The following is a 43546-nucleotide window of genomic DNA, read 5'->3' as shown; positions in this document are numbered from 1 at the left end:
GCCGAAGGTGCTACAACCCTGTTTCGGGCTTCACCAGCGCTTCGCTGGCTTGTAGGGTCTTGCCATCGCGGCACATGGGCTCGCTCCATGGTCAGCTGTCCTCCATGTCGGTTTGCATGTGGCGTTTGAGCGTCAAGCCCACCGATGTCAAACCGTTCTCAGAGCGGGCAAATACCTGCCCGCCATGCATGCGCGCGATGGCCGCGACAATCGCCAGGCCAAGCCCGTGGTTCTGTACCGAGCCCGCTCTGGCGATGTCTGCGCGGTAAAAACGATCAAAAATATGGGGCACGTGCTTGGGGTCTATGGCGATGCCACGATTGACCACCGTCAGGCGTGCCTCTTCATCCGACAGGGCAATGTAAATTTCCACAGCAGTTCCACGGTCCGCGAATCGGGTGGCATTGCTCACCAGGTTGGATAGCGCTCGGTTCAGGAGCCCAACATCGAACTCACCAGCCCCGTCACCAACGATTTTGAGCGCCAGACCGGCTGCTTCCATTGCGTCCTCATGAAACTCGGCCACGTCCGAGGCAATTGCAGCAAGACTTCCCACAGCGACCCTGCGCGCCAATGCACCGCAATCCGCTCGCGACAAAAAGAGCATGTCTTGGACGATGCTGGCCATGCGCTGTAGGTCTTCGAGGTTGCGCCTGAGTACCTGTTCCACCAAACTGGTTCGCGGAACAAATACATAGCGCACTTCGCAATCCAGTCCATGGGCCAGGCGCGCAAGGGTGTTCAGCGTGATGTTCCCGTTCGCCTCGGCCTGCTCCAGTTTACGGGCCCCCTGAGCTGTCACTCCCAAACGCTCTCCCAGTGCTTGAGAACTCATGCCCAGCGCCAATCGGATCGTCTTTGTCCAGCCGCACCTGGGCGCGGTAGTTGGCTGCAGCTTCGCGAAATCGCAAAACTGCCTGTCAAGTTCGGCCAAGCGGGTGAGATTTAGGCGGTGCTTCAAGGTGAAAAGATCTGAGGCAACAGGCTGGTTGCCTCCTTAAGCGCATCAAGGCAACCGGATTGTTTCCATTTAGGGTAGTGCATGGCTAGAACAAAGAAATGGCATTGCGGGTCCGCTATCTTTGCGCATGGCCTCGAACGAGACCAATTAGTCTCATATTAACTTGAATGAAGAATGATGCTGCGTTTGGAAAAAGCGACTCTCGGAAAATTTGGAGCACAGGACATGATGAGTCTGATCATGTCGAGGGGATGGGAGGCGATCTTGCCGGATGCGCTGGATGACAAGCAATTGTTGCTGGTATCAGACCAGTTCAGAGATCTTTTGTCTGGCGTTAGCTGGAACGGGGAGCACGACCCGACTCGTGCAGCCTTGCCCCTTGCACTTCTGCTCCTGTCCAAGGCTGGCGCAAAACGCTCAGGCGACAATTTCGAGGTCGGAATGGAAACTCTCCAGGAGGCACTGTGCTTGCTCAGCACTGCCGTTGATCGGGAGATTGTCAATCGCATGCTGCAGCGCCAAGACGCAACTCCCATTGGCACCGGGCTAATACAGGGCCTTCAACTGCTGGTTCAGCACGCCATGGAGCAAGCCAATTCGGCTTGCCACACTTAGTCCGACGTCATGCCTTTGAAGTCCGTTTTGATGGTTTTGAGGAGTTCGCTGACTGAGGTGGCGTCAAGATCCGGGCAGTATGCGGCAGCAACCAGCGTCAATGGATGAATTTGCATCTGCTCGGCCAGCACTTCAATGGTGCGGATACTGGGTACCTGATGACCCTGTTCAATGCGACTGATGTGGCGGCGACTGGTGGCCAGCAACATATCTTCCTGAACCAGTCCCCGGGCAGCGCGCAGTTGCTGCAGCGCCCGACCAAAGTCGGCTTGGGGTGGAACACGCTTTCGGGAGGACATCCCCCCGATTTCCGCCTAATGAGACCAAAAAGACCACGACCAACTAGTCTCGTAATCCGACAACCGCCTTAGAAAATTCCGCCTCTGTTGGAAATCTGTTCACAAGGCCTGCACATGCCCATCTTGTTTCTTGATTTCGATGGGGTTCTGCACCCCGAGCATTGCCACGAGTCCAGGCACTTCTGCAGCCTGCCCATTATGGAAGAAGCTCTACGGCAAGTGCCTGAGTGCCGAGTTGTGATCACCAGCACCTGGCGGCTGGAACAACCCTACGAGGCGCTAATCCGAAATTTTTCTCCGGACATTGCGGCAATGATCGAGGGCGTAAACCCCAGATACTGCGCTCTTACGAACGTCCCGCCCACTCTTGTGGGGTACCAGCGGGAGGCGGAGTGTCATGCTTGGCTTTGGGCCAACAACATGCCACATCACAATTGGGTCGCCGTGGATGATCGATCGTGGCTCTATCGGCCGTTCTGCAAGTCCTTGTTTTTGGTCGATGGCCGAATTGGGCTTACGCAGAGTACCTGTTCGCAACTTGCAGCTCGTCTTCAAGGCCTTCTCTGAGAAGATATTCAAGGGTAGGCGACATGACCCCACATAACAAGTTTTAGGTTCAACCCGGACCTGACGACTGGGTTATCCGTGCAGACAGTGAGATCCGCCCAAAAACTGTTAGGAGCCGTTTCATGAGTGAATTCAATCACTTAAGCCTGACTAACTGTTAGGGTCATTCAGAATGAGGCCGAGCGACTGTTCCGGCCAGACCTGCTTAAGGTGCCCCTGGTGGTGCTGTCGAACAACGATGGCTGCGTGGTTTCACGCTCCAACGAGGCCAAGGCCCTGGGCGTGAAGATGGGCCAGCCCTGGTTTGAATGCCAGGCATTGGCGGAGCAGCATGGCATCGTGGCCCTGAGCAGCAACTATGCGCTGTATGCCGACATCTCCAATCGGGTCATGGGCATCGTGGCAGCCTTTTCGCCTCGGCACGAGATGTATTCCATCGATGAGTGCTTCGCGGACCTGACCGGCATCCCAAAGGTTCGGGAGGTGGGCTACGCCATCCGCGAGCGGGTAGGGCGGTGGACAGGCATTCCCGTGTGCGTCGGCATCGGTCCCACCAAGACCCTGGCCAAGTTGGCCAACCATGTGGCCAAGAAGCACCCGCGTTCCAAGGGGGTCTTCAACTACAACGCGCTGACCGAGGATCAGAAAACCCGGCTGCTGCAACGTATCCCGGTGGAAGACTTGTGGGGCGTGGGCCGCAAGCTTACCCAGCGGCTGACCCGGCATGGGGTGCGGACCGTGCAGGACTTGCGTGCGGCGCATGTACCGACCTTGCGCGCCGAGTTCGGGGTGGTGATGGAAAAGACCCAGCGGGAGCTGCAGGAAACCCCCTGCATTGAACTGCAGGAAGTGCAGCCTGACCGCCAGCAAATCATCTCCAGCCGGTCATTCGGCCGCATGGTGACGGATTTACCGGTGCTGAAAGACGCGCTGTCCACCTTCGTGGCCAATGCCTGCGCCAAACTGCGCGCACAAAACAGCCATGCTGCTGTGATTCAGGTCTTTCTGCAGACGAACCGTTTCCGTCAAGACCAGCCCCAGTACATGCCCAGCCTGGCCGTGCCATTGACCTATCCGACCCATGACAGCCTGGAGGTGAACCGCTGGGCGGCGTACTTGTGCGAGCGCATGTTCAAACCCGGATACCAGTACAAAAAGGCGGGCGTTGTGCTCAGCGAAATCACGCCGGCCAGCCACCATCAGGGCGATCTGCTGGCGCCTGACCCATCCGTCAACGAGCGGCTGATGCAGGCCCTGGATGCGTTGAACCAGCGTTATGGCCGGGGTACGGTGAAGGTTTCAACCCAGGGCGCCTACCAGGGCTGGCAGATGCTGCAAGAGCGCAAATCACCGAACTACACGACGTGCTGGGAGGAGGTGCCGGGTGTATGAAAAACAGGCATAAAACTGCCTATATTTTAGGCAATGCGCTTAAAATATAGGCATGTTTCCCAGTCCCGTTCTGACCGCCAGACAGACCCGGTTCATCGACGAGTACCTCGTGGATGCGAACGGCACCCAGGCTGCCATACGGGCCGGATACGGGGCCGCTGGCGCCCGGGTGGCCGCGCACCGGTTGCTAACGAATGTAGCCATTTCCAGCGCCATAGGGGCCCGGCAGAAGGCCGACGCTACACGTCTATGGATTGACCGGGAAAACGTCTTGGCGGGGCTTCTGGAGGCCGTGGAGATGGCCCGGGAACAAAGAAACCCCGCAGGGATGATTGCGGGGTTGAGGGAGATAGCCAAACTGATGGGGTTTTACGCGCCGACGGCTGCCAAGGTGGACGTCGGTCTGAGAGCGAGTGCCGAGAGGGATCGCATAGAAGCGATGACCGACGTGGAACTTTTTAGCCTGATTGGCGAGATATCAGCAGTTACTCAGATTTGACCTTGATCTGGTCCCCCAGCAGAGCTTCCAGTGCCGTTTTGGCTTGGTCATCAGTTGCATGGGCGCTGAAGAATTTACTCCAACTGCGTTGACCGACTGGGCGATACTGTGCCACGCGTGGTTGGCCAAGAGGGGACATTCTCCACTTGGAAAATCGTAGTAAAGAATGTCTCTTCTTCAATAGGCGCTGGATGGACTTTTTGGTTGCCTCGATAGTTTTGCCGGTCTTATGCGCAATCCAGGATGTGTTCAGAGGGAGTATGCCGCCGTTGTTGCGGTAAAGGCGCTCAAATTCACTCCCACGGGTCAGTTCAGACCAAGGCAGAAGCTGGTCAACCTGGACTCCAGGTAACGGCAGTTTTGACAACAGGATAACCAGCTTGGGTTCGATGTTGTGGATCAAGCGCAGGCGGTCCAGGGCCTGTATTGATTCGGCTTCACGTATCTGCATCAGGACTTCATGAACCCTCGGATCATGGTGTCCCTCGACAATCGTACCGATTTGCTCACCCGAGGCCATATCAAACCCTCTGGTTTGAGATTTCCACTGGCCGGTCAGTTGGAGTGGTGTGGGATCGTCGTAGAAGAATGCCCGGGCAATGTTCTCGACCGCTTGAGGTGCGGGCTCGTTGCGCCCGATCAGTACCAGCACTTCACAGGTTTTCCATGCATCGATTCCCCGAACAGCACCGAAGTGTGCCAAGTGCACATTTGGCGCAGTAGCCAGCTTCGACCCGATCCCCCTGGCAGGGTTGCCTGTGATGATGCTTGGGCCGACAACAAGAATGTCCGTACCCGTGGTCGCAAGTTCATCCACCAGAGCTTGCACATCTGAAAGCCGCTTCATTGCCCGTCGCTGGCTTGCCGCGCCGTTTTGTTTAGCAGGCGTGAGCGAGGACGTGGAGCACATCGAATCAGAGCACTGCACCACGATCGCATTGCGTTGCCCGTAAACCTCCCTGAAGGTGTCTATGGGCAGGCATTGACGAACGATCATTTCGGAAATCGTCGCATCGGTGATGAAGATCCTCAGGGGAGCACCTCCCCCTTTCAGTTCTCCAAAACGGGTGATTTCGTGGCGGTGATGTACGGTGAGCTTGTTGGGGGTGATGTCGATGGCAGTGGGTACCAGTCCTTTTGATAACACACGGTCCAGATGCGAAAGCAGAGATGCAACTGGCCTGACGTTTTGGTGGCCGGACAGGCGGGTCATCACTATCTGATCCAGTTCGCCAGGGAGGATTGCCGGACGGACTTTTTTCAGCGTCTCTGCCAGGTCAGACCATCCGCCGCCTTGTTGCTGGAATTCACGAAGCAAGGCTGCGTGGTCTTGAGTACTGGTCCAGTTCATGATTGCGCACACGGCATTCTGGAATTCGAGCTGCCCCCTGACCTGCGACAGCAACGACATCGGGATTTCGATGTGTTCCACAAGGCCCATGGTGAAATCTTCGTCAATGATCACCAAGTCCGGCTGGCGTTCATTCAGCATCGTGCGCCCCAGCTGCAAGTGCGCATGGGTGTAGATGTGGATGTTGGACTGCTGATATTGTTGGATGTACCCGCACTGCTCGTAGTTTTGGCAGTGCGAAGTCCCGTATTGGGTGCGTTGCATGCACAGGGTTGGGAAGACGCTCACCCCCTTGCTGCTCATTGCGGCAGCCAATATATGCCGCATGCACAAGGGCTGATTGTGTGGACCAATCTGCTCACGCCCCCTGATCACAGAAGCACGGTGCGCCGTACCGCGTTGAGCGATGGCCTGCTTGATCTCTTCGGCGAGTTTGATGGTGGGGACGTAGATTTCGATCTGGGTAAGTGGGCTCACCCGGGTGATCATGTCCACATAGGCGTGTGTTTTCCCGCACCCGGCGGGTGCCTTCAGCACTTCGATGGTCATGGCCTGCCTCAGATCGTGAAAAATGTCTGAATTTCTGTGGCCATCTGCGCGGGCGACAACTGTGTGTGCGAGCCGAGAGTGGAGGGGGGCGCTCCCTTGATCAGGTGCGGCGAGTGGGTGCTCGCCTTATTTCCAAACTTTTTCATCGCCGAATTGATCATCGGCATGATGGTTGCGAAGCTTGCCCGCTCCGCAATTTCCTCGGGTGTATGGGCCGAGCTATCGGCTTCGAATACCGCACGGTTCAGCCGCTCAAAGAGCGCTTGCGGATCTGTGTTGGCCGCTCCGTGGGTGCTGACGTAGCTGGCCGCTGCGCGCAGCAAGGGCTGACGGAAGCCTGCCCCGCCAGGGTGATCACCGATCGATTCGACGATGGCCTCGAAGCCACTCGGTCCTTTGGAGATGGTGAGGGCTTTCCCCTTGGGGCGGTGCTTGCCCACCACTGAGTGTGAAGATGACGGCGCGACAATAGTGGCTGCATCGCGTCCTTTGCGCGTCAGACCAGATCGTTTGGGGAACGGGTCTGCCATGCCCACGAAAACCGGTGCAGCCGTGTAGTGCGCCTGGACGTGTTGAAACAGCGCAAGGTCAATTTTCAACCGCTTCGACGATGCGTTGAACGCCGCACCCCATGCTTTGAGGTCGGCATTCGTGGCGGGCCGCGTCAGCCAGAACCAGAAGTGGGCGGAGACAGAATCGGTGCCAAAAACACCAGCACTGCTGGAGAGCTGCCAGTGGAATGACACGTCTTGGAGTTCGGGCGGCAGTTGGTCTGTGATCCAGTGAAGAATCCTGCCCAGATTCTTCGCGGTAAGCGGCAAGCTCTTTGGCAGTTTCAACTTGTCGACATCAATCAAGACCCAGTGACGACCCTGAGCCGGGGTCTTGAAATGTCCTTTGAAATTTTGCCCTTCACCTGCGCCCAGGCGCCGCAGAGCCTCGCCAGCGAGTGTAGGGTCGCAGAGCGACCCCCTGATCACCGACGCACTGGGGTTTTTCTCAAGTTCGGTCAGGGCCTCGGAGAGTTCGAGGATGTTGTTGATGGGCTGCTCGAATTGGTAAAACAGCGTACCAGCGTTGAAATCGTGTTTGATGACCTTGCCGGCGGCGTCGGTGACGAACGTTTTGGTGGCTGAGTAGCCTGCAAGGCACATCAAGCAAGTGATCGCGTCGCAGGAGCCGTTTGTGGAAGGGGCCTGGTTTTTCATTTCGCACCTCCATTGCCATCAACCCAGGCGAAGAATGCGGCCTCGTCGATCAGCACACGGCGTCCAACACGGCGGATGACTTTGTCGAAGCCGTTGGAGGCCGCGTGGAAGATGAGGTGGCGCAAGCCCCCGATGGGCGGCCAGGGGTGGCGCAGATTCCAGTCGGTGACGGGAATGAACGGCCCGCGCTGCTCAGTGCCTGCGCTGGGCGCAAGCTGCGCCGCCGTCGTTTTCGTGCGTTTCTGGGGTAGGGGGAACGCCTGGTTTGCAGCCGCTGCGGCGGGTGCATTGAGACGATGGGGGGCACTGTGGTGACTAGGAGTGATGTCGCTCGCCATGGATGTGGCCTTTCGTGCGATGGAGACATATCGCCAGATCAAGGCCGCAAATCAATGCAGCAAGGACTGGCACGAGGGCTCCACCACACGCCACACCGGCGATAGGCTTCGTTGCACAGCGCAATTACTTGCGCGCTCGGAAATGTTAGCGATTTTTGCCTGTTGAGGCTAGCTGCTTCCCCCTTTCGTCTTTGGTGGTATTGAGGCGGCTACGGCTCAGGCAACCCCAAAAATTTTGTCGTTCATGGCGGTCACGACCTTGGCCGTGTGGCTGTTGGTCAGATGGCTGTAGCGCTTGACCATCTGGAGTGTTTTGTGACCCAGCACTGCGGCGATTTCCATCGTGGTGGCACCGTTCATGGCCAGGTAGGAGGCGGCCGTGTGCCGCAGGTCGTGGAAGCGGAAGTTCTCCATGCCCGCCTGGCGTACAGCCGCTTCCCAGGGCTTTTTCAGGTCCATGGGCTTGTTTGGCAGGGAGCCGTAGAAGACCAGGGTGGTGTCGAGTCGGCGCATTTTGGCAAGGTCCTGGAGGAGCATCAGCGCAAGGCCCGTGAGAGGGACGGAGCGCGAGGTGTCATTCTTGGTGGCCGTCAGGAGGATGGTGCCGCGCTGGAAGTCGATGTCCTGCCAGCGCAGGTTCATGATTTCACCGCGACGCATGCCGGTGGAGATGGCCAGAACGACCACGGGGAGAAGGTAGCGGTTGGTGGAGGCGCGGCAGGCCGCCAGCAGGCGCTCCCGCTCGTCATCGGACAGGTAGCGTTCACGCCCCCGCCCCTGGCGGGGCTTGGAAATCTTGCTGACGGGGTTGTCGGTGACCCACTGCCAGTCTTTCATGGCGACTGTGAAGGCATGGGAGATAGAGGCCAGGTAGCGCACCACGGTGGCATTGGAGCGGGGCTTGTTCCGGCGCGTGGTCTCGGCCAGCAACTCATTGCGCAGTTGCACCAGGAGCGCGGGGGTGATGTCCGCGAGTGCCAGCGTGCCCAGCTTCTGCTTCCAGAACTGGAGGTGGCGCTGCGTATTCGCCGCGTTCTTCGGACGGTCGGGGAGGACTTCCTTCAGGTAGCGATCCACAAGGTCGGCAAAGGTGTGCTTCTTGGCCTCGGCGGTCTTGAAGTACCGCCCCTCGCGCATGGCCGCTTCGACACTGTGCGCCCACTTCGTGGCGTCGGTCTTGCGCCTGAAGGTGGCGTGTTCGGGCGGATAGCCCTTTAGCCGGACCTTGGCGCGGTAAGAGATGCTGCCGTCGTCAGCGCGACGGACTTCAATGGTAGCCATGAGCGATGCCTTTCAAAAGTGGTTGGCATGGCTGACACCAGCGGGCGTGAAAACGCGCGGCGGTGCCAGCAACGTTGCTCCACTCCCGGCCTCGTCGGCCATCGGCTTCATCGCTGTGCTACTGGTTGCACGGACCGGATATTACCGGATGCCGTGTGGTGCTGTGTTGTGGCTCGCGGCCACGCTTGGTGGGGTAGTGTCCCACCAGTGTCCCATGAGCGCCAAACAAAAACGCCGCCGCTATCTTTATAATAGCGTCGGCGCTTTGTGCCTTGCGGCTTTTGTTTGGTGGGTCCTGAGTGACTCGAACACTCGACCTACGGATTAAGAGTCCGCTGCTCTACCAACTGAGCTAAGAACCCAAACTTTTTATAAATCTGTCTGCGTTGCTGCAGAGCCTTGAATTATGCACTAATTTTTTGCCGGCTGGCAAGGGGTCTCAAAATTATTGCAGTGCGTTGCGGCTTGCCAGTTCCACAAACAGACCGCTGTGGTCCAGCTCGCCCAGCCCATGATCGACGCCTTGTGCATACAGATTCTCGAAGAGGGTGGTGATGGGCGCGTCGAATCCGATCTCACCCGCCGTTGCCAGTGCGTTGCGCATGTCCTTGAGCTGGACGGCCATGCGGCCGCGTGGGGCAAAGTCACGGTCCACCATACGCTGTCCATGCAGTTGCAGGATACGGCTGTCGGCAAAACCGCCCTGGATGGCCTCGCGCACCTTGGCCATGTCCGCGCCGCCCTTGGATGCAAACAGCAATGCCTCGGCGACCGCTCCAATGGTGATGCCCACGATCATTTGATTGGCGAGCTTGGTGAGCTGGCCGGCGCCGTGCGGGCCCACGTGGGTGGCGCGGCCACACGCAGCAAACACGGGTTGCGCCCTTGCAAAGTCCTCCGCGCGGCCCCCCACCATGATGGCGAGCGTGCCGTTTTCCGCGCCCACGGTGCCGCCGGATACCGGGGCATCCAGGTGGGCCAGCCCCATCTCGCCCAGGCGCGCAGCGTGGTCGCGTGCTTCCCTTGGCTGGATGGAAGCCATGTCAATGAACAGGGCACCTTTGCGCATGGCGCGCGCTGCGCCAGCTTCAAAAAGGACCTGTCCCACCACCGGGCCGTTTTCCAGCAGGCTGACCACGACATCAGCCCCCTCCACGGCCCCGCCCGCGGTGTCGTGCACGGTGATTCCCAGCGCGGCCAGAGGCTCGGCCTTCGCCCGGGTGCGGTTCCAGGCATGCACAAGGTGGCCAGCGGCGTGAAACCGCCGGGCGATGGGCTGGCCCATCATTCCTGTGCCCAGCACGGCAATGCGAAGTGGGGTGGTGGTCATGGCGTCATTCATCCAGGATCGTTATCTTGGCGTACATCATGTGCTTTTTTGGTGCGTCACCCTGTCACGGAGCTTGCAGCGCCGCGGGATTGGAATGATGATGCCGCACCGCTACAGGAGACCCTACCCATGAGCCTGCCCCCGCATGACCCCGCCTGGCTGGAGCGCATGTACAACAACCGCGCGCTGGTGCCCGACCACATGGACTACCTTCAGCGCTGGGCAGACGAATCGGCCCGGGTGCGTGCAAGCCACCCCTGTGTGCTGGATGTGGCCTATGGCACGGGAGCGGGCGAAACACTGGACATCTTTCCTTCTGCACGGCCCGCCGCTGCAGGCGCTCCCGTGCTGGTGTTCATTCACGGCGGGTACTGGCGCTCGCTCGACAAGGCAGATCATTCGTTCATCGCCCCACCGTTCAACCAGGCGGGTGTGTGCGTGGTGGTGGTGAACTACGCGCTGTGCCCCGGCACGCCGGAGGCACCGGTCACCATTCCGCACATCGTTCGCCAGATGGAAAAGGCGCTGGGCTGGGTGTGGCGCCACATCGGCGAGCATGGGGGAGACCCCGCCCGCATCACGGTGGCGGGGCATTCTGCCGGGGGGCATCTGGCGGCTTTGCTGCTCACCAGTGTGTGGCCGCTCATTGGCCAGGGGCTCCCCGACCGGCTGGTGCGCAATGCGCTTTCCATTTCCGGCGTGCACGACCTGGAGCCGATCATGTACACCCCCATGTACCAGTCGGTGTTGAACCTCACCGACCAGCAGGTGCTGCAGTACAGCCCCGCGCGCCTGCTGGAGCCGCCTGCGGGTACGCTGTTCTGTGCGGTCGGCGCCGACGAAAGCCCCGAGTTCCTGCGGCAGAACCAGCTCATGCAAGACGCGTGGGGTAGCCACTTTGTGCCGCGCAGCCAGGTGCTGCCTGGGCTGCACCACTTCAGCATCGTGGATGCGCTGGCAATGCCTGGGCATGACCTGCACCACATGGCGCTGAACCTGCTGCGGGCATGAACCGAAGCAAACCCCTGTGGCGCTGGGCGCCTTCCGCCTCCTCTCGCGCTGCGCGCGGGAAGGCGGGCGCCACCAGCGCACGCAAGTAGAGCGCCGCCCGCGCGGCATGGCGGCCCTTGCGCGGTGTCCGCTGGCCCAGGCAGTGCGCTGGGCATGCTTTGGCGCCCGATAGTGAGAAAGCCGTAGGACTACGCACCCGGCGCCCGCCCTCACATCAGCAGATGCTCACCGGCGTTGTCGCCGCCCAGGATCACGTAGTTCACCTTGCGGATGTCCATCAGCCTCTTGCCGCCCGCGTAGCTGATGGAGCTTTGCACGTCCTGCTCCATCTCCACCAGCGTGTTGGCCAGCTTGCCCTTGATGGGCTCCAGGATGCGCTTGCCTTCCACGTGCTTGTACTCGCCCTTGTTGAAATCACTGGCAGAGCCGTAGTATTCCTTGAAGAGCTCTCCGTCAACTTCCACCGTCTTGCCGGGCGATTCTTCGTGGCCTGCAAACAGCGAGCCGATCATCACCATCGTCGCGCCAAAGCGGATGCTTTTGGCGATGTCTCCGTGGCTTCGGATGCCCCCGTCGGCAATGATGGGTTTGGTGGCCACACGCGCGCACCACTTGAGGGCCGAGAGCTGCCAGCCGCCAGTGCCAAAACCGGTCTTGAGCTTGGTGATGCACACCTTGCCCGGGCCCACGCCCACCTTGGTGGCGTCAGCTCCCCAGTTTTCCAGGTCGATGATGGCCTCGGGGGTGGCCACATTGCCTGCGATGACGAAGGCCTTGGGCAGGTGCTGCTTGAGGTAGCCGATCATGGCCTTGACCGTGTCGGCATGGCCGTGGGCGATGTCGATGGTGATGTATTCGGGCGTGAGGCCCAGGGCCACCAGCTGGTCCACCGTGGCGTAGTCCGGCTGCTTGACGCCCAGCGAGATGGAGGCATAGCAGCCCTTGGCATGCATGTCCTTCACGAACTGGATGTTGTCCAGATCAAACCGGTGCATCACGTAGAAGTAGCCGTTTTGCGCCATCCACGTGCAGATTTTTTCATCCACCACCGTTTTCATGTTGGCAGGCACTACCGGCACGCGGAACGAACGGCCGCCCAGCTCCACGCTGGCATCGCACTCCGAACGGCTTTCCACGCGGCATTTGCGCGGCAGCAGAAGGATGTTGTCGTAGTCGAAAATTTCCATGAGATTCCAAGCTCCATCAAAGGACGCGGCAAAACAATTTTTGCTGCGGTGGGCGCTTGGCTTGGGCCCGGCTTTGTGGGCACTGGCGTGTCAGCCAGCTCCGACCCCGCAAAGTGCGCGGGCACAAAAAACCGGGCGTCAAGAAACTTGGGCCCGGTGCTTGATTCTACCGGCCTGCGCGACGGGCCCTATAACCTTGGTGGTATAGGCGGTATCACCAAGGCGCCTGGGGCTGCTGCGGTCGGTGGGCACCCGACGGCTTTCGGGTACGCCGGGCGGCCTAGCGGCAAGCCGACTGTGCTGCGGCCACCACGCGGCCCTGCGCGTCCTGCACCCAGCCCACCATGCGCAGCCGCTCGGGTTGCGCGCCGTCCGGTATGCGCATGGACCGGGATTCCATCCATTTTGTTTGCTTTGAATTTGATAGCGTATTGCGCTTGTCCCATGTGCCATGGAGCATGTTTCTTACCATATTCCGGCCGACTCTCGTGCCTTCGGTGCCTGCCGGCACGGATTCCACCAGTAGCAGATAAAACGCCATCCCATCGGGCGCCGCGCCGTCGCGCCGTGCGGGTGTGAATGCGATGGCGGTGCCCAGGTAGTCGTTGAGGGGCAGGCCATGGGCCACGCGCAGGCGGGCGGGCCGGGCGCCTTCCACCGCGGCGGTGTACACATCGGTGGCCGCAGGGGGTGTGCGGCCCAGGGCCTGCAGTCGCGCCAGTGCATCGTTGGTGGCGGCGGCCGAAAGGGGGGCTTCATCACCGGCCTGGCCCGGCACGATCCAGTCCAGCACCACCGCACCTGCCGTGGCAGAGGGCGACGGTATGGCCGCATCGGTCCAGCAGGCCTCGCAGTCTGCGCTGATGAAGCGCTCGAAAATGGCCACGGGCTGCGGCGTGCCGTCGCTGCTGCAACTGGCCTGGGCCAGTGCAGAGGATGGCTGGGCCAGAACCAATACGCTGGCCAGGGTGCAGGCAATGTTTTTCATGGGCAGATGAAGCGGGCGCCGGGGCGGTTTCTACAATGGCCGCATGTTCCCACAAGACCCGTTTTCGGGTGCGCCAGATGCCCTGGTGCCCCCACACGCCGGTGCGGCCTCGGCTGCATCGCCCCTTTTGGCCAATCTGAACGACGAGCAACTGGCGGCCGTCACGCTGCCCGCAGGCCACGCACTGATACTGGCGGGCGCAGGCTCGGGCAAGACGCGTGTGCTCACCACCCGCATCGCCTGGCTGCTGCAAAACGGCTACGCCACGCCCGGCGGCATTCTGGCCGTCACTTTCACCAACAAGGCCGCCAAGGAAATGGTGGCCCGCCTGTCGGCCATGCTGCCCGTCAACGTGCGTGGCATGTGGATCGGCACCTTTCACGGCCTGTGCAACCGGCTCTTGCGCGCGCACCACAAGGCGGCGGGGCTGTCGCAATCGTTCCAGATCCTCGACACACAAGACCAGCTCTCGGCCATCAAGCGCCTGTGCAAGCAGCACAACGTGGACGACGAGCGCTTTCCGCCCAAGCAGCTGTCGTACTTCATTGCCAATTGCAAGGAAGAGGGCCTGCGCCCGGGCGATGTCGAAACGCATGACAGCGATGCGCGCAGAAAGGTCGAGATCTACCAGCTGTACGAAGAACAATGCCAGCGCGAAGGCGTGGTGGACTTCGGCGAGCTGATGCTGCGCAGCTACGAGCTGCTGCGCGACAACGACCCGATCCGCGAGCACTACCAGCGCCGGTTTCAGCACATCCTGGTGGACGAGTTTCAGGACACGAACAAGCTGCAGTACGCCTGGCTCAAGCAGCTGGCGGGCAACGAGGTGGGCGGGCGCTTTGAAGCGCGCGGCAGCGTCATCGCCGTGGGCGACGACGACCAGAGCATCTATGCCTTTCGCGGTGCGCGCGTGGGCAACATGACCGACTTCGTGCGCGAGTTTGACGTGCAGCGCCAGATCAAGCTGGAGCAGAACTACCGCAGCTACAGCAACATCCTCGACTCGGCCAACGCCCTCATCAGCCACAACAGCCGCCGCCTGGGCAAGAACCTGCGCACCACACAGGGTGCGGGCGAGCCCGTGCGCGTGTACGAAGCCAGCTCTGACCTGGCGGAGGCGCAGTGGATGGTCGATGAGATCAAGCAACTCGTGCGCAACGACGGCTTTGAGCGTAAGGAAATCGCCGTGCTCTACCGCAGCAATGCGCAAAGCCGGGTGATCGAATCGGCACTGTTCAATGCCAGCGTGCCCTACCGCGTGTACGGCGGTCTGCGCTTCTTCGAGCGCGCCGAAATCAAGCATGCGCTGGCCTACCTGCGCCTGTTGGAGAACCCGCACGATGACACCAGCTTCACCCGCGTCGTCAACTTTCCGCCGCGTGGCATTGGCGCGCGCAGCATCGAGGTGCTGCAGGACGCCGCCCGCGCCGCAGGCTGCTCGCTGCACGACGCGGTGAGCGCCGTGCCCGGCAAGGCGGGCGCCAACCTGGGCGCGTTTGTGGCCATGGTGGACGTGCTGCGCGAGCATACGCAGGGGCTGAACCTGCGCGGCATCATCGAGCAGATGCTCGAATCCACGGGCTTGGTGGAGCACTTCCGCACGGAGAAGGAAGGCGCCGACCGCATCGAGAACTTGCAGGAACTGGTCAACGCTGCCGAGAGCTTTGTTACGCAGGAAGGTTTTGGCCGCGACGCCGTGGCCCTGCCACTGGACGAGCATGGCACGCCGCTCACCCAGAGCGCCCAAAGCCCGGTCAGCCAGGGGCTGGACCCCAACGCACCGGTGCTGGACGAACCCCTGAAGCCCGCCGTGCCGGGCATCGTGGACGCCGACACCGGCGAAACCCTCTCGCCCCTGGCCGCCTTCCTGACCCACGCCGCGCTCGAAGCGGGCGACAACCAAGCCCAGGCCGGGCAAGACGCCGTGCAGTTGATGACCGTGCACGCCAGCAAGGGGCTGGAGTTTGACGGTGTGTTCATCGGCGGCATGGAAGAGGGCCTGTTCCCCCACGAAAACTCGTCCAGCGAGCGCGATGGTCTGGAGGAAGAGCGCCGACTGATGTATGTGGCCATCACCCGCGCCCGCAAGCGCCTGTACCTGAGCCACTCGCAAACGCGCATGCTGCATGGGCAGACGCGCTACAACATCAAGAGCCGCTTTTTTGACGAGCTGCCTGAGGCCGCGCTCAAGTGGATCACGCCCAAGCAGCAGGGGTTTAGATCGTATGCTCCTAATTCAGGAGCAGGTGGCGCTTATCCATCAAGCGCTAGAGGCCAATTTGGCTTCAAATCCGAGACATTTGCCAGCCCACCGGTGCCCGTGCAAAAGACCGCGCCGTCCCACGGCCTGCGCGCAGGCATCAACGTGTTCCACACCAAGTTCGGCGAGGGCAAGGTGCTGGCCATCGAGGGCACGGGGGACGACGCGCGTGCGCAGGTCAACTTTCCGCGCCATGGCACCAAGTGGCTGGCGCTGTCGGTGGCCAAGCTGACGGTGGTGGATTGACCATGGCTGCTTCCCCGGCGCCGTTGCCAGTGCTGCTGGTGCTGGGCGGGTTGCCCGGCGTGGGCAAGAGCAGCGTCGCACACGCCTTGCTGTCGCAGTGGCCCGCGGTGTATTTGCGCATCGACACCATTGAACAGGCACTGCGGGACTCCAACGTGCTGGCGGGCGGCGATGTGGGACCGGCAGGGTACCTGGTGGCATACGCCCTGGCGCGCACACAGCTTGCGCAGGGCTTGCCGGTGCTTGCTGACTGCGTGAATCCGCTGCAGGTGACGCGCAACGCCTGGCGCTCCGTGGCGGAGGCAGTGCAGGTGCCGTCGCTGTTCGTGGAGGTTGTCTGCACCGACGCAGCGGAGCACCGGCGCCGGGTGGAAACGAGGGTGGGCGACGTGGCCGGATTGGCCGTGCCGACCTGGGATGCCGTTCAGCGCCATGACTACGCGCCCTGGGCAGAGGGCCGTGGCCACCGTCTCCTGGTGGATACCGCACGTTTGAACGCACGGGATGCCGCCGCGCTGGTTCTGGCGGCCCTGCAGTCGCAGATCACGCCGCGCGCTGCAGCGCCCCCAGGCTGATGGGTCAGGTCGGCAGGCAGCGCGCCACCGTGTCGGGCAGCGCCAGTTTTTCTGCAAACCACCCATTGCGCTCGGGCGACACCAGGGCGCCCAGGCCTTCCATCACCGTGACCTCGGCGCCGGCCTTTTGGTCCCGGTAGCACTTGCCCAGAAGCTCCAGCGTGTTCAGCAGGGATTGCGCCTGGGCCTCCGACGTTTTTTGAAGCGCCTGCGCCTGCTGCCTGAGCCAACCTTCGTAGGCCTCCAGGCTGGCCTGTGGCAGCTTGGCGCGGTCGGCCTCGGGAATCATGCTTGCATACAGGGCCTGCAGGCTCTGCGTACCTGACTGGCCCATCACCAGCACGGCGTCATAACGCGTGTCGTACGACCCTTGGCGATGGATCACATGGCGGATGTGGTACCGCAGGCGACCGCTCTCTCCGCCCAACGTCCGGATCAGGTCGCGTGCCGCTGCGCTGTGGCGATCGCTCGCAAACTGTGCCTCCAATGCGGCCGACAGCTGTGCGTCGCTGGGGTAGCTGATGGCAGGGCCTGAAGGGGAGCACCCCAGGAGGGCCCCCACGGTAGCGATATATGCGCCGCTGCGCGTGATTATTGATTTCATTTTTATGACAATTTGAAGCGAATATCTGTTCATTTTATTAATTGGGAAGATGACTGAATGTGTATGACATTTCATAATGATCTGAAATGTAAATGCTTGTTATATCGCAGCAGTTGAATTGACAAGTGTCGTGCGCCTGTCCACTGTGGAAATCTGCGCCACATCGAGTTCAATGGTGTTCCGCCGCTTACCAACTGGCCAGCGCTGCGCATCAATTTGATCAGATCCAACGCCTGTGGATAACACAGGGCAACCAGGGCTCGGCCACTCGGTACATTTGATTACCCATTGGCTGGCGCGCTCCACAAGAATCCGTTTGCAAGCCGCAACAGGCTGCCCGTCGATTAATTTCAACTCTTTGAAGGATTATGGATATGCGCAAACTCGCCATTACCACCGTCGCCGCGCTGGCCTTGACCTGCGGTGCTGCCTTTGCCCAGAGCGGCAACGTTGCCATCCCCGGCCTGTTCTCGGGCAAGGGCTCTGCGGGTTCCGAGGTCACCAACAGCCGCATCACCGTGACCGGGAACAAGGCCACGAACGTGATCGCTGGTGGCGGCAAGGCCGGCATCAAGGTCGGAGAAATCTCCATGGAAGGCGTGGCCAACGTCAACAGCGTCAACATCACCGGCTCCAAGATCCGCAACTCCGAAATCACGGTCAGCAATAACGAGGCCACCGACATCAAGGCCATCGGGGGCACGGCCAACGTGAACAGCATCAACATCAACTGATCGCCCACAGGCCAGCAATGCAGGCCCCCGGCGCTGCCCGGGTGGCCTGTGAAACGAACACCAACACAAAGGGCTGCGGGTGCAACCATCGCGCAACACAACCAAGTCGCCACGCGGGGGCGCTGGCGCCACCCTGTGGCTGCTCGCAGCCTCGATCACGGTGACGCCGATACAGGCAGCGGCGCAAGAGTCGATGCTGGGGGGGCTGGGCTGGCACAAGAACAGCGCCGGCACCGAGGTGGACGGCACGAGCCGCATAGGCGTGCAAGGCAACCAGTCCACAGGCCCCGTGGTGTCCACGGGCGGCAAGGGTTCCGCCCTGGCCAATGCAGGCATGCGCGTGGATCTGGCAGGCACGGCCCAGGCCAACGGTATCGGGCTGGCGGCCATGCAGGTTCGCCAGTCGCAGGTGCAGGTGCTGGGCAATCAGGTCAACGGTTTTGTGCACGCGCTCGGCGGTGCAGCCACGGCCAACATGGTGCTGGCCGCCAGCGGCACGGGGGCCAAGCCGCTCACGTCCAGTCAAGTGATGGTGCAGGGCAACCGCGCCGCGGAGGTGGCCGCGTTCGGCGCCAAGGCCGAGGTGCTGCTGGGCACCGGATCGCTGCAGATGCCCGGCCGTGCCACGGCCAACAGCGTGCTGCTGGATGCGACACAGGTAAGAAATTCCGAGCTGCATGTATCTGGCAACGAAGCACGTGGCATCACGTCCATTGGCGGCTCGGCCCTGGCCAACGCGCTCACGGCCGCGCGGTCCAGCCTGGACACCACCCGCGTTGTGCAAACCGCCAACCGCGCAGAAGACGTGCGTGCGGGTGGTGGCAGCTCTGGCGTGGGGCGCGGCACCATCGCGCAGGTCGACCTGAGCGGTGTGGCCGCGGCCAACGCAGTGATGCTCGCCTCCAGCGAGCTCAAGGGCGCGCAGCTCACGCTGGCGGGCAACGAAGCCCGCCAGGTGATCGCCACTGGCGGCAGTGCGCTGGCCAACAGCATCAGTTTTTCAGACCACCAGCTTGCGGGCTCCGCGGGCTACCAGGGCAGCGTGTCGGGCAATAGGGCGCGCAATGTCCAGGCCTGGGGTGGGGAGGGCAGCATTCTGGGCGGGGCACTGGCCGATGTGCGGGTGTCTGCTGCAGCGCTCGCCAACACCATCTCCGTCAGCCGTGGCGAACTGGTCGCCGGGCCAGTGCACCGCCTGAGCGGCAACGAAGCGCGCGATGTGGTTGCCACCGGCGGCGGCGCGGCAGCCAACAGCCTGTGGCTGGACAACGCCACCGCACAGGGCGGCCAGGTGCTGCTGGCCGGCAATGCGGCCGAGCAGGTGCGCACCGCCGGTGCATCGGGCTCGATCGGTGGCGGCGTGGTGGGCGCCATGGAGCGCAACGGACGCGCCCTGGCCAACACGGTGGTGGCAGACCACCAGTCCACGCTTGATCGCGCAACCATTGCCGTCAGCGGCAATCAGGGCAGGTCAATCACAGGGTCGGGCGGGCTGGCCGCTGCCAACACGCTCATGGTGACCGAAGGCCGCGTGCAGGGCTCCAACGTCACCCTGGCGGGCAACCGGGCGGACGGCGTGCAGTCCACGGGCTATGCGGCGCAGGCAGGGGGCGGGCTGCTGTTTTCTGCCAGCCAGCAGTCGGCTGCGCTGGCCAACACCCTGGCCGTCACGGGCTCGCAGCTGGATGCATCGACGCTCACCGTGGCAGGCAACACCGCGTCGCGCCTGAACGCGCGTGGCGGTGCACTGATGGCCAACAGCGTGGCGCTGGAAAACGGGTCGGGCGCGCCTTCGCAGCTCTCTGCCGCCGGCACGCTCAGTGGCAACAACGCCAGCGACATCGCCACCACCGCCGACTCCGTATCGGGCGCGGGCGGCCTGGCGGGACGCGAGAGCCGCGCGCGCGCCGCCGCCAACGCGCTGGTGCTGCACAACGGCGCGCTGATTGACGCATCGTCGCCCTGGCTCATTGCGGGCAACACCGCGCGCAACGTGCAGGCGCTGGGCGGCACCGCGCTCGTCAATGCGCTGGCGGCGTACCGCGGTGCACGTGTGCAGGGCAGTCCCGTGGTCATTGCGGGCAACACCGCTGACGACATCCGCGCCACGGGCAGTGGTGCACAGGCGCTGGGTGTGGGCACCAAGTCCAACGGCGTACTGGCCGCCAACGGGTTGTATATGGACGGCTCGGGTGCCACCGCTCTGGCGCAGAGCACCCTGCAGGTCGTGGGCAACACGGCCCGTGGGCTCAATGCCGACGGGGGGCGCATTAACGCCAATGCGCTGGCGATCAATGCGCAGGGCCGCGTGGACGGCAGCACGTTCACGCTGGCGGGCAACATGGCGTCAGACGTGCGCAGCGAGGGACGCGAAGGAACCGTGGCCGGGTTTGCCGCCTTCGGCAAGGGTGTGGGCCAGGCCAATGCCAATGCAATTCAGGTGCTGGGCAGCATGCGCGCGGCCAGCCTGCAACTGCTGGGCAACACGGCGGGCCGCGTGCACGCCACCGAAGGCCTGGCGGCCGCCAACAGCTTTTCGCAAGGTGCCGGGGGCCGTGTGGATGCGCTTCAGGCGCTGATCGCTGGCAACACCGCCGGGTCCACCCAGGCAGACGGGGGCAGCACGGCGCTGGCCAACAGTGTGCAGGTGGACGGCACCGTGCAGGGCAGCTCGGTGCAGGTTGCTGGCAACCAGGGAACCGCGCAGGCGTCTGGCCGCGACGGCCTGGCCAACAGTGTGCGCGCCCAAAGCCGTGGCCGCATTGCGGCGTCTTCCGTCACCGTGACCGCCAACCAGGGCGCGGCCCAGCAGGGTGTGGCCAACAGTGTGGACGTGGGCGGCAGCCTGCAGGGCGGCAGCATCACCATCCTGGGCAACCAGGGCTCGGCGCGCGAAGGTGGCGCCATCAACAGCGTGGTCGGCAACGGCCGCATCACGGGCAGCCAGATCACCATCCTGGGCAATGCGGGGTCTGCCAACGGCGGTGTTGCCAACAGTGTGCGCGCCGATGGCAGCATCACCGCATCCAGCATCACCATCCTGGGCAACCAGGCCAGCGCGCAGGGTGGCAACAGCAAGGTCAGCGGCGTTACGGGGTCGGGTTCGATACGCGGCAGCCAGATACTGCTGGCGGGCAACACCGGCCGTGCTACCGGCGGCGGGCTTGTCAATGGCGTTCACAACAGGGGCAGCATCACCGGCGCACAGTTGGTGCTGACAGGCAACCAGGGCAACGCCACCGGGGGCGGCACTGTCAACAGTGTGGACAACCGAGGGCAACTCTCGGGGCGCGTACTCATCGCGGGAAACCGGGGGAGCGCAACTCTGGGGGGCACGGTCAACTCGCTGGTCAATCAAGGCGTGATGGCAGGCACTGTGGTCATTGCCGGGAACCAGGGCAACGCAGCCGTCGGAGGGGTCTCCAACTCGGTGATCAACCAGGGTGTGATCACCGGCGCGGTGACCATCGTGGGCAACATGTCGGCCGCTGCTGCGGGCATGACGTCCGGAAGTGTGCGCAACGTGGGTGGCGCCATCACAGGCGTCGTAGGGGTTGCGGGTAACGCTGCGTTCGCCGCCAACCCGGGCTACACCTACACCATCCCCTCTACGGGCGTGGTGAACCAGTCCGTGACTGTGCTGCCTGCCGTCAATCTGCTGAGCATGTAGGTGGTCTGACCCCGCAAGGCGCCGTCTGCCCGGGGCAAACCGATGTTCCGATTTCTTTGGATACCCATGAAGGAGTTGCAAATGAAGAATACACGCGAAGATTCGGGTCGGCGTGCGTTGCGCGCATTCGGCGGGCACTGCGTTGCCGGCGTCCTCGTGCTGTTTGCCGCAGGCGCGCAGGCGCAGATGGTGAACTACGGTGAACAGCTCGGCGCCTACAAAGACATGGCGCAAAGCGGTGTTCGCCTCAATGACGGCGTTTACCCGTCGGTCAGCGCCAAGGCGCGTGTAAACCGCGCTATTGCGCAAAACACGTTGGTGGACCAGAGCGCGCTGGTGCAGCCGGATGGCACGCTCAAACTTCCCGACGGGCAAAAAAACATCGTTATCCGGTCGACCTATTCCGATGTACAGCGCGGCGCGGACGGTAGCCTGCGTATTGCCAGCCCGGTCATTCAAGGCAATGTGAACGGCAACGTGACGTTGTATGTGGAAGGCAAGGGTGTAGAGAACATCACCGTACTCAATTCGCGGCGCTGACTACGCGCCGGGGTTTCTGCAAGCATGGCCCCGGGGAGAGCGGGCGCCGCGGATATCACCAAACAACACCAAGAAACATGACGACACAAAGAACCCTGCGATGGGGAGCGCTGATGCTCGCAGTGGCCGCTATGGCTGGCTGCGCCTCCACCGAAAACGCGCTCAAGGACGCCAATGCCTTGCTTCAGGAGCGTGAGGCCGACAAGCTGCTGCCTGTGACCAACCTCAGTCCTTACTCGCTGGCGCTGGGCCGCTTTGGGCGCATGCTGGATATCTATAAGGAGGGCGACCCCGTCCTGTACATGCAGACGCGCAGCATTCTGGATGCCACCAACCTGTCGAGCCCCCTGGTGGGCGCCGAGATCCCCGGCGACATCACGGAGATGGTGCGCACTGCGGTCAACCGCATCGGCGCGCGCGTGGTGTACGTGCCTTATCACCCGGACTATCTCGTCTCGCAGGCCCAGCTGGGTGCCAAGTTTGGGGTCACCATGCCCGACTTTCTGATCACGGGTGCGTTGACCGAATTTGACCGCGCCATCGCGGGAGCAGGGAGGGTCAATTCTGCTGGCATCGAGTTTGGTGGCGGCAACGGCAAGGTCACCATGGGTGGCGACATGAAGCGTACGGCGATCTATTCGGCGCTGGCGCTGGACCTCAACCTGGTGAGCTTTGCCACCCAGCAGATGGTGCCGCAGATACAGGCCTCCAACGTGGTGAAGGTGCTGAACTTCAGCTCCGAAGACAACGCGAGCCTGGGCTTTTATGGCGACGCCTTTGGCTTCAAGCTGGAGGGCAAGTACCTGCAGGGGCGGCATTCGGCCATCCGTACGCTGGTGGACCTGAGCGTCCTGGAGCTGATTGGCAAGGCCACCAACACTCCCTATTGGCGCTGCATCCCCAACGGTACGCCGGACCCTGTGGTGGTGGAAAACATGCGCGCTGCCTACAACGGCCTCACTCCGGAACTTAAACTGGGTCTCATCCAGGTCACGCTACGCAAATACGGCGAGCCAGTGCAGGTCACGCAAAAATTCGACGACGACACACGGCTTGCGCTGGAGAAGGTGTATGCGCAACGGTACGCGTCGCTCGGGGCTGTGGACGTGATGAACTGGGACGGGTTTGAGCCTCTGTTCTTTGGGGTGCCGATGGCGTGGGAAAACGCGCAAGCCAATGCCCCATCGGGCGCTCCATCTTCCCCTGCGGCAGGCGCTCCGGCGGGCGGTGTGAAGGCGGGCTCATGATTCAGGGGGCAAGATCTGTAGCGCAGTGCTGCGCAGGTTTGACAGCCCTCCTGGCGCTGCACGGGGCAGTGATCGCACAGGTGCAGGCGCCGCCCCCTACGCCGGCCGGTGTGTCTGCGCAGGCGCCCGCTGTTACTCAGGCCCAAGCCCAGTCGCCGACACCGGCTCAGGCACAGGCGCCCGCCCAGGCCGGGGCTCCTGCTGCGGGGGTTGGGGCTCGGTTCATCGAATCTTGCAACGAGGCTCTGCAGCGCGGCGTGGCCGAGCTCGGCTGCCAGGGCCCCATCTATCGCAACGAACTGGAGCGGCTCAAGCGCGAGGCGCTGAACACCCAGAACCCGCAACTGCTTTCTTTCGTCGGCGACGCGTACCAGAACCCGCGGTCGGGCCTGGGCGACATGGGCCAGGCTTACCGCTGGTATCTGCTGGCGGCCGTGCGTGGCGATCCGCGTGCCATGCAGCGTCTGACGGAAATGAACCGCAAGGGCCAAGGGGTGCCCAAGGACAACGTCAAGGCCCTGGGGTATGCGCGCCTTCTGGAGCGCATGGCCCAGCCCGACAGCGGTGAGCGGCCCAACGTGCTTTCACTCATCAACGAGCTGGGTGCCGAGATGGCGGTGGAAGAAGTGGCATTGGCAGAGCGTTTTGCGGCTGAACTGGAGGCGCGTATACAGCGCCAGGCGGCGGGCTCGGGTGGCGACGCGGCCGCGCAAGCCGCTCCCGCAGCCGGGCCCAGCCGCGCGGGCGGGGGCCTGCCCGGCATGTCGGGTGTGCCGCGCAGTGTGCCCGGTGCCATGGGCGCGCCTGCGGCCGGGGCGGCGGTGCCTGGCACCACACTTCCAGGCACCCCTTCAAAGGTCACTCCCTGATGCAGTGCCTGCCCTTCAGTTTTTTCTGCGGGCTGGCCGGTTCCGCCGTACGGGGCAGCATCCGTGCCGATGTGCAGGCGCGCGGTGCGCACGCACGCGCGGGCGGTACTGCTGTTCTGCTGGTGCTGACCTTGTGGTGCGCGGCCCCGGCAGATGCACAGGCGGTCGGCCCGGTGGACGCCGCAGGTGTGAATGGCACACCGGGGCCCACGGGTCCTATCGGGGTCGACGCAGGCCGCAACCAGCGCAGCCGTCACCAAGCGCCGGCCGCACCACCTGCTGCACAACCCGCCGCTCGGGCTGATGCCGGCAGCGGTAGTTCGCACACCGGCAACCGGATCGAGGTGACGGGCAACGCAGCGTCAGGCACCGCCGGGTGCAGCCCGGACGGCACAGCGTCCGTCAACAGCATTGATGTCACGGGTGCGCGGCTTGAAGGCAAGACCGTCATCGTGCAGGGGCGCAATACCAATGATGTGAAGACGCCGCGCGACTGCCCGGGCGCGCGGCCGCACGGGCCAGGCAGCGGGCAGACCAACAGTATCCGGATCCGCTGAGTTGCACCCACAAGCAGTGGCCTGCGCCAGCGCATGCAGGCGCTACCGCCCCCAAGAACATTGAACCAGGAGGATCACCCCCAATGAATCGCAACTCCAACCTGCGCATGCCCATTCCTCGTGGTGGGGCGCTGGCCCTGGCGGCCGCTTTTTTGCTGGCGGCCTGCAAGGACGGCGCTCCTGATGCGCCGGTGACCGCCGCGCCATCACCCGTATCGTCCACCGCGGCCGTCCCGGTTGCGCCTGCCAGCGCCGTGCCTGAGTCGACGGCGCAGGCGCCAACACGGCCCCAGACCCTGCCTGCGCCGCCGGGCCCCACTGCGGCGCCCAAGACAGTGCCGCTGGCCATCCAGGGGGTCGCCGAAGCCGGTGTCACCGTGCGGATCAAGGCGGTGGAAATCGGTGCGGATGCGACAGTGCTCGACGTAAGCATCTCTTTTGCCAACCGCATTACCGACACCACCATGCTGGCGCTGGCCGACACCTATCTGCAGGACGAGAGCGGCGCGCGGCTGCACATCAAGCGGCCGGACAACAACCGCGACATCACCATCCGCGAGGGCGAAACCCTGGACGGCAAGCTGGTGTTCATGGGCGCTGTGGCGCCCACGGCGCGCAAGCTCAAACTGGTGTTCAACGACGGCAACGAGAGCGACAACATCGTGGCGCCGGGGCTGGTGGTCGATCTGCCGCTGCAGGGCGGCTGATGCTGGCCCAGCGTTGGGCGGTGCTGGCCGCAATGCACGCATCCTGCGCGGTGGCCACCGTGGGGCGGGCGGTGGCGGTGGTAGCGCTGTTGCTGGCTGCCTCGGCAGAGCCGGTGCAAGCGATGGAAGTAGTGCGCAGCAGCCGCTCACTTGCCGCTGTGCCGACGCAGCTGTCCCCGGCGCCTGGTGCGCCCTCGACCGATCTGTCTGCGCACCGGCCTGCGGGGGGGCTGGTCAGCAGCACCCGCGACACCACGCTGCAGCGCCGCGCCGCCCCGCAGACCATGCTGCGCGAGGCCGAGGTGCCCCCAGCGCGGCTGGAGCAGACCCGCGCGCTGCTGGTGGAGCTCAAGGCCCGCCCCACACCCGAGCAGGCGATCTCTATCGACCTGCCGGCCGATGTGCTTTTTGATTTTGACAAGTCCGACTTGCGCGCCGACGCTGCTGCGCCGCTGAACAAAGCGGGCGAGCTCATCAAGAGCTATGCCACTGCCCCGCTCACCGTGCGGGGCCACACCGACGCCAAGGGCTCCGACGCCTACAACGACGCGCTGTCGCTGCGACGCGCGCAGGCGGTGGCCCGTGCGCTGCACGCGCAGACCGGGCGGCAGGCTGCGGTGCAAGGCCTGGGCAAGCGCCAGCCGGTGGCGCCCAACACCACGCCAGACGGACGTGACGACCCCGTGGGGCGCCAGCTGAACCGGCGCGTACAGATTCTCATTGGCCTGCCCGACAAGGAGGGCCGGTAACCATGGCACTCATCAAATGCCCCGAATGCGCGCGCGAGGTGTCGTCCCACGCGCCCGCCTGCCCGGCCTGTGGCTACCCGCTTCAGGCCACAGGCGCCCCGCCCGCACAGCCGCACAGCGCCCTGCAGTCGCCGCATGTGTGGGGGCGCGTGGCCGTGGCCTTGGGCGCATGGCTGGTCACTCCGTGGATCGCCAGGCTTATCGTGGCGCTGGCGGTGTGTGTGCTGGCGTATTTCATGTTCACGGGGCGATAACGAACCGCACCCACGACATGTGAACTCGGCAACGAAGACTTTTGGATTGCCAGGGTCCGTGTGATGGGGCGGGCGCTTCAACGTTGCGTTGTCATCAAACCGCCGCAAAAGCTTCATGGGGCTGTCATCCCCGGTTCTTACGCTCCACTGGTTTTGTAAACCAACAACCGAGGAACCCCATGAACCACCGCGTGGATGCGCCCGAGCAGGCGATTGACTTCAACAACGAGAACTCCAACACCTCTGCCAACCCCACGTTTGATGCGGTGCTGGACGCTCGCCTGTCGCGCCGCGGGCTGTTGCGCGGCGGTGTGGGTTCGGTGGGTACGGCCGTGCTGGCCGGTTTTGGCGTGACGGCCTGTGGCGGCAGCGATGACCCTGTGGTGGAGCCGCCTGCCGCGCCCAAGCTGCTGGGCTTTGGTGCCGTGCCCAAGAGCCTGGCCGACGTGGTGGCCGTGCCTGCGGGCTACACCGCCAGCGTGCTGTTTGCGCTGGGCGACCCGATGGCCCCAGGCGTGGCCGCGTACAAGAACGACGGCACCGACGGCGACTACGACAAGCGCGCCGGTGACCACCACGACGGTATGGAATGGTTTGGCCTGGGTGCCGACGGCAAGCGCAACGACAGCGCCACCGATCGCGGTCTGCTGGCCATCAACCACGAAGCCACCACGGACGAAAAGCTGTCGTCGTTCTTCCTGCACGCCGATGGCGGCACCTCCACGCTGCCCCGCCCTGCGGCCGAAGTGGACAAGGAAACCGACATCCACGGCATCGCCGTGATCGAAGTCGCCAAGACCGGCGGCAAGTGGGGCTATGTGCAGAACTCGGCGCACAACTTCCGCCTGACTTCGCTCAGCCCCATCGAGATCGCCGGCCCCGCGCGCGGCAATGCGCAGCTGATCACCAAGTTTTCTCCCACCGGCGTGATGACGCGTGGCACGCTGAACAACTGCGGCACGGGCAAGACGCCCTGGGGCACGTTCCTCACCGGCGAAGAAAACTGGTTTGGCTACTTCACCCGCGGCGCCGCAGACGACGCTGCCCGTGGCAACGACAAGAGCGTCATTGCGCTCAAGCGCTACGGCCGCAACCAGGGCGCTGCTTCGCGCCACGGCTGGGAAACCGGCGGTGCAGACGACAAGTACCAGCGCTGGAACAACAGCAAGACCGGCAGCTCGGCCGATGGCAGCGACGACTACCGCAACGAGATGAACGGCATGGGCTACATCGTCGAGATCGACGCCTATGACAAGACCCGCATGGCCAAGAAGCGCACCGGCCTGGGCCGCTTTGCGCACGAAAGCGCGGCCTTCGGCAAGGTGGAAGCCGGCAAGCCCCTGACGGTGTACATGGGCGACGACTCGCGCGGCGAATACATCTACAAGTTTGTCTCCACCGCCACGTGGAACCCGGCCGATGCCAGTGCCAACGACCGCATGGCCATTGGCGACAAGTACCTGGACAGCGGCACACTCTACGCCGCCAAGTTCAACGCCGATGGCACGGGCACGTGGGTGGAGCTGAGCCTGTCGAACACCGCCATCGCCAGCTACGCCAACTACAAGTTCGCCGACGCGGCCGACATCGCCATCAACACCCGCATTGCCGCTGATGCCGTGGGCGCCACCAAGATGGACCGCCCCGAGTGGAATGCCGTGAACCCCGCCAACGGCGAGATCTACTTCACGCTGACCAACAACAGCAACCGCAGCGTCAACCCCAGCGGCAGCCAGTACCTGCCCGACGCCGCCAACCCCCGTGCCTACACCGACATGAAGGGCACCAGCGAGCAAAAGGGCAACCCCAACGGCCACCTGGTACGCCTGAAGGAAGGCGCCACCGCCACCGCCTTCACGTGGGACGTGTACCTGTTTGGCGCCGAGGCCGGTGCCGACAAGGCCATGGTCAACCTCTCTGCCCTCACGGCCGACCAGGACTTCTCCAGCCCCGACGGCCTGGTGTTCAGCAAGGCCACGGGCATCTGCTGGATCCAGACCGACGACGGTGCCTACACCGACGTGACCAACTGCATGATGCTGGCCGCCGTGCCTGGCAGCGTGGGCGACGGCGCCAAGAAGACGCTGAGCTACACCAAGGCCGATGGCAGCAAGCTCGACATCGTGACCCCCGTGGGCAAGCCCGCCACCGAGAGCACGCTCAAGCGCTTCCTGGTCGGCCCCAAGGGCAGCGAGATCACCGGCCTGGCCGAAACGCCCGATGGCAAGGCCATCTTCGTGAACATCCAGCACCCGGGTGAAACCACGGCCATGGCCAACATTGGCGACCCGACGAAGTACACCAGCCAGTGGCCCGCCAACGCCGGTTACGGCGCCGGCAAGCGCCCCCGTTCGGCCACCATCGTGATCACCAAGAACGACGGTGGCGTGATCGGTACCTGAAGGCTGCCCCGCCACTGCCTGCGCTGCGCCCAGAGGGCGCAGTGCCGCGCCGCTTTGGACCCTCGGGTTCAAAGCGGTTTTTCTTTTTTGCTATCAATAAAATAGCTGTTGGCGCAATACCATCAAGCGCTGGGGCCTATTTTGGCTTGAAAAATACTGCAGCAGACACTGCTGGTGGCGCTAGTTGTTGTAGTGCGTTGGAGCCGGTGCAGGTGAGGCCGGCGGCGGCAGCGCCGGGCTGACGGGGGTTGCCGGGTATCCCGTCTGCCCGCTGCCATCCTTGGTGCCCTTGCGGCCTGAAATCTGCCAAGTGGTGCGCTGGTCGATGAGGCTGGCCAGAAACTCCAGCTCTTCGTCGGTGTGGTTGATGGCCCCAGCAGGCGTCAGCAGGCGCCCGTTGCGCGGCGCGGGCTCGGCCCAGAAAGACTGGTGGTACACCGACTCGCTCACCAGCCTTTCGCTGCCTGCGGCCAGTTCCACGGTGCCGTAGCAGTTGCAGAAATAGCCGCGAAAGTCCTGTTCGGGGAACACCTCGGCATACACACCGGTGCCGCGAATGCCTGCCGTGGCGGTGGGCAGGATGATCTGGCGGTCGGTGCCCCGCCCCCACACGCTGGCCACGGCGCCAGTCAGCAGGCGAAGCGCCTTGACGGCAGCGGGTGTGTCGCCCTCCAGCGCCACGCGCGTGTTCTGCCGCACCATGAAAGCGCTCTGGCCCACGGCGAAGACGGCCGTGGCGCCGGGGCCGGTTTCGATGCGGTCACCGGCCTCGATGCGGTCGTCGGTGGCCAAGGCCTGGCCGTTGCGCAGCACCTCCCCGCGCAGCTCGACGATGGGGCGGCCCGACTGTGCCTGGGCGGCCACCCAGCCACCGGCGGCCAGCCACGTTGCGGCTGCCTGCAGCAGGCTGCGCCGCCGCCACCACTGGAGTTCCTCGTCAGTTCGGCCCAGAAGGCGGGGGGGCGTCGGCGGCGGGTGGTTCATGTGGCACCTCGGGGGAGGGGTTCGAAGGCGTCGAAGGGGGCTCAAAGCTGTCACGGAAGGTGAACACCACCGACGTGAAGAACATGGCCGCCATCATCAGTGCGGCCCCCACCATGATGCCGCCCGCCGCCGTTCCTGCAAGCCCCATCATCGACAGCATTGCCGACACCAGTGCCACCACCAGCCCGCCCAGCAGGAACACGCCCATCCAGCCCAGGCCGTACACCAGGAACGCACCAAAGTTGCGCACGCACGCCACGATGCTGAAGAACAGCGCCTTGACGGGCGGCACGCCGTGCCAGTGCACCAGCCCCGGTGCATGCCAGAACAGCAGCGACAGCGGCAGGTACAGCACCATCGACAGCCACATCGCGCTCTGGAACGACGGGTCTTCCGCCACTTCCTTGGTCAGCTGGGCGCCGCCCAGGTACACCTTGGCAAACTGCCCGCCGTCGATCAAGGCCGACAGGCCCATCACAGCCAGAAAGCCCACCGCATACAGGGCGCCCAGCACCAGCATGTCACGCAGGCGTTGCTGGCCGGTGCGAAACGCCACCAGCAGCACCGCAGGTGTGGGAAAGCTGCCCTGTGAAGCCTGCGCGGCGGCCACCATCATGGCCAGCGTGGCCGAGGGCAGCAGCATGAGGGCAATGGCCGGCCCCACCAGGGGAACCATCGAGGCCAGCGACATGGCGGCCATGGTCATGAAGAACAGCGCGGCCAGCGCCATGGGCTGCCGCCAGAACGTTCGGACCCCAAGCTTGACCCAGGCCATGCCGGTGCCGGCGGAGACGATGTTGAGTTTCATGAATACGTACGAAAAGAGGTGTGGTGGGGCCTGCGCCTGCGCACACAGGGCAGCCGGATAAGGAACCGCCCGGGCCGCGCAACAGCTTGGAATTTACCCCAGCGGCCGATTTCCCTGTTTCACCGGACTATGGGTGTACAGGGTGGGCAATGCGGGCGCGCAGCACACGCTCGAAGTGCGTGGGGTCGTGGGGGGTGAGCATGGAGGCCTCGCGCGGCAGGTAAAAGTCCCACAGGCGCGAGATCCAGAACCGCAGCGCCCCGGCTCGCAGCATGGCGGGCAGGAGCTCGCGCTCGGCCGCTGTCAGCGGGCGCACGGCCTGGTAGGCGTCCAGCATGCGCGTGGCGCGCCCGGCGTCGTGGGTGCCTTGGGCCAAGTCAATGCACCAGTCGTTCAGGCACACGGACAGGTCAAACAGCCAGGTGTCCACACCGGCAAAGTAGAAGTCGAAGAAGCCCGTCAGCGCTTCGCCCTCGAACATCACGTTGTCGCGGAACAGGTCGGCATGCACCGGGCCGCGGGGCAGGGCGGCGTAGCCCGCGCTCGAGGCCACATGGTTCTGGTAGGCCAGCTCGGAGCGCAGCAGCGCCGCCTGCGCGTCGTCAATGTGCGGCAGCACCACGGGCACTGTTTCGTTCCACCACGGCAGGCCGCGCAGGTTGGGCTGGTGGCGGTCAAAGCTGCGGCCCACCAGGTGCATGCGTGCCAGCATGCTGCCCACGGCAGCGCAATGCGCGCCCTGTGGCGCCAGCTGGCTTTTGCCGCGCAGCTTGTTCACCACGGCGGCGGGCTTGCCGCACACGGTGTGCAGGATGTCGCCGTTCTTGTCGGCACGCGGGTCGGGCACGGGCACGCCGCCGTGCGCCAGGTGCTTCATCAGGTACAGGTAGAACGGCAGTTGCTGAGCCGTGAGGCGCTCGAACAGCGTGAGCACGAACTCGCCCTGGTCGCTGGTCAGAAAGTAGTTGGTGTTCTCGATGCCGCCTTCGATGCCGCGCAGCTCTACCAGCTTACCAAGCTGCAAACGGCGCAGCAGCTCGCGCGCCTCTGGGTGGGAGACTTCGGTAAAGACGGCCATCGCTCAAGGGATCGAAAGTAAGGAAGGGTGAAAAAGACGGCACGCCGTGGCGTGCGGGGAGGGCGCTGCGGCGCAGCGATGAAACTCGGGCCCGAGGGCCCGGGGCTCAGAACTTCAGCACGTTCCAGACGCGGGGGGCGGTGGTGGTTTCGGCGCCGCTGTTGCTGCCCGCGCGGCTGCGTGCGCCGTCGGGGGATTGCACTTCGTAGCTGGGCATGCTGCCCGTCTTGGGCTGCACCGAGATGGTCTGTGTCTGCCCGCCCACGCGCAGCTCGTCCACACGGCTGCCGGCGTCTTCAATCTGGATGCGCTCGGTGCGCTGGGTGCCGCGGCCCGAAAGTTGCTCCGGATCTTGTAGCTGCTCGCGCTTTTCTGTATTGCCCTGCGGGGCATTTTGACCAGAATTCTGGGCCAGGGCGGGGCTGGAGGCCATGCCCAGCAGCAAAAGGAGGTGAACAGCGCGCATCGGGCGATTGTAGGGCGGCACAGGTGCGGCAGGCTCCTGGGGCCGCCCGTGTGTCATTGCGCCGGGGCGCGGGCCTCGTCGTCCACGGCTTTTTGCACGGCAGCGTAGAAGGCCTCGCGCGCGGCATAGCTCGGGTTGTCCGCTGAGCCCGCCTTGTGCCAGTTGCCGTTGGAGGCGATCACGAGCTGGCGTTTCGGGTCGATGAAGATGCCCTGGCCGAAGATGCCGCGGGCGGCAAACGCGCCGCTGTCGTAGGTCCACCACTGGTAGCCATATCCACGGCCAGGTGCGCCGATGTCCGCCTGCTTGTGCGTAGCCTCCTCCAGCCAGCCGTCGGGCAGGATGCTCTGGCCATTCACCCTGGCACCCTCCAGGATGAACTGGCCCAGGCGCGCATAGTCGCGCGGCGCGGCCTGCACGCAGCAGCCGCTGATTTCCTTGCCGGTCTTGGACAGCAGCCATGTGGCCTGTTGCTCCATGCCGGCGGGCTGCCATACCTTTTCCTGCAGGTACTGGGTCAGTGGCTTCTTGATGGCGGCTTCCAGCACGAGGCCGATCAGGTTGGTCTCGCCCGTGCTGTAGAGCCAGCGCGAGCCGGCCGGTGCAGCGCGTGGCAGCTTGCGCATGTAGCTCACCAACGCCTCGACACCAGGCTCGGGCTTGTGGTTGTTGAACCTGGCCACGTCAGAGTTCGTGTCGCCGTAGTCTTCGTTCCACTGCACGCCCGAGGTCATGGTGAGCAGCTGCCGGATGCTCACGTCGTCGTAGGCTGAGCCTTTCAGGTCCGGCAGGTAGTCGCTCACCTTGTCGTTCATGCTCTTGATGTGGCCGTCCTTGAGCGCCGCACCCACCAGCGTGGAAGTGAAGGATTTGGCGACCGAGAAGCTCGTCCAGCGGCCGTCGCCGTCAAAGCCCAGCCCGTAGCGTTCCTGTCGCAGCTTGCCACCTTGCAGGATCACAAGGGCCGCGACGCGGTGTTCCTGCATGTAGGCATCCACATCCATGTCGATCTTCAGCGGCTCGCCCGCCGGTAGCGCACGCGCAGTTGCCGCAGGCTGGGCCGTGTTCCATTTGGCCAGCAGGCTGATGCGGTCGAGCGCGCGGAATGCCGCATCACGCTGGGCGTCGCTCCAGAACAGCAGGTCGCGGTTGGTGGGCACAGTCTTGAGCAGGCCCCGGGTTTCCTTGTCCAGGCTGAACCAGCCGGCCGTGCCCACGGCGGCCACGGCCACCAGCGTGCCCAGGGCCAATTTCTGAAGGGTTTTCAACAGTGCACTCCCTGAAAGGCGAAAAAGAAAGGGGCCGAAAGGGCCCGCAGGCGGCGCGTCATGGGCGGGGGCAGCTGCCGCCCTCGCACTTGACGGTGTGTTCTGTGATCAGGCTGCGGTAGTTCTTGCCCATCTGGCCCATCTGCTCGCAGACATTGCCGCGCACGTTGAAGGCGTAGCCCTGGGTGCCGCTCGTGTTGAGCAGCTCCACCCGCGTCAGCGGCACCCCGGCAAAGCGCTCGGGGCTGCGCCACTGTTCTGCGCAGAAGCCGTGGTAGATGAAGGTGGCATACACCAGCTCGGTGACTTCGGGCTTGTCCATGCGCAGCCGCAGCACGCTGTTGTCCAGCTGCGCGGTCTTGAGCCCGTGGTGGGCGAGGGATTTTTGCAGAGGCGCAGGGACGTTGCTGAACTCCGGCGCGGCAAGGGCCAGCGTTGATGCTGCACCGCACAGCAAGGCAAGCAGTCTTTTCATGGGAGAACTTTTTTTGGGAATGGCAGCCGCCGTGTGGCAGGGCGCCGGGAGACATTTTGCAGGTTTTCAGGCCCTGTGCAGGGCAGGGTGCCTGGCAGCGCGGTGCCCGCTGGCGGCGGCTTCGTGTGCACAATCCCGCCCATGACTGACAAAAAGACCCTGGTGCTGGTGGACGGCTCCAGCTACCTCTACCGCGCCTTCCATGCCATGCCCGACCTGCGGGCCGTGCCGGGCGATTCCACGAGCCCTGCCACGGGTGCGATTCGCGGCATGATCAACATGATGCAGGCGCTGCGCAAAGAAGTGCGCGCCGACTACGCCGCCTGCGTGTTCGACGCCTCGGGTCCCACCTTTCGCGACGCCCTGTACACCGAATACAAGGCCACGCGCTCGCCCATGCCCGACGACCTGCGCAGCCAGATCGAGCCCATTCACCAGGTGGTGGACCTGCTGGGCTGGAAGGTGGTGGCCGTGCCCGGCGTGGAGGCAGACGACGTGATCGCCACCTTGGCCAACGCAGCAGCCGCACAAGGCATTGAAGTCATTGTGTCGAGTGGCGACAAGGATTTGAGCCAGCTGGTCAACGAGCACATCACCATCATCGACACCATGAGCGGAAAGCGCCGCGATGTGGCCGGCGTGACGGCGGAGTTTGGCGTGCCGCCCGCGCTGATGGTGGACTACCAGGCGCTGGTGGGCGACACCGTGGACAACGTGCCCGGCGTTGCCAAGGTAGGTCCCAAGACGGCCGCCAAGTGGCTGGAGGAATATGGCTCGCTCGACAACCTGATTGCCAACGCCGACGCCATCAAGGGCGTGGCAGGCAACAACTTGCGTGAGGCGATTGCCAGCGGCCAGCTGGCCTTGAGCCGCCAGCTCGTCACCATGAAGACCGACTGCGCGCTGGCCGACTACATCCCCGGCCTGCCCGCGTTTGACGACATCACGCTGGACGCGCCCGACAACGAGGGCCTGCTGCCGTTTTACGAAAAATACGGCTTCAAGGGCCTAGCCAGCGCCATCAAGGGCGCAGCCGCCCCCGCCGTAACCGCCCCCACCGTCGCCATGCCCGGCCAAAGCGGTGATTTGTTTGCTGACCATTCCGCCAGCACCGTGGCCGAAGAGGCCCAGCAGCGCACTGTGGTGTACGACACCATCCTGAACTGGGCGGACTTTGACCAGTGGCTTGCGCGACTGCACAAGGCCCCGCTGGTGGCGCTGGACACCGAAACCGATTCGCTGGACGAAGTGCGCGCGCAGATCGTGGGCATCTCTTTCAGCGTACAGCCCGGCGAGGCCGCGTACATCCCCCTGCGCCATGTGGGGCCCGACGCCCCTGCGCAGCTGCCGATGGACGAGGTACTCGCCCGCCTCAAACCCTGGCTGGAGGACGCGAAGCACCACAAGCTGGGCCAGCACATCAAGTACGACCGCCATGTGTTTGCCAACCACGGCATCGAAGTGCAGGGTTACGCGCACGACACCATGCTGCAAAGCTACGTGCTCGAAGTGCACAAGCCCCACAACCTCACCAGCCTGGCCGAGCGCCACACTGGCCGCAAAGGCATCAGCTACGAAGACCTGTGCGGCAAAGGCGCGCACCAGATCCCGTTTGCGCAAGTGCCCGTGGACAAGGCCGCCGCCTACTCGTGTGAAGACTCCGACCAGACCCTGGACGTACACAACGCCCTGTGGCCGCTGCTGGAGGCCAACGAGAAACTGCGCTTCATCTACAACCTGGAGATGCAAAGCAGCGAGGCCCTGTACCGCATCGAACGCAACGGTGTGCTGATTGATGCCCCCACCCTGGCCGCCCAAAGCCACGAGCTGGGCCAGCGCATCCTGCAGCTCGAAACCGAGGCGTACGAAATTGCAGGCCAGCCCTTCAACCTGAGCAGCCCCAAGCAGCTGGGCGAAATCTTCTTCGACAAGCTGGGCATGCCCGTGGTGAAGAAGACGGCGACAGGCGCCCGCAGCACCGACGAAGAAGTGCTGGAAAAGCTGGCCGAGGACTACCCCCTGCCCGCCAAGCTGCTGGAGCACCGCAGCCTCGTCAAGCTCAAAGGCACCTACACCGACAAGCTGGCCCAACTGGCGCTGCCACGCACCGGCCGCGTGCATACCCACTACGCGCAGGCCGTGGCTGTGACCGGGCGCTTGTCCAGCAACGACCCCAACCTGCAGAACATCCCCATCCGCACGCCGGAAGGCCGCCGCGTGCGCGAGGCCTTCGTAGCGCCCGAAGGCCGCGTCATTGCGAGTGCCGACTATTCCCAGATCGAGCTGCGCATCATGGCCCACCTGAGTGGCGACCACTCGCTGCTGCACGCCTTCCACGCCGGGCTGGACGTGCACCGCGCCACCGCCGCTGAAGTGTTTGGGGTGGAGGTGGACCAGGTCACCAGCGAGCAACGCCGCTACGCCAAGGTCATCAACTTCGGTCTCATCTACGGCATGAGCAGCTTTGGCCTGGCCAAGAACCTGGGTATAGAAACCAAGGCCGCCGCCGCCTACATCGACAAGTACTTCCAGCGCTACCCCGGCGTTAAGCAGTACATGGACGACACCAAGGCCGCCGCAAAATCCATGGGCTATGTCGAAACCGTGTTTGGCCGCCGCCTGTACCTGCCCGAAATCAACTCCCCCAACGGCCCCCGCCGCGCCGGGGCCGAGCGCGCCGCCATCAACGCACCGATGCAAGGCACGGCGGCAGACTTGATCAAGCTGGCCATGGTGGCCGTGCAGAAGGAGCTGGATGCCCACAAGCCGGACATCAAGATGATCATGCAGGTGCACGACGAACTGGTATTCGAGTTGCCCGAGGGCGAAGTGGACTGGCTCAAGACCCACATCCCGCGCCTGATGGCGGAGGTGGCGGCGCTGAAGGTGCCGCTACTGGCCGAGGTGGGGGTGGGGGCGAACTGGGACAAGGCCCACTGACCCTGGGGTATCTGCGCCAGGGATCAGCCGGCCGGGGCGTCCCTGTTGTGGGCGCGCAGGTCTTCCACCCCGGCGTCGGACAGCCAGAGCTGCGTGCTCAGGGCGCTTTCTATCTTTGCCACGATCTCTTCGCGCGGCCCGCTGCGCCATGCGGCAGAGGCGTAGAACCGGTCCTGGCTTTGCTGCAGGTCGGCCCGGTCGTTGTAGGCACGGATGAGAAAGTAGGCATCTGCCTCGTGGGTGGAAATGCCATGCGCCACCACGTCGGTGCCCCACGCCCGAAGCAGCGGTGCAGACTGCTCGCTGACAAGCTGATGGAAGGCGGGGGCGGCGCTGGGCTTCAGCCGGTAGGAGAGGATTTCAACGAGTCGCATGGGGTATCGATGTTGCTGTGTGGGAGCGAAGGGGCGCCGACTGCGCGGGGAAGAGGCCGTTCACGCTGGAGAACGGCAGCGCGCGCCGGAGCATGTCCGCAGTGTCGCACTGCAGGAATGCGGCGGTGTCTGCCGCCAGCTGAGCATAGGCCGACAGGAACATCGCCGGGCCGGCACTGAGCCGGCTCACGCCCGCAAGGGCCAGCCGGGTGCCATCCGGTAGCCCGGGCAGCAGCATGAGGTTCAGTGGCAGGTGCGTGGCCGCGGCGATCTGCCCGATCTCTGCGCCGTGCACCAGCCCGGGCACGAAGAGCCCATCTGCCCCGGCCTGCGCATAGGTGTGGGCCCGGGCCGCCACCATCGCAACCGCCTGCGGCCCCGGATGCGCGAGGGATCTCAGGTACACATCGGTGCGCGCATTGATGAAGGGGTGCGCGGCGCCCGTGCGGGTCCGGATGGCCTTGATCTTTGCGGCCAGCAGCTCACTCGAGCCGGCGCCGTCTTCGATGTTGATGCCGGCAGCCCCGCAGCCGACCACGTCGGCCGCCAGCTCCGCCACGGCCTCGGGGCTGTTGCTGTAGCCGTCCTCGATGTCCACGGTCAGCGGCACGCCCAGCGTGCGTGTGATGCGCCGTATGGCGGCCATGAGCTCGCCCACCGGCAGCGTGCCGCCATCCTGGTAACCCAGGGCCCAGCACAGTGCGGCACTGGAGGTGCCGACGGCCTGGGCGCCCGCCCTGGCCTGCAGGTGGGCGCTGGCGGCATCCCAGGCGTTGGGCAGGAAAAGCATGTCGCGGCGGTGGTGAAGGTCTCGAAACAGGGCGGCCAGAGAGCTGGGCATGGGTGGGGTCCGGATATGGAAATGAAGGAGCGCCGAGGCTAGGGGCGCGGGGCAGTGGCGTCTGGCCGGATCCGGACCTGTGCCCCGGCCGCTGTGCAGATGGCGCGGGCCCGGCAGGAAAAAGGGCGCGTGGCTAAACTTGTCTGGTCCCGTGGTGCGCAAGCCACCTCGCCTGATGTTTCTGACGCCTGGAGCCCCCATGTCCACCCCTACCCCCTACACCCCCCCCGCCATCTGGCAATGGAACAAAGAAAACGGCGGTCAATTCGCCAGCATCAACCGGCCCGTTGCCGGTGCCACGCATGACAAGGAACTGCCCGTAGGGCGCCATCCGCTGCAGCTGTATTCGCTGGGCACGCCCAATGGCGTGAAAGTCACGGTCATGCTGGAAGAGCTACTGGCGCTGGGCCACAGCGGGGCGGAGTACGACGCGTGGCTGATCCGCATCAACGAGGGCGAGCAGTTTGGCAGCGGGTTCGTGTCTGTGAACCCCAACTCCAAGATCCCCGCGCTGCTGGACCGCACCGACCCCGCCAACCCGGTGCGGGTGTTTGAGTCCGGCGCCATCCTGATGTACCTGGCGGAGAAGTTCGGCAGCGCCTTCCTGCCCAAGGATGGCGCGGCGCGGGCCGAGTGCCTGTCGTGGCTGTTCTGGCAGATGGGCAGTGCGCCGTTTGTGGGCGGCGGGTTTGGGCACTTCTATGCCTACGCTCCGGTCAAGATCGAGTACGCGATTGACCGCTATGCGATGGAGGCCAAGCGCCAGCTCGATGTGCTGAACCAGCGCCTGGCCGTGACCGAGTACGTGGCGGGCAATGAGTACACGGTGGCGGATATTGCAATCTGGCCCTGGTATGGCTTGCTGGTGAAAGGGCAGGCCTACAACGCGGGCGAGTTTTTGCAGGTGCACGAATACACGCACGTGGTGCGCTGGGCCGAGCAGGTGGCCAAGCGCCCGGCGGTGCAGCGGGGGCGCAAGGTGAACCGCGTGCAGGGCGACCTGGCCAGCCAGTTGCGCGAGCGGCATGACGCCAGCGACTTTGACACCAAGACGCAGGACAAGATCGAAGCGGCGGCCGCCTCTTCATCGCCCACCCCCTGACTGCTTTGCAAGGCGCCACACCATGATCACTTTGTACGACTGCGCCACGGCGCCCAGCCCGCGCCGCGCGCGCATCCTGCTGGCTGAAAAAGGCGTTGCCCATGACACCGTGCAGGTGGACCTGCGCAGTGGCGAACAGCTGGGCGAGGCTTACCGGCGCATCAACCCGCAGTGCACGGTGCCCGCCCTGCGCACTGAAGACGGTTTGCTGCTGACCGACAACGCGGCCATCACCGCGCATGTGGAGGCGCGCTACCCCCAACCCGCGTTGCTGGGCGAGACGCCCGCCGAAAAGGCCGAGATCGCCAGCTGGAACTGGCGCATGGAGTTTGAGGGCCTGCAGGCCATTGCCGAGGCGCTGCGCAACAGCGCGCCCGCCATGGCCAACCGGGCATTGCCCGGCGCGGTGGACTATCCGCAAATACCGGCGCTGGCCGAGCGGGGGCTGGTGCGCGTGGGGCAGTTTTTCAATCTGTTGAATGATCGATTGGCGGACCGCGACTTCATTGCCACCGACCGCTTCAGCGTGGCCGACATCACGGCGGTGGTGGCGGTGGACTTTGCGCGCGTGGTCAAGCACAAGCCGGGCGAGCAGCACCCGCACTTGCTGCGCTGGCGTGCGGCCATGGCGGCGCGGCCGTCGATGGCGCTTTGATTTCGTCATGAGCGGAGCCAAGACCCTGCTGATCGTGTACCACTCGCTCACGGGTGGCACGCGGCAGATGGCCGAGGCGGCGCGCGCGGGTGCCGCGGCCGAGGCGGGCTGTGCGGTGCGCCTGCTGCACGCCGCGCAGGCCGGGCCTGCCGATGTGCTGGCGGCCGATGGCTATGTGTTTGCCACGCCCGAGAACCTGGCCGCGATGAGCGGGCAGCTCAAGGACTTTTTTGACCGCAGCTATTACCCGGTGCTCGACCAGGTCAACGGCCGCCCCTATGCCAGCCTGGTGTGCGCGGGCAGCGACGGCAGCAACGCCGCGCGGCAGATTGCGCGCATCGCCACCGGCTGGCGGCTGAAGGCTGTGGCCGAGCCGCTGATTGTGTGCACCCACGCGCAAACGCCCGAGGCCATTCTGGCGTCCAAGCCGATCGGCGAAGCAGACCTGGCGCAATGCCGGGCGCTGGGCGAGGCGCTGGCGGCCGGGCTGGCGCTGGGGGTGTTTTAGTTGCTACTAAATTAATAGCTGCTTGCGCTTTACCATCAAGCGCTGGAGGCCGATTTGGCCTGAAAAATGTCAGCGCCAGGCGGTGGCCACCAGCTGGCTGTAGTGCACGCCCTTGCGGCCCAGCAGTTGCTCGAACACCGCCGGGTTGCCCACGTTGTCGCTGCCCAGCATGGCCAGGGTTTCGCTGCACCAGGGCGACTGCGGCACGGCGTCGCCCAGGCGCGCGCTCAGGGTGGTGATGGGGCCTGGCAGTCGCAGCACGGTGGCGGGGCGGTGGCCCAGCTGCTGGCGCAGGCTGGCGATGAAGGCGCCCATGGGCAGTGCTTCGGGGCCGGTGCAGTCGATGACACCGGTCTGGTTCAGCGCGGGGCCCAGCAGGGCGACCACGGCGGCGGCCAGGTCGTGCACCGACACGGGTTGCACGCGGGCGTCCAGCACCGGGCCTGGGAACAGCGCCACCGGCAGGCGCGCCAGGTTCATGAACAGGGCGCTGCTGTCGCCGCCTTTGCCGTACACCACGCTGGGGCGCAGGATGGCCGGGCGCAGCTTGCCTTGCGCTGCCAGATTTTTCAGGTGCGCCTCGGCCGCCAGCTTGGTCTGTGCGTAGCGGGTGCTGCTGCCCTCAATGCCCAGTGCCGAGATGTGCACCACGCGCTGCACGCCCGCCTGGGCGCAGGCGTCGAACATTGCAATGGGCGTATCGCGGTGCACGGCGTCGATGGGGCGCGCGCGCGTGTCGCGCAGCACGCCCACGGCGTTGACCACGGCGTCGATGCCCGCCAGGCGCGGCAGCCAGGCGGCGGCCGTGGTGTCGTGGGCGAAATCCATGGGCACCTGGCCGGGTAGCAGCGTGCGCTGTCGCGGCGAGACGCCGCCGTGCACGGTGTGGCCCGCGCGCTGCAGCGCCGCTTGCAGGGTGTGGCCAATAAAGCCGGTGGAGCCGGTCAGCAGGATGTTCATGCGCAAATGCCTTGTGATATTGCAGTTCCGGGCAGACGCAGTGCCCACTCAGGGCGCACTCAAGCGCATTCAGGGCTCCGGGTCAAAGACCTCAAAGCGGTTGCGCCCGCCGGATTTGGCGCGGTACAGGGCTGCGTCGGCCGCCTGCACCAGTGTGTCAGAGGCCGCGCCTGCACGCGGCACCATGCTGGCAATGCCCATGCTGAACGTGATGACAGGTGCCGTGGGCGAGTGAGCGTGCGTCAGCGCCGCTTCGTGCAGGCTCTGCATGCAGCGCTGCGCCACGGCCACGGCCGCCGCCCGCCCCACGTCGGGCAACAGCAGCACAAATTCCTCGCCGCCAAAGCGGGCGGCCACCTCGTCGGCGCGGCGGGTGCAAGCCTGCAGCAGCTGGGCCACGCGGCGCAGGCATTCGTCGCCGGCCAGGTGCCCGTAGTGGTCGTTGTAGAGCTTGAAGTGGTCGATGTCGATCAGGATCACGCACAGGGGCATGTGGTGCCGCCCGCACCGCAGCCACTCGGTGGCCAGGCGGTCGTCAAAGCGGCGCCGGTTGCCGATGCCCGTGAGGCCGTCGGTGGTCGATAGCATGGCCAGTTTGGCGTTGGCGGCCTCCAGCTCCTGCTCCTTGCGCACCAGCTGGGTCACGTCGGTGCGCACCCCGGCAGTGCCGCCCTGCGGTGTGCGCCGCTCGTAGGCCTGCACCCAGCGGCCCTCGGGCAGGCGCTGCAGCATGGCCTGCCGGGCTTCGCGGTGCGCGGCCATGCGCTCTGCCAGCCAGGCCTCTTCGTTGCCGATGGCGTCCAGATACTGCCCGCGCTCCACGCCGTAACGCGTGATCTCCTCAAAGGTGCTGCCCGGCACCATCATGGGCGCCGAGATGGGGTACAGGAGCTTGTACTGGGCGTTGCAGATGACCAGCCTGTCGTCGGCGTCAAACAGCGCAAAGCCCTCGGGCAGGGCCTCCACCGCGTCCTGCAGCAACTGGCGCGCCTGCTGGGCCGCTAGCTGTGCGGCTTCCAGGGCCTCGCGCTGCTCGATGAGGTCGGTGATGTCCAGCCGCACCGCCACCACGTAGTTCTCGGGGGTGCGGGTTTCATAAATGTTGATCCAGCGCCCGTCGGCCAGCCGCTGCACCAGGTTGGACTTGCGGTTGCCGTGCTCGGCCATGCGCTCGGCGATCCAGGCCTCCTCCCGTCCGTGGGCAGAGGGGATCAGCCCCCGGTCCACCGAGTAGCGCAGGATGTCCACAAACTGCAGGCCCAGGTGCTCTGCGTAGTTCATGTGCGGGTACATGCGCGACAGCTGCTGGTTGTAGAGCACCAGCCGGTCCTGGTCGTCGAAGATCTCGATGCTGACGGGCAGCGCCTCGACCGCGCGTTCCAGCAGCTGCCACACGCGCTGGCTCTCCTGGCGGGCGGCTTCGAGCTTCTGGCGCTGCTCCATCAGGTCGCTGATGTCCAGCCGCACACACACCGTCATGCCCGAGGGCGTGCGGCGTTCGTGCATGTGCATCCAGACGCCGTTGGGGTAGTGGCGTATTTCCGGGCCCGAGCGGTGGCCGCGCAGGGCCATCTCGTGCGCCAGCCACAGCTCTTCCTGGCCTTGCGCCACTTCCGGGATGCCGTGGCGCAGCCCGTCGCGCAAAAGCTCCTCGTAGGTTTTGCCCAGCGACTCGTCCACCGGCAGGTGCGGACGCCAGCGGGTCATCTGGTCGTTGCACAGCACCAGCCGGTCGTTTTCATCGTAGATATCCAGCCCGGCCGGCATGGCGTTGACGGCCTCGCGCAGCCTGCGTTCGGCGCGTTCGGCGCTTTGCAGCGCCTGTTCGAGCGCGCGCTCGCGGTGCACGGTGTCGGTGATGTCGGTGCGCAGGATGACGACTCCGCCGCCCTCCAGGGCGCGTTCTGTCAGCCGCATCCAGCGGTCGCCGCGCACCTGCTGCACCTGGGGGCCGGAGGGCGCGCGGTGGCGGGCCATGCGGCTGGCAAGCCAGGCGTCAATGCCCTGCTCGGCGTCGATGATCTCGCCCGTGCCAGCGATGCGCCGCAGCACGTCGTCGAATGGAGTGCCGTACTCCAGGGGCAGGGTGATGCCAGG

General features: G+C 64.5%; 41 protein-coding genes and 1 tRNA gene. 21 read left to right on the top strand and 21 right to left on the bottom strand.

Features of this window, described 5'->3' with window-relative positions:
- Positions 1-91 precede the first annotated feature (91 nt).
- On the bottom strand, positions 92-961 hold the full coding sequence (locus KYG_RS03025; protein WP_085942483.1) for an ATP-binding protein: 870 nt from the start codon (positions 959-961) through the stop codon (positions 92-94).
- A gap of 174 nt (positions 962-1135) precedes the next feature.
- On the opposite strand from KYG_RS03025, the gene KYG_RS03020 reads away from it, so the two are divergent.
- Entirely contained in the window at positions 1136-1576 is a 441-nt protein-coding gene (locus KYG_RS03020; RefSeq protein WP_008903347.1) for a hypothetical protein, read from the top strand.
- On the opposite strand, the gene KYG_RS03015 is transcribed toward KYG_RS03020, so the two are convergent.
- Positions 1573-1875 (bottom strand): helix-turn-helix domain-containing protein, encoded by a 303-nt coding sequence (locus tag KYG_RS03015; RefSeq protein ID WP_085942482.1) that lies wholly within the window; start codon positions 1873-1875, stop codon positions 1573-1575. The two genes, KYG_RS03020 and KYG_RS03015, sit on opposite strands and share 4 nt — an antisense overlap.
- Before the next feature lie 114 nt (positions 1876-1989).
- On the opposite strand from KYG_RS03015, the gene KYG_RS03010 reads away from it, so the two are divergent.
- The 3 genes from KYG_RS03010 (at position 1990) to KYG_RS23185 (ending at position 4333) form a co-directional block, all read left to right on the top strand.
- Positions 1990-2442: an HAD domain-containing protein gene (locus KYG_RS03010; RefSeq protein ID WP_008903345.1), complete on the top strand. Its 453-nt coding sequence runs from the start codon at positions 1990-1992 to the stop codon at positions 2440-2442.
- Positions 2443-2607: 165 nt separating this feature from the next.
- Positions 2608-3834, top strand: a complete 1227-nt coding sequence (locus tag KYG_RS03005; protein WP_034692874.1) for a Y-family DNA polymerase — start codon at positions 2608-2610, stop codon at positions 3832-3834.
- Positions 3835-3886: 52 nt separating this feature from the next.
- A complete protein-coding gene (locus KYG_RS23185; RefSeq protein WP_008903343.1) occupies positions 3887-4333 on the top strand; it encodes a terminase small subunit in 447 nt (148 codons plus the stop codon).
- Here KYG_RS23185 and KYG_RS02995 read toward each other — a convergent pair.
- The 6 genes from KYG_RS02995 to KYG_RS02965 all read right to left on the bottom strand — a co-directional run bounded on the left by KYG_RS02995 (position 4320) and on the right by KYG_RS02965 (position 10390).
- Complete coding sequence (locus KYG_RS02995) at positions 4320-6233, bottom strand: hypothetical protein (protein WP_008903342.1); 1914 nt, start codon at positions 6231-6233, stop codon at positions 4320-4322. The genes KYG_RS23185 and KYG_RS02995 overlap by 14 nt on opposite strands.
- Before the next feature lie 8 nt (positions 6234-6241).
- Positions 6242-7441, bottom strand: a complete 1200-nt coding sequence (locus tag KYG_RS02990) for a hypothetical protein (protein WP_008903341.1) — start codon at positions 7439-7441, stop codon at positions 6242-6244.
- Positions 7438-7779 (bottom strand): hypothetical protein, encoded by a 342-nt coding sequence (locus KYG_RS24905; protein WP_008903340.1) that lies wholly within the window; start codon positions 7777-7779, stop codon positions 7438-7440. Before KYG_RS24905 ends, KYG_RS02990 begins: the two co-directional genes overlap by 4 nt.
- A gap of 216 nt (positions 7780-7995) precedes the next feature.
- Positions 7996-9060: a site-specific integrase gene (locus KYG_RS02975; protein WP_008903339.1), complete on the bottom strand. Its 1065-nt coding sequence runs from the start codon at positions 9058-9060 to the stop codon at positions 7996-7998.
- Between the two features lie 286 nt (positions 9061-9346).
- A tRNA-Lys gene (locus KYG_RS02970) sits at positions 9347-9422 on the bottom strand.
- 83 nt (positions 9423-9505) lie between these two features.
- On the bottom strand, positions 9506-10390 hold the full coding sequence (locus KYG_RS02965; protein WP_008903338.1) for an NAD(P)-dependent oxidoreductase: 885 nt from the start codon (positions 10388-10390) through the stop codon (positions 9506-9508).
- Between the two features lie 129 nt (positions 10391-10519).
- Here KYG_RS02965 and KYG_RS02960 point away from each other — a divergent pair, with 129 nt between their 5' ends.
- Positions 10520-11401: an alpha/beta hydrolase gene (locus KYG_RS02960; RefSeq protein WP_008903337.1), complete on the top strand. Its 882-nt coding sequence runs from the start codon at positions 10520-10522 to the stop codon at positions 11399-11401.
- 209 nt (positions 11402-11610) lie between these two features.
- Here the strand turns inward: KYG_RS02960 and KYG_RS02955 are convergent, their stop codons facing one another.
- A complete protein-coding gene (locus tag KYG_RS02955) occupies positions 11611-12588 on the bottom strand; it encodes a GMP reductase (RefSeq protein ID WP_008903336.1) in 978 nt (325 codons plus the stop codon).
- 280 nt (positions 12589-12868) lie between these two features.
- Positions 12869-13576 (bottom strand): hypothetical protein, encoded by a 708-nt coding sequence (locus KYG_RS02950; protein ID WP_008903335.1) that lies wholly within the window; start codon positions 13574-13576, stop codon positions 12869-12871.
- Positions 13577-13619: 43 nt separating this feature from the next.
- On the opposite strand from KYG_RS02950, the gene KYG_RS02945 reads away from it, so the two are divergent.
- Together KYG_RS02945 and KYG_RS02940 are read left to right on the top strand one after the other, a co-directional pair.
- Entirely contained in the window at positions 13620-16082 is a 2463-nt protein-coding gene (locus tag KYG_RS02945) for a UvrD-helicase domain-containing protein (protein WP_008903334.1), read from the top strand.
- Positions 16083-16084: 2 nt separating this feature from the next.
- Positions 16085-16657 carry an AAA family ATPase gene (locus tag KYG_RS02940; RefSeq protein WP_008903333.1) on the top strand — a complete coding sequence of 191 codons (573 nt, stop codon included), beginning with the start codon at positions 16085-16087 and terminating at the stop codon, positions 16655-16657.
- Between the two features lie 4 nt (positions 16658-16661).
- Here KYG_RS02940 and KYG_RS02935 read toward each other — a convergent pair whose 3' ends face one another.
- Entirely contained in the window at positions 16662-17261 is a 600-nt protein-coding gene (locus KYG_RS02935) for a hypothetical protein (protein WP_008903332.1), read from the bottom strand.
- Positions 17262-17635: 374 nt separating this feature from the next.
- Here KYG_RS02935 and KYG_RS02930 point away from each other — a divergent pair, with 374 nt between their 5' ends.
- From KYG_RS02930 to KYG_RS02885, 10 genes are all read left to right on the top strand, one after another.
- Complete coding sequence (locus KYG_RS02930; protein WP_008903331.1) at positions 17636-17995, top strand: hypothetical protein; 360 nt, start codon at positions 17636-17638, stop codon at positions 17993-17995.
- Positions 17996-18074: 79 nt separating this feature from the next.
- Positions 18075-21665 carry a hypothetical protein gene (locus tag KYG_RS02925; protein ID WP_008903330.1) on the top strand — a complete coding sequence of 1197 codons (3591 nt, stop codon included), beginning with the start codon at positions 18075-18077 and terminating at the stop codon, positions 21663-21665.
- 81 nt (positions 21666-21746) lie between these two features.
- Positions 21747-22205, top strand: coding sequence for a hypothetical protein (locus KYG_RS02920; RefSeq protein ID WP_008903329.1), 459 nt, complete (start codon positions 21747-21749; stop codon positions 22203-22205).
- Between the two features lie 77 nt (positions 22206-22282).
- Positions 22283-23452: a CsgG/HfaB family protein gene (locus tag KYG_RS02915; RefSeq protein ID WP_237707190.1), complete on the top strand. Its 1170-nt coding sequence runs from the start codon at positions 22283-22285 to the stop codon at positions 23450-23452.
- A gap of 38 nt (positions 23453-23490) precedes the next feature.
- On the top strand, positions 23491-24321 hold the full coding sequence (locus tag KYG_RS02910) for a sel1 repeat family protein (RefSeq protein ID WP_192810312.1): 831 nt from the start codon (positions 23491-23493) through the stop codon (positions 24319-24321).
- Positions 24321-24878, top strand: coding sequence for a hypothetical protein (locus tag KYG_RS02905; protein WP_008903326.1), 558 nt, complete (start codon positions 24321-24323; stop codon positions 24876-24878). Before KYG_RS02910 ends, KYG_RS02905 begins: the two co-directional genes overlap by 1 nt.
- 83 nt (positions 24879-24961) lie before the next feature.
- Positions 24962-25585: a hypothetical protein gene (locus tag KYG_RS02900; protein WP_008903325.1), complete on the top strand. Its 624-nt coding sequence runs from the start codon at positions 24962-24964 to the stop codon at positions 25583-25585.
- Positions 25585-26334, top strand: coding sequence for an OmpA family protein (locus KYG_RS02895; protein WP_008903324.1), 750 nt, complete (start codon positions 25585-25587; stop codon positions 26332-26334). Before KYG_RS02900 ends, KYG_RS02895 begins: the two co-directional genes overlap by 1 nt.
- A gap of 2 nt (positions 26335-26336) precedes the next feature.
- Positions 26337-26588 (top strand): zinc-ribbon domain-containing protein, encoded by a 252-nt coding sequence (locus KYG_RS02890; protein ID WP_008903323.1) that lies wholly within the window; start codon positions 26337-26339, stop codon positions 26586-26588.
- A gap of 179 nt (positions 26589-26767) precedes the next feature.
- A complete protein-coding gene (locus KYG_RS02885; protein WP_008903322.1) occupies positions 26768-28990 on the top strand; it encodes a PhoX family phosphatase in 2223 nt (740 codons plus the stop codon).
- A 180-nt stretch (positions 28991-29170) separates the two neighbouring features.
- Here the strand turns inward: KYG_RS02885 and KYG_RS23180 are convergent, their stop codons facing one another.
- The 6 genes from KYG_RS23180 to KYG_RS02855 all read right to left on the bottom strand — a co-directional run bounded on the left by KYG_RS23180 (position 29171) and on the right by KYG_RS02855 (position 34069).
- Complete coding sequence (locus KYG_RS23180) at positions 29171-29974, bottom strand: hypothetical protein (RefSeq protein WP_008903321.1); 804 nt, start codon at positions 29972-29974, stop codon at positions 29171-29173.
- Positions 29928-30782: a BPSS1780 family membrane protein gene (locus tag KYG_RS02875; RefSeq protein ID WP_008903320.1), complete on the bottom strand. Its 855-nt coding sequence runs from the start codon at positions 30780-30782 to the stop codon at positions 29928-29930. The genes KYG_RS23180 and KYG_RS02875 overlap by 47 nt, the downstream gene beginning before the upstream one ends.
- A gap of 127 nt (positions 30783-30909) precedes the next feature.
- Positions 30910-31860, bottom strand: coding sequence for a homoserine kinase (locus KYG_RS02870; RefSeq protein WP_008903319.1), 951 nt, complete (start codon positions 31858-31860; stop codon positions 30910-30912).
- Positions 31861-31966: 106 nt separating this feature from the next.
- Entirely contained in the window at positions 31967-32326 is a 360-nt protein-coding gene (locus KYG_RS02865; RefSeq protein WP_008903318.1) for a hypothetical protein, read from the bottom strand.
- Positions 32327-32379: 53 nt separating this feature from the next.
- Entirely contained in the window at positions 32380-33594 is a 1215-nt protein-coding gene (locus KYG_RS02860) for a serine hydrolase (RefSeq protein WP_008903317.1), read from the bottom strand.
- A 58-nt stretch (positions 33595-33652) separates the two neighbouring features.
- Positions 33653-34069, bottom strand: a complete 417-nt coding sequence (locus KYG_RS02855) for a hypothetical protein (RefSeq protein ID WP_008903316.1) — start codon at positions 34067-34069, stop codon at positions 33653-33655.
- Between the two features lie 141 nt (positions 34070-34210).
- On the opposite strand from KYG_RS02855, the gene polA reads away from it, so the two are divergent.
- Positions 34211-37009 (top strand): DNA polymerase I, encoded by a 2799-nt coding sequence (gene polA, locus KYG_RS02850; protein ID WP_008903315.1) that lies wholly within the window; start codon positions 34211-34213, stop codon positions 37007-37009.
- Positions 37010-37032: 23 nt separating this feature from the next.
- Here polA and KYG_RS02845 read toward each other — a convergent pair whose 3' ends face one another.
- A complete protein-coding gene (locus KYG_RS02845; protein ID WP_008903314.1) occupies positions 37033-37383 on the bottom strand; it encodes an NIPSNAP family protein in 351 nt (116 codons plus the stop codon).
- A complete protein-coding gene (locus KYG_RS02840; RefSeq protein ID WP_008903313.1) occupies positions 37370-38224 on the bottom strand; it encodes an isocitrate lyase/phosphoenolpyruvate mutase family protein in 855 nt (284 codons plus the stop codon). Before KYG_RS02840 ends, KYG_RS02845 begins: the two co-directional genes overlap by 14 nt.
- 199 nt (positions 38225-38423) lie before the next feature.
- Here KYG_RS02840 and yghU point away from each other — a divergent pair, with 199 nt between their 5' ends.
- The 3 genes from yghU to KYG_RS02825 are packed head-to-tail and all read left to right on the top strand — an operon-like array spanning position 38424 to position 40489.
- Positions 38424-39326: a glutathione-dependent disulfide-bond oxidoreductase gene (gene yghU, locus KYG_RS02835; RefSeq protein WP_008903312.1), complete on the top strand. Its 903-nt coding sequence runs from the start codon at positions 38424-38426 to the stop codon at positions 39324-39326.
- A gap of 22 nt (positions 39327-39348) precedes the next feature.
- Positions 39349-39981: a glutathione S-transferase family protein gene (locus tag KYG_RS02830; RefSeq protein WP_008903311.1), complete on the top strand. Its 633-nt coding sequence runs from the start codon at positions 39349-39351 to the stop codon at positions 39979-39981.
- A gap of 7 nt (positions 39982-39988) precedes the next feature.
- Positions 39989-40489, top strand: coding sequence for a flavodoxin family protein (locus KYG_RS02825; protein ID WP_008903310.1), 501 nt, complete (start codon positions 39989-39991; stop codon positions 40487-40489).
- A 69-nt stretch (positions 40490-40558) separates the two neighbouring features.
- On the opposite strand, the gene KYG_RS02820 is transcribed toward KYG_RS02825, so the two are convergent.
- Both KYG_RS02820 and KYG_RS02815 read right to left on the bottom strand, forming a co-directional pair.
- Positions 40559-41449 (bottom strand): NAD-dependent epimerase/dehydratase family protein, encoded by an 891-nt coding sequence (locus tag KYG_RS02820; RefSeq protein ID WP_008903309.1) that lies wholly within the window; start codon positions 41447-41449, stop codon positions 40559-40561.
- Positions 41450-41518: 69 nt separating this feature from the next.
- Positions 41519-43546, bottom strand: a 2028-nt coding sequence (locus KYG_RS02815; RefSeq protein ID WP_008903308.1) for a GGDEF domain-containing protein, incomplete at its 5' end; no start/stop codon positions are given.

It is taken from the genome of Acidovorax sp. NO-1, assembly GCF_000238595.1.
GTDB lineage: Bacteria > Pseudomonadota > Gammaproteobacteria > Burkholderiales > Burkholderiaceae_C > Acidovorax.
This window is presented reverse-complemented; position numbering and strand designations above follow the sequence as displayed.

Coding starts and splice junctions, on each gene's coding strand:
- KYG_RS02975 (WP_008903339.1), bottom strand. CDS start 9,060: ATGGCTACCATTGAAGTCCGTCGCGCTGACGACGGCAGCATCTCTTAC.
- KYG_RS02990 (WP_008903341.1), bottom strand. CDS start 7,441: ATGAAAAACCAGGCCCCTTCCACAAACGGCTCCTGCGACGCGATCACT.
- KYG_RS02825 (WP_008903310.1), top strand. CDS start 39,989: ATGAGCGGAGCCAAGACCCTGCTGATCGTGTACCACTCGCTCACGGGT.
- KYG_RS02830 (WP_008903311.1), top strand. CDS start 39,349: ATGATCACTTTGTACGACTGCGCCACGGCGCCCAGCCCGCGCCGCGCG.
- KYG_RS03020 (WP_008903347.1), top strand. CDS start 1,136: ATGATGCTGCGTTTGGAAAAAGCGACTCTCGGAAAATTTGGAGCACAG.
- KYG_RS02965 (WP_008903338.1), bottom strand. CDS start 10,390: ATGACCACCACCCCACTTCGCATTGCCGTGCTGGGCACAGGAATGATG.
- KYG_RS02930 (WP_008903331.1), top strand. CDS start 17,636: ATGCGCAAACTCGCCATTACCACCGTCGCCGCGCTGGCCTTGACCTGC.
- KYG_RS03015 (WP_085942482.1), bottom strand. CDS start 1,875: ATGTCCTCCCGAAAGCGTGTTCCACCCCAAGCCGACTTTGGTCGGGCG.
- KYG_RS02935 (WP_008903332.1), bottom strand. CDS start 17,261: ATGAAATCAATAATCACGCGCAGCGGCGCATATATCGCTACCGTGGGG.
- KYG_RS02840 (WP_008903313.1), bottom strand. CDS start 38,224: ATGCCCAGCTCTCTGGCCGCCCTGTTTCGAGACCTTCACCACCGCCGC.
- KYG_RS02820 (WP_008903309.1), bottom strand. CDS start 41,449: ATGAACATCCTGCTGACCGGCTCCACCGGCTTTATTGGCCACACCCTG.
- KYG_RS02920 (WP_008903329.1), top strand. CDS start 21,747: ATGAAGAATACACGCGAAGATTCGGGTCGGCGTGCGTTGCGCGCATTC.
- KYG_RS02950 (WP_008903335.1), bottom strand. CDS start 13,576: ATGAAAAACATTGCCTGCACCCTGGCCAGCGTATTGGTTCTGGCCCAG.
- KYG_RS24905 (WP_008903340.1), bottom strand. CDS start 7,779: ATGGCGAGCGACATCACTCCTAGTCACCACAGTGCCCCCCATCGTCTC.
- KYG_RS02915 (WP_237707190.1), top strand. CDS start 22,283: ATGACGACACAAAGAACCCTGCGATGGGGAGCGCTGATGCTCGCAGTG.
- KYG_RS02905 (WP_008903326.1), top strand. CDS start 24,321: ATGCAGTGCCTGCCCTTCAGTTTTTTCTGCGGGCTGGCCGGTTCCGCC.
- KYG_RS02960 (WP_008903337.1), top strand. CDS start 10,520: ATGAGCCTGCCCCCGCATGACCCCGCCTGGCTGGAGCGCATGTACAAC.
- KYG_RS23180 (WP_008903321.1), bottom strand. CDS start 29,974: ATGAACCACCCGCCGCCGACGCCCCCCCGCCTTCTGGGCCGAACTGAC.
- KYG_RS02895 (WP_008903324.1), top strand. CDS start 25,585: ATGCTGGCCCAGCGTTGGGCGGTGCTGGCCGCAATGCACGCATCCTGC.
- KYG_RS02855 (WP_008903316.1), bottom strand. CDS start 34,069: ATGAAAAGACTGCTTGCCTTGCTGTGCGGTGCAGCATCAACGCTGGCC.
- KYG_RS02940 (WP_008903333.1), top strand. CDS start 16,085: ATGGCTGCTTCCCCGGCGCCGTTGCCAGTGCTGCTGGTGCTGGGCGGG.
- KYG_RS02995 (WP_008903342.1), bottom strand. CDS start 6,233: ATGACCATCGAAGTGCTGAAGGCACCCGCCGGGTGCGGGAAAACACAC.
- KYG_RS02845 (WP_008903314.1), bottom strand. CDS start 37,383: ATGCGACTCGTTGAAATCCTCTCCTACCGGCTGAAGCCCAGCGCCGCC.
- KYG_RS02890 (WP_008903323.1), top strand. CDS start 26,337: ATGGCACTCATCAAATGCCCCGAATGCGCGCGCGAGGTGTCGTCCCAC.
- KYG_RS02870 (WP_008903319.1), bottom strand. CDS start 31,860: ATGGCCGTCTTTACCGAAGTCTCCCACCCAGAGGCGCGCGAGCTGCTG.
- KYG_RS02955 (WP_008903336.1), bottom strand. CDS start 12,588: ATGGAAATTTTCGACTACGACAACATCCTTCTGCTGCCGCGCAAATGC.
- KYG_RS02865 (WP_008903318.1), bottom strand. CDS start 32,326: ATGCGCGCTGTTCACCTCCTTTTGCTGCTGGGCATGGCCTCCAGCCCC.
- KYG_RS23185 (WP_008903343.1), top strand. CDS start 3,887: ATGTTTCCCAGTCCCGTTCTGACCGCCAGACAGACCCGGTTCATCGAC.
- KYG_RS03010 (WP_008903345.1), top strand. CDS start 1,990: ATGCCCATCTTGTTTCTTGATTTCGATGGGGTTCTGCACCCCGAGCAT.
- yghU (WP_008903312.1), top strand. CDS start 38,424: ATGTCCACCCCTACCCCCTACACCCCCCCCGCCATCTGGCAATGGAAC.
- KYG_RS02885 (WP_008903322.1), top strand. CDS start 26,768: ATGAACCACCGCGTGGATGCGCCCGAGCAGGCGATTGACTTCAACAAC.
- KYG_RS02900 (WP_008903325.1), top strand. CDS start 24,962: ATGAATCGCAACTCCAACCTGCGCATGCCCATTCCTCGTGGTGGGGCG.
- KYG_RS02945 (WP_008903334.1), top strand. CDS start 13,620: ATGTTCCCACAAGACCCGTTTTCGGGTGCGCCAGATGCCCTGGTGCCC.
- KYG_RS02875 (WP_008903320.1), bottom strand. CDS start 30,782: ATGAAACTCAACATCGTCTCCGCCGGCACCGGCATGGCCTGGGTCAAG.
- polA (WP_008903315.1), top strand. CDS start 34,211: ATGACTGACAAAAAGACCCTGGTGCTGGTGGACGGCTCCAGCTACCTC.